60 protein-coding genes and 1 tRNA gene (2 of these 61 running past the window's edge) are annotated in these 54,391 nt (G+C 64.3%); 17 read left to right on the top strand and 44 right to left on the bottom strand.

All coding sequences use genetic code 11. The annotated features are described in order from the left end of the window. From Har1131_RS14135 to Har1131_RS14115, 5 genes are all read right to left on the bottom strand, one after another. A protein-coding gene (locus tag Har1131_RS14135) for a hypothetical protein (protein WP_151146928.1) crosses the window boundary here: on the bottom strand, positions 1–914 show its 5' portion. Its footprint begins 247 nt before the window's first position; 914 of the gene's 1,161 nt are visible here — the first part of the coding sequence; the start codon lies at positions 912–914; its stop codon lies beyond the left edge, outside the window. Between the two features lies 1 nt (position 915). Next, the gene (locus Har1131_RS14130; protein ID WP_008310578.1) at positions 916–1,149 is read right to left on the bottom strand and encodes a DUF2249 domain-containing protein; all 234 of its coding nucleotides are present in this window, start codon (positions 1,147–1,149) and stop codon (positions 916–918) included. Positions 1,150–1,275: 126 nt separating this feature from the next. After that, positions 1,276–1,572, bottom strand: coding sequence for a hypothetical protein (locus Har1131_RS14125; RefSeq protein ID WP_008310576.1), 297 nt, complete (start codon positions 1,570–1,572; stop codon positions 1,276–1,278). 28 nt (positions 1,573–1,600) lie between these two features. Then, positions 1,601–1,879, bottom strand: coding sequence for a winged helix-turn-helix domain-containing protein (locus Har1131_RS14120; RefSeq protein WP_004593670.1), 279 nt, complete (start codon positions 1,877–1,879; stop codon positions 1,601–1,603). Positions 1,880–2,082: 203 nt separating this feature from the next. Continuing rightward, positions 2,083–3,204: a pyridoxal phosphate-dependent aminotransferase gene (locus Har1131_RS14115; RefSeq protein ID WP_014039664.1), complete on the bottom strand. Its 1,122-nt coding sequence runs from the start codon at positions 3,202–3,204 to the stop codon at positions 2,083–2,085. Between the two features lie 467 nt (positions 3,205–3,671). Between Har1131_RS14115 and Har1131_RS14110 the strand changes: the two genes are divergently transcribed. Then, positions 3,672–5,288 (top strand): S8 family serine peptidase, encoded by a 1,617-nt coding sequence (locus tag Har1131_RS14110; protein WP_225308124.1) that lies wholly within the window; start codon positions 3,672–3,674, stop codon positions 5,286–5,288. Between the two features lie 218 nt (positions 5,289–5,506). On the opposite strand, the gene Har1131_RS14105 is transcribed toward Har1131_RS14110, so the two are convergent. The 3 genes from Har1131_RS14105 to Har1131_RS14100 all read right to left on the bottom strand — a co-directional run bounded on the left by Har1131_RS14105 (position 5,507) and on the right by Har1131_RS14100 (position 8,076). Next, positions 5,507–6,670: a thiolase family protein gene (locus tag Har1131_RS14105; RefSeq protein WP_050037621.1), complete on the bottom strand. Its 1,164-nt coding sequence runs from the start codon at positions 6,668–6,670 to the stop codon at positions 5,507–5,509. A gap of 436 nt (positions 6,671–7,106) precedes the next feature. Beyond that, on the bottom strand, positions 7,107–7,262 hold the full coding sequence (locus Har1131_RS21835) for a hypothetical protein (RefSeq protein WP_014039667.1): 156 nt from the start codon (positions 7,260–7,262) through the stop codon (positions 7,107–7,109). A gap of 46 nt (positions 7,263–7,308) precedes the next feature. Then, entirely contained in the window at positions 7,309–8,076 is a 768-nt protein-coding gene (locus Har1131_RS14100) for a MarR family transcriptional regulator (RefSeq protein ID WP_151146922.1), read from the bottom strand. Between the two features lie 81 nt (positions 8,077–8,157). Here Har1131_RS14100 and Har1131_RS14095 point away from each other — a divergent pair, with 81 nt between their 5' ends. Together Har1131_RS14095 and Har1131_RS21830 are read left to right on the top strand one after the other, a co-directional pair. Then, complete coding sequence (locus tag Har1131_RS14095; protein ID WP_007189005.1) at positions 8,158–8,895, top strand: metallophosphoesterase; 738 nt, start codon at positions 8,158–8,160, stop codon at positions 8,893–8,895. Positions 8,896–8,932: 37 nt separating this feature from the next. After that, on the top strand, positions 8,933–9,088 hold the full coding sequence (locus tag Har1131_RS21830) for a hypothetical protein (RefSeq protein WP_004593663.1): 156 nt from the start codon (positions 8,933–8,935) through the stop codon (positions 9,086–9,088). A 38-nt stretch (positions 9,089–9,126) separates the two neighbouring features. On the opposite strand, the gene Har1131_RS14090 is transcribed toward Har1131_RS21830, so the two are convergent. Continuing rightward, positions 9,127–10,380 (bottom strand): NAD(P)/FAD-dependent oxidoreductase, encoded by a 1,254-nt coding sequence (locus Har1131_RS14090; protein ID WP_191907482.1) that lies wholly within the window; start codon positions 10,378–10,380, stop codon positions 9,127–9,129. 83 nt (positions 10,381–10,463) lie between these two features. On the opposite strand from Har1131_RS14090, the gene Har1131_RS14085 reads away from it, so the two are divergent. Together Har1131_RS14085 and Har1131_RS14080 are read left to right on the top strand one after the other, a co-directional pair. After that, complete coding sequence (locus Har1131_RS14085) at positions 10,464–11,636, top strand: pyridoxal-phosphate dependent enzyme (protein WP_050037624.1); 1,173 nt, start codon at positions 10,464–10,466, stop codon at positions 11,634–11,636. An 88-nt stretch (positions 11,637–11,724) separates the two neighbouring features. Then, positions 11,725–12,738, top strand: coding sequence for an alcohol dehydrogenase catalytic domain-containing protein (locus tag Har1131_RS14080; protein WP_151146916.1), 1,014 nt, complete (start codon positions 11,725–11,727; stop codon positions 12,736–12,738). 95 nt (positions 12,739–12,833) lie between these two features. Here Har1131_RS14080 and Har1131_RS14075 read toward each other — a convergent pair whose 3' ends face one another. Then, the gene (locus tag Har1131_RS14075) at positions 12,834–13,253 is read right to left on the bottom strand and encodes a universal stress protein (RefSeq protein WP_014039673.1); all 420 of its coding nucleotides are present in this window, start codon (positions 13,251–13,253) and stop codon (positions 12,834–12,836) included. A gap of 321 nt (positions 13,254–13,574) precedes the next feature. Between Har1131_RS14075 and Har1131_RS14070 the strand changes: the two genes are divergently transcribed. Further along, the gene (locus Har1131_RS14070; RefSeq protein ID WP_014039674.1) at positions 13,575–14,465 is read left to right on the top strand and encodes a universal stress protein; all 891 of its coding nucleotides are present in this window, start codon (positions 13,575–13,577) and stop codon (positions 14,463–14,465) included. A gap of 18 nt (positions 14,466–14,483) precedes the next feature. Here Har1131_RS14070 and Har1131_RS14065 read toward each other — a convergent pair whose 3' ends face one another. From Har1131_RS14065 to Har1131_RS14035, 7 genes are all read right to left on the bottom strand, one after another. After that, the gene (locus Har1131_RS14065) at positions 14,484–15,107 is read right to left on the bottom strand and encodes a J domain-containing protein (RefSeq protein ID WP_014039675.1); all 624 of its coding nucleotides are present in this window, start codon (positions 15,105–15,107) and stop codon (positions 14,484–14,486) included. Between the two features lie 97 nt (positions 15,108–15,204). After that, positions 15,205–15,963 (bottom strand): proteasome assembly chaperone family protein, encoded by a 759-nt coding sequence (locus Har1131_RS14060; protein ID WP_014039676.1) that lies wholly within the window; start codon positions 15,961–15,963, stop codon positions 15,205–15,207. Positions 15,964–15,968: 5 nt separating this feature from the next. Continuing rightward, on the bottom strand, positions 15,969–16,151 hold the full coding sequence (locus Har1131_RS14055; RefSeq protein ID WP_151146913.1) for an RNA-protein complex protein Nop10: 183 nt from the start codon (positions 16,149–16,151) through the stop codon (positions 15,969–15,971). 30 nt (positions 16,152–16,181) lie between these two features. Then, positions 16,182–16,982 (bottom strand): translation initiation factor IF-2 subunit alpha, encoded by an 801-nt coding sequence (locus Har1131_RS14050; protein ID WP_014039678.1) that lies wholly within the window; start codon positions 16,980–16,982, stop codon positions 16,182–16,184. Position 16,983: 1 nt separating this feature from the next. Then, positions 16,984–17,157, bottom strand: coding sequence for a 30S ribosomal protein S27e (locus Har1131_RS14045; RefSeq protein WP_004518703.1), 174 nt, complete (start codon positions 17,155–17,157; stop codon positions 16,984–16,986). A gap of 2 nt (positions 17,158–17,159) precedes the next feature. Next, positions 17,160–17,438: a 50S ribosomal protein L44e gene (locus Har1131_RS14040; RefSeq protein ID WP_004593654.1), complete on the bottom strand. Its 279-nt coding sequence runs from the start codon at positions 17,436–17,438 to the stop codon at positions 17,160–17,162. A 139-nt stretch (positions 17,439–17,577) separates the two neighbouring features. Continuing rightward, on the bottom strand, positions 17,578–17,841 hold the full coding sequence (locus tag Har1131_RS14035) for a hypothetical protein (RefSeq protein WP_151146910.1): 264 nt from the start codon (positions 17,839–17,841) through the stop codon (positions 17,578–17,580). A gap of 186 nt (positions 17,842–18,027) precedes the next feature. Between Har1131_RS14035 and Har1131_RS14030 the strand changes: the two genes are divergently transcribed. Then, on the top strand, positions 18,028–18,300 hold the full coding sequence (locus Har1131_RS14030) for an HAH_0734 family protein (RefSeq protein WP_004593652.1): 273 nt from the start codon (positions 18,028–18,030) through the stop codon (positions 18,298–18,300). Between the two features lie 60 nt (positions 18,301–18,360). On the opposite strand, the gene Har1131_RS14025 is transcribed toward Har1131_RS14030, so the two are convergent. Further along, positions 18,361–20,679: a DUF2298 domain-containing protein gene (locus Har1131_RS14025; protein WP_151146907.1), complete on the bottom strand. Its 2,319-nt coding sequence runs from the start codon at positions 20,677–20,679 to the stop codon at positions 18,361–18,363. 117 nt (positions 20,680–20,796) lie between these two features. On the opposite strand from Har1131_RS14025, the gene Har1131_RS14020 reads away from it, so the two are divergent. The 3 genes from Har1131_RS14020 (at position 20,797) to Har1131_RS14010 (ending at position 22,195) form a co-directional block, all read left to right on the top strand. After that, positions 20,797–21,564 carry a glycosyltransferase gene (locus Har1131_RS14020; protein ID WP_014039681.1) on the top strand — a complete coding sequence of 256 codons (768 nt, stop codon included), beginning with the start codon at positions 20,797–20,799 and terminating at the stop codon, positions 21,562–21,564. Further along, entirely contained in the window at positions 21,564–22,046 is a 483-nt protein-coding gene (locus Har1131_RS14015; protein ID WP_151147300.1) for a GtrA family protein, read from the top strand. Before Har1131_RS14020 ends, Har1131_RS14015 begins: the two co-directional genes overlap by 1 nt. 74 nt (positions 22,047–22,120) lie before the next feature. After that, positions 22,121–22,195: transfer RNA gene (locus Har1131_RS14010), tRNA-Met, on the top strand. 150 nt (positions 22,196–22,345) lie between these two features. Here the strand turns inward: Har1131_RS14010 and Har1131_RS14005 are convergent. The 21 genes from Har1131_RS14005 to Har1131_RS13905 all read right to left on the bottom strand — a co-directional run bounded on the left by Har1131_RS14005 (position 22,346) and on the right by Har1131_RS13905 (position 42,355). After that, positions 22,346–22,750, bottom strand: a complete 405-nt coding sequence (locus Har1131_RS14005; protein WP_225308123.1) for a hypothetical protein — start codon at positions 22,748–22,750, stop codon at positions 22,346–22,348. A 153-nt stretch (positions 22,751–22,903) separates the two neighbouring features. Continuing rightward, positions 22,904–23,473, bottom strand: a complete 570-nt coding sequence (gene hpt / locus Har1131_RS14000; protein WP_004518711.1) for a hypoxanthine/guanine phosphoribosyltransferase — start codon at positions 23,471–23,473, stop codon at positions 22,904–22,906. Between the two features lie 44 nt (positions 23,474–23,517). Continuing rightward, complete coding sequence (locus Har1131_RS13995) at positions 23,518–25,413, bottom strand: hypothetical protein (protein WP_151146901.1); 1,896 nt, start codon at positions 25,411–25,413, stop codon at positions 23,518–23,520. Continuing rightward, positions 25,410–25,898 (bottom strand): hypothetical protein, encoded by a 489-nt coding sequence (locus tag Har1131_RS13990; protein ID WP_151146898.1) that lies wholly within the window; start codon positions 25,896–25,898, stop codon positions 25,410–25,412. The genes Har1131_RS13995 and Har1131_RS13990 overlap by 4 nt, the downstream gene beginning before the upstream one ends. 295 nt (positions 25,899–26,193) lie before the next feature. Continuing rightward, positions 26,194–26,676, bottom strand: a complete 483-nt coding sequence (locus Har1131_RS13985; RefSeq protein ID WP_151146895.1) for a type IV pilin — start codon at positions 26,674–26,676, stop codon at positions 26,194–26,196. Between the two features lie 262 nt (positions 26,677–26,938). Continuing rightward, on the bottom strand, positions 26,939–27,517 hold the full coding sequence (locus Har1131_RS13980) for a hypothetical protein (RefSeq protein WP_151146892.1): 579 nt from the start codon (positions 27,515–27,517) through the stop codon (positions 26,939–26,941). A gap of 113 nt (positions 27,518–27,630) precedes the next feature. Continuing rightward, complete coding sequence (locus Har1131_RS13975) at positions 27,631–28,095, bottom strand: type IV pilin (RefSeq protein ID WP_151146889.1); 465 nt, start codon at positions 28,093–28,095, stop codon at positions 27,631–27,633. A gap of 194 nt (positions 28,096–28,289) precedes the next feature. After that, positions 28,290–30,074 (bottom strand): Na(+)/H(+) antiporter subunit D, encoded by a 1,785-nt coding sequence (locus tag Har1131_RS13970; RefSeq protein WP_151102969.1) that lies wholly within the window; start codon positions 30,072–30,074, stop codon positions 28,290–28,292. Further along, on the bottom strand, positions 30,074–31,765 hold the full coding sequence (locus Har1131_RS13965; protein WP_151146886.1) for a proton-conducting transporter membrane subunit: 1,692 nt from the start codon (positions 31,763–31,765) through the stop codon (positions 30,074–30,076). The genes Har1131_RS13970 and Har1131_RS13965 overlap by 1 nt, the downstream gene beginning before the upstream one ends. Beyond that, a complete protein-coding gene (locus Har1131_RS13960; RefSeq protein ID WP_058990880.1) occupies positions 31,762–33,261 on the bottom strand; it encodes a monovalent cation/H+ antiporter subunit D family protein in 1,500 nt (499 codons plus the stop codon). Before Har1131_RS13960 ends, Har1131_RS13965 begins: the two co-directional genes overlap by 4 nt. Beyond that, positions 33,254–33,610 (bottom strand): cation:proton antiporter subunit C, encoded by a 357-nt coding sequence (locus Har1131_RS13955; RefSeq protein WP_014039689.1) that lies wholly within the window; start codon positions 33,608–33,610, stop codon positions 33,254–33,256. The genes Har1131_RS13960 and Har1131_RS13955 overlap by 8 nt, the downstream gene beginning before the upstream one ends. Further along, positions 33,610–34,083, bottom strand: coding sequence for a Na(+)/H(+) antiporter subunit B (locus tag Har1131_RS13950; RefSeq protein WP_008310507.1), 474 nt, complete (start codon positions 34,081–34,083; stop codon positions 33,610–33,612). The genes Har1131_RS13955 and Har1131_RS13950 overlap by 1 nt, the downstream gene beginning before the upstream one ends. Then, a complete protein-coding gene (locus Har1131_RS13945; RefSeq protein WP_014039691.1) occupies positions 34,080–34,625 on the bottom strand; it encodes a DUF4040 domain-containing protein in 546 nt (181 codons plus the stop codon). Before Har1131_RS13945 ends, Har1131_RS13950 begins: the two co-directional genes overlap by 4 nt. Continuing rightward, positions 34,622–34,942: a monovalent cation/H(+) antiporter subunit G gene (gene mnhG, locus Har1131_RS13940; protein ID WP_014039692.1), complete on the bottom strand. Its 321-nt coding sequence runs from the start codon at positions 34,940–34,942 to the stop codon at positions 34,622–34,624. The genes Har1131_RS13945 and mnhG overlap by 4 nt, the downstream gene beginning before the upstream one ends. Beyond that, positions 34,939–35,214, bottom strand: a complete 276-nt coding sequence (locus tag Har1131_RS13935) for a cation:proton antiporter (protein ID WP_005535719.1) — start codon at positions 35,212–35,214, stop codon at positions 34,939–34,941. The genes mnhG and Har1131_RS13935 overlap by 4 nt, the downstream gene beginning before the upstream one ends. Continuing rightward, positions 35,207–36,250, bottom strand: coding sequence for a monovalent cation/H+ antiporter subunit E (locus Har1131_RS13930; protein WP_044952163.1), 1,044 nt, complete (start codon positions 36,248–36,250; stop codon positions 35,207–35,209). Before Har1131_RS13930 ends, Har1131_RS13935 begins: the two co-directional genes overlap by 8 nt. Before the next feature lie 151 nt (positions 36,251–36,401). Beyond that, positions 36,402–37,568 (bottom strand): bifunctional phosphopantothenoylcysteine decarboxylase/phosphopantothenate--cysteine ligase CoaBC, encoded by a 1,167-nt coding sequence (gene coaBC / locus Har1131_RS13925; RefSeq protein WP_151146883.1) that lies wholly within the window; start codon positions 37,566–37,568, stop codon positions 36,402–36,404. A gap of 50 nt (positions 37,569–37,618) precedes the next feature. After that, a complete protein-coding gene (locus Har1131_RS13920; protein ID WP_151146879.1) occupies positions 37,619–39,184 on the bottom strand; it encodes a hypothetical protein in 1,566 nt (521 codons plus the stop codon). After that, positions 39,181–40,506 (bottom strand): DUF58 domain-containing protein, encoded by a 1,326-nt coding sequence (locus Har1131_RS13915; RefSeq protein ID WP_014039696.1) that lies wholly within the window; start codon positions 40,504–40,506, stop codon positions 39,181–39,183. Before Har1131_RS13915 ends, Har1131_RS13920 begins: the two co-directional genes overlap by 4 nt. Next, entirely contained in the window at positions 40,503–41,246 is a 744-nt protein-coding gene (locus Har1131_RS13910) for a hypothetical protein (protein WP_014039697.1), read from the bottom strand. Before Har1131_RS13910 ends, Har1131_RS13915 begins: the two co-directional genes overlap by 4 nt. Continuing rightward, positions 41,246–42,355, bottom strand: coding sequence for a DUF4129 domain-containing protein (locus tag Har1131_RS13905; RefSeq protein ID WP_151146876.1), 1,110 nt, complete (start codon positions 42,353–42,355; stop codon positions 41,246–41,248). Before Har1131_RS13905 ends, Har1131_RS13910 begins: the two co-directional genes overlap by 1 nt. A 101-nt stretch (positions 42,356–42,456) precedes the next feature. Between Har1131_RS13905 and Har1131_RS13900 the strand changes: the two genes are divergently transcribed. Further along, positions 42,457–43,521 carry a M48 family metalloprotease gene (locus Har1131_RS13900; protein ID WP_151146874.1) on the top strand — a complete coding sequence of 355 codons (1,065 nt, stop codon included), beginning with the start codon at positions 42,457–42,459 and terminating at the stop codon, positions 43,519–43,521. Here Har1131_RS13900 and Har1131_RS13895 read toward each other — a convergent pair. Then, positions 43,513–44,253, bottom strand: coding sequence for an NAD(P)/FAD-dependent oxidoreductase (locus Har1131_RS13895; RefSeq protein WP_129756089.1), 741 nt, complete (start codon positions 44,251–44,253; stop codon positions 43,513–43,515). The genes Har1131_RS13900 and Har1131_RS13895 overlap by 9 nt on opposite strands. Positions 44,254–44,408: 155 nt before the next feature. Between Har1131_RS13895 and Har1131_RS13890 the strand changes: the two genes are divergently transcribed. The 6 genes from Har1131_RS13890 (at position 44,409) to Har1131_RS13865 (ending at position 49,713) form a co-directional block, all read left to right on the top strand. After that, on the top strand, positions 44,409–45,623 hold the full coding sequence (locus Har1131_RS13890) for a proteasome-activating nucleotidase (protein ID WP_014039701.1): 1,215 nt from the start codon (positions 44,409–44,411) through the stop codon (positions 45,621–45,623). Between the two features lie 128 nt (positions 45,624–45,751). Next, a complete protein-coding gene (locus Har1131_RS13885) occupies positions 45,752–46,333 on the top strand; it encodes a DUF420 domain-containing protein (RefSeq protein WP_151102977.1) in 582 nt (193 codons plus the stop codon). 65 nt (positions 46,334–46,398) lie between these two features. Then, complete coding sequence (locus Har1131_RS13880) at positions 46,399–47,622, top strand: HD domain-containing protein (RefSeq protein ID WP_129756090.1); 1,224 nt, start codon at positions 46,399–46,401, stop codon at positions 47,620–47,622. A gap of 21 nt (positions 47,623–47,643) precedes the next feature. Continuing rightward, positions 47,644–48,669, top strand: a complete 1,026-nt coding sequence (locus Har1131_RS13875) for an amidohydrolase family protein (protein WP_129756091.1) — start codon at positions 47,644–47,646, stop codon at positions 48,667–48,669. A gap of 33 nt (positions 48,670–48,702) precedes the next feature. Beyond that, positions 48,703–49,161 carry an SHOCT domain-containing protein gene (locus Har1131_RS13870; protein WP_014039705.1) on the top strand — a complete coding sequence of 153 codons (459 nt, stop codon included), beginning with the start codon at positions 48,703–48,705 and terminating at the stop codon, positions 49,159–49,161. Positions 49,162–49,233: 72 nt separating this feature from the next. Then, on the top strand, positions 49,234–49,713 hold the full coding sequence (locus Har1131_RS13865) for a universal stress protein (RefSeq protein WP_050037648.1): 480 nt from the start codon (positions 49,234–49,236) through the stop codon (positions 49,711–49,713). A 20-nt stretch (positions 49,714–49,733) separates the two neighbouring features. On the opposite strand, the gene Har1131_RS13860 is transcribed toward Har1131_RS13865, so the two are convergent. The 4 genes from Har1131_RS13860 to Har1131_RS13845 form a co-directional block, all read right to left on the bottom strand. Continuing rightward, positions 49,734–50,681 carry a biotin--[acetyl-CoA-carboxylase] ligase gene (locus tag Har1131_RS13860; RefSeq protein WP_050037649.1) on the bottom strand — a complete coding sequence of 316 codons (948 nt, stop codon included), beginning with the start codon at positions 50,679–50,681 and terminating at the stop codon, positions 49,734–49,736. A 63-nt stretch (positions 50,682–50,744) separates the two neighbouring features. Then, positions 50,745–52,589, bottom strand: coding sequence for an acetyl-CoA carboxylase biotin carboxylase subunit (locus tag Har1131_RS13855; RefSeq protein WP_151102980.1), 1,845 nt, complete (start codon positions 52,587–52,589; stop codon positions 50,745–50,747). Positions 52,590–52,728: 139 nt separating this feature from the next. After that, on the bottom strand, positions 52,729–53,034 hold the full coding sequence (locus Har1131_RS13850; protein WP_050007831.1) for a hypothetical protein: 306 nt from the start codon (positions 53,032–53,034) through the stop codon (positions 52,729–52,731). A 2-nt stretch (positions 53,035–53,036) separates the two neighbouring features. Further along, positions 53,037–54,391 carry the 3' portion of an acyl-CoA carboxylase subunit beta gene (locus Har1131_RS13845; protein ID WP_014039710.1) on the bottom strand. 196 nt of this gene lie beyond the right edge of the window, so the window shows 1,355 of its 1,551 coding nt (coding positions 197–1,551); the start codon falls outside the window, past its right edge — the gene reads right to left on this strand; it ends in the stop codon at positions 53,037–53,039.

The raw sequence follows: 54,391 nt of genomic DNA, 5'->3' as shown, positions 1-54,391 counted from the left end.
AAGCCCGCCAGCATCGCCCGATAGTGTGCGCTGACCAGCGCCGGGCTCCGACCGGTTGCGGCGATAGTCAGTCCGAGTCCGATACCGACGACTCCGGCCACGACCGCCACCAGCACCACGTAGAACCCGACGCGACGGCGCTCCGACCGCAGGAAGAGCCCGATATACGACAGCGCAAAGCCCACGACTGCGATTGCTTCCATGATGCCACCGATGAGGAGGAGTCGACGGTCGAACAGTCCGAAGCCCAGCAGCGCGGGACCGACAGCGCCGGCAACGATGACAACCGTAACGACCGGTCGCGGCGCTTCAGCGACCAGAAACCGGGGAAACAGGCGGAAGCCGACACCGAAGACGAACAGCGCGGCCGTCCCCGCAGCGAGCAAGTGCGACAGTTGCTGGGGGAGCATCGACTCGAAGCCGGCAGTGGTAGCGAGCGCGCCACCGGCTGCGAGTGCGAGGTAGCCGAGCGCTATCGGGACCGCGACGTTGGCGGTTCGGTCGACCGGCTCCCGATGGGCGTTTGGACCGCCGGTCCCAGTCGCCGCGCCGGTGACGTTGCCGCGAATCGTCCACCCCACCGTCCCGAGAAACACCGCGACGCCGCCTGCCCAGAGCGTGGTTCCGACGGGCTGGAGCCACGGTGGACCGAACGGCGCGAGCGCTAGCCCTGCTGTACCGAGGACGGACAGCGGGAACTGCACGGCCGGCCCCCGATCCCACGCGAGGTCCCGGTTGAAGTACGACGGTACGAGCGCGTAGGCCTTTCCGAACAGGACGTGCAGGACGAACCCGTACAGGCCGAGCGTGACGACGACGCGGCGGGGCGCGGCGACCGCCATCGCGGCGTGGAAGCCGACGAAAAACAGCGCGCTGGCGGTGACGAACCACCGCGAGACGCGCTCGGGACGCATCTCACTCCGGCCGGATCGTGACGTGCCACTCCTCGTCGGCGACCTGTTCCGTGTCGTACTGGTATCCCTTTCTCGTGAGAACGTCGTACAGCGGCACCGGTTCGAAACTGTTCACCAGCCGGAGCGCCTCGCTCTCGCCGACGGAATCGAGGGCGTTCATGATCTGTTCGAACGGTTCTCCGTCGACGTCCCGAACGTCGAGTTCCTGTACCGACTCCTGGTGATCTGTGCTCATACGTTCGACGACGGTCCCTGCCAGTCAGGCGCTTGTCCCGAACGTGTTCGTCTTCGTGGCGGTACAGTACTCGTGGTCCGAGCCCGAACGAATCGCCAACACCACTGCGGGACTCCCGGTATCGCGCTACCGCAGCGTGGTGTAGCTCAGTCCAGCAATCGCGACGAACTGCAGCGAGCGCAGGACCAGCACGGCCTGCTGGACGTGTGGATCGCCGGCGTAGAAGCTCTGCATCGAGAAGAAGAAGTAGACCGCGATGGCGTTCTCGGCGAGCATCGCGACGGCGAAAGCGATGAGACCGGCGACGAGTCCCGTCCGGAACGTCGCGTAGTTGCGGACCCAGACGCCAAGCAGCGGGAGCAGCAATAGGACGTTGAGTCCCGCGAGCGCTGCCGCGGCAGTGATGAGCGGTCCCATCGCCATCAGCGACACCTCTCTATATCTGTCCCCGTCATTCGTCCATCTTCTCCACGATTTCCTCGAAGGTATCGCGGTAGTTGTCGAACCGGTCGGTCAGGAAGTAGAGTTTGGCGTACTCCTCGTCGCCGGACTCGACTACGTCGTGGTCCTCAAGCTGTTCCATGTGATGCCTGATCGTCTTGTAGCCCACGTCGAGTTCGTCGGCGAGTTCGTTGGCGTTCATCGGTCGGTCCGAGAGGGCGTCGATGATACGCGCCCGGTTGGCGCCGCCGCGCGTCGCCGTCAGCAGATACCAGAGCGCTTTCTCCATCCCACTGTCCTCCCGGGACCTGCGTCTGCCCGTCGTATAGTCCTGTCTCTCCCCGTCGAACAGCGCGCTGGACTCGGATGCATATGCCACGATGGGATACGAGAGCCAAGACAGGCGGCAAATAAAGCGTTTCTTCGCACTCTCTTCCGAGACTGTTCCAATTTCGGGGCGACTGTCCGCGTCGGCTGCTGACTGCTGGCCACTCAGCGAACCGCCGCCGTCGCGTCGGCCATGATGTCGATGGCCTCCTTCAGCGTCTCCATGTCCGTCGCGTAGGAGATTCGGGCGTAGCCCGCGCCGTGCTCGCCGAAGGCGTCGCCGGGAACGACTACGACGCCGCGGTCGATGACCTCGTCCACCCAGCCGTCGGGGACCTTCGGCATCGCGTAGAACGCGCCCTTGGGCGTCGGACAGTCGAGTCCCATCTCGTCGAGGCCGTCCAGCAGCACGTCCCGGCGCTCCTGGAAGGCGTCGCGCATCTCCGAAACCTGGTCTTGCGGCCCGCTCAGTGCTGCCTCGGCGGCGTACTGGGCCGGAGCCGACGCACAGGCCTGCGCGTACTGGTGGACGCGCAGCATCCGCTCGATGCGGTCGGTCGCGCCGGTGACCCAGCCGAGCCGCCAGCCCGTCATCGAGTAGGCCTTCGAGCAGGCGTTGACGACGACGACGTTGCCCGTGTCGCTGAACTCCGCCGGCGAGCGGTGCTCGCCCTCGAACACCTGGTGTTCGTACACTTCGTCGGAAATACACAGCACGTCGTGCTCGTCGGCAATGCGGGCGAACGCCCGCATGTCTTCGGGTGACTGCACCGCTCCAGTCGGGTTCGCCGGGGAATTGACGACGAACGCTGCCGTGTCGTCGGTGATGGCCTCCTCGACGGTTTCGGGGGCCATCGTGAGGTCCTCACGCAGCGGGACCGGTCGCGGCGTCCCCCCGGCCAGATGGGTCAGCGCGTCGTAGGAGACGAACCCCGGGTCCGGGAAGATGACCTCCTGCCCCTCGTCGACGTGGGCCTCCAGCGCAATGTGCAGCGCCTCGCTCCCGCCCGAGGTGGCGATGATGTCCCCGGGGTCGACGTCGAGGTCGTTGTCCCGCTTGTGCTTGGCGGCGATTGCTTCCCGGAGTTCCTCGGTTCCCTTGTTCGACGTGTAGGCGTCGACTTCCCCTGCCTGAATTGCCTCGACGGCCGCCTGTCGGGCGTGCTCCGGCGTCGGGAAGTCCGGCTGGCCGAGGCCGAGGTTGATGGCGTCCTCGCCCGCCGCCTCGAACACTTCGCGGATGCCAGAGATCGATACCTGCTCTACCCGCCGGGAGAATCCAGTCATATTCTGTTTGGGGGCGGCCGGCCCGATAATTCTTCCTTGTGCTGCGGTAGCATTAGCGGCGTCCGTCTGTTCTGTCGCTATTGCCGACCGGTATAAACTATTGCAACGTTCATAACTATACCTTTATATATAAGAAAACAAGATAAACGCGTATTTATAAAGTAGCATATATAATTTTGTTTATTAGACACCGGGCTGCATGAGGAATTATATATTAATTTTATAACCCACCCATATTTATTGGGAGTCGGATGTCCCGACATACCCTACCGAAACCGTCCAGAAGATCAGTTATCAAGGCACTCGGCTCCGCTGTAACCGTCGCAGCTTTTGGTGGAGAAGCCACCGCATCACAGGAATCTGATACAGAAGAGTATCTGATCGGTGTGACAAATGACAGGAACGCTTCAGATGTTCATAACAAAATAAAAGAACGGTCTGACCTCGAACAGCTCGATATTATCGACGTGAACGAGTCACTTTCGTATCTTCGCTCAGCAGTCCCGCAGAAATTCAAGAGCGAAATCCTTCCGACAGTCGAAGGAATTGACGGGGTCAAATATACGGAATTCAACCACGTTCGCGAGCCGATCGCCACGGTTCCGAACGATCCGAAGTTCGACAGCCAGTACGCGCCACAACTGGTCAATGCCCCGAAAGCATGGGACATTACGTTCGGAAGCGAAGACGTCACCATCGCCGTCATAGACACCGGTACAGATTACACCCATCCCGACCTCGACGGGCAGTTCGGGAGCCAGAAAGGACGGGACTTCGTCGACAACGACGACGATCCCGCCCCGCAATCCGCTCAGCACGGGACACACGTCTCCGGTATCGCTGCCGGCGAAACGAACGACGAAACCGGTATCGCAGGTGTCAGTAACTCCCGGCTTCTGAGTTGCCGTGCACTCGGCCCGAACGGGGGCCGAACCGCCGATATCGCTAACGCCGTCCAGTGGGCGACTGAGCAGGGGGCGGACATTATCAATATGTCTCTCGGTGGCGGCGGCTACAACCAGACAATGAAAAACGCGGTCTCAAACGCGTGGGATCAGGGTGTTCTCCTCATCTGTGCAGCCGGGAATCATAAGGACAGTGATCCACCAAGCCAGCAGGACGTGTCGTACCCAGCGGCTTACGAAGAATGCGTCGCCGTTGGTGCCGTCGATAGCAACAAGAGTCCGACCGAGTTCTCGAACTACGGCGCGAAGGTCGACATTGCGGCACCGGGCAATGACATACTCTCATCCGTTCCGGGGGGAGACTACGCTCAGTTCCCCGGGACGTCGATGGCGAGTCCTGCTGTCGCCGGCGTCGCTGCGCTCGGTCTCGACAAACATGATTGGTCCGTCAGCCAGACCCGACAGAACCTTCTCGACACCGCCCAGCCACTGGACGCAGACGGCCAGTTCGTCGGTTTCGGCCTCGCGGATGCATACAACTTCGTAACCGCCGGTGGCGGAACCGAAAACGAACCGCCGATCGTGACGCTCAACGACGATTCACGAACTGTCACTGTGAATAAAGAGATCATATTCGATGCCAGCGGCTCCCGTGATCCCGACGGCTCGATAACGAACTACCGCTGGGAGTTCGGCGACGGCTCTGAACCCATCGAGGGTACGGACGCGACGGAGGTCAGCCACACGTACACCAGTACCGGCGACTACACCGTCACCGTCACTGTGACTGACAACGACGGTGCCGAGGCGACCACGTCAGTCAGCGTCTCCGTCACCGATGAATCGAAGGACCGTCTCACCGAAGAGTTGTCCGGGTCACTCGATGGGATGCTCGATTATGACAAGCAGACGTACTCCCTCAAGACGGAGTCGCCCATGCAGCTGATCCTCAGCCTCGATGGCCCATCTGACGCCGACTTCGACCTCTATGTCTCCTTCGACGGTCGCACGCCCACTCCGAACGACTACGACCGCGCGTCCTATACGCAGGACAGTAGCGAACAGATAATCATCGACGACTTCTCACAGGTCAGCGAGATCGGCATACTCGTGTATGTCTACAGCGGAAGCGGAGACTACACACTCACACTGGAGGAAATCGGAAAAACGGGCTCGTAATCTAATTGCTGTTCTCTCGTTTCGACTGGTCCCGTACGTAGCGCTCCTCTCGCTCTTCCACTTTCAGTTCAGCGGGATTTCACGCTGGCTTTGACATCGCAATTGCGCCACCGCCACCGACGCTCACTCGCCTCGCCGCTGGCGGGGCCTACCGGACCACGGACATCGCAATTGCGCCCCCACCGCCGACGCTCACTCGCTTCGATGGCGGCGGTTCATTAGCGAACCACAGACATCGCAATTGCGCCACCGCCACCGACGCTCATCCCCACGATACCGCGGTGATGATCCGCTCGCTCCATCGCGTACAGCATCGTGGTCGTGAGGATACCGCCGCTGGCTCCGATAGGATGCCCGAGCGCCACCGCGCCGCCGAGGGGGTTGTGCTTCTCGGCGGGGATGTCGAGTTCGTCGGCGACGTACACCATCTGCGCGGCGAAGGCCTCGTTGAGTTCGAAGTGGTCCACGTCGGCGACGGAGAGGTCGTTGCGCTCAAGCAGTTTAGCGACGACGTCCCGAACCGCGATGGAGAACTCCGACGGGTCGCGGTAGGCGACGGCGTAGTCCTCGACGTGAGCCATCGGTCCCAGCCCCTCGCGCTCTACCGTCTCGGCGTCGGCCAGCACCACCGCTCCCGCCCCATCGGAGAGTTTCGAAGCGTTGCCGGCGGTGATCGTACCGCCGTCTGCAAACGCCGGTGGGAGCGCCGCCAGCTGGTCTACCGTCGTGTCCGGCCGCGGTCCCTCGTCCTCCGTCACGAGGCCGTCAGCCGTTTCCACCGGAACGAGTTCCTCGGTGAACTTCCCGGACTGGATGGCCTCGCCGGCCCGGTGGTTGCTCCGCCGAGCGTACTCGTCCTGGGCCTCGCGGCTGATGTCGTGCTCGGCGGCGAGTTCCTCTGTCAACGTGCCCATGTGGGCGTCGTAGTGCTTGTCCCACAGCGAGTCCCAGATCATCGCGTCGACAAGTTCGCTGTTCCCGTGTCGGCGGCCGCCGCGCATGTCCGGTACGAGATACGGCGCGTTCGACATCGACTCCATGCCGCCGGCGAGACACACCGATGCCCGACCGGCCTCGATGCGGTCGGCGGCGGTCATAATCGCCCGCAGTCCCGACCCCGAGGCCTCGTTCAGCGTCGTCGCGGCGACGCTGTCTGGAAGCGGTGACTCGACGACGACCTGTCGGGCCGGCACCTGGCCGACGCCCGCCTGTACCGCGTTTCCGAGGCCGACCCAGTCGACACTGTCTTCGTCGACGCCGGTTCGGTCGAGCAGTCCCTCGACGGCTGTAGTACCGAGCTCTATCGCGCTTCGCTCTGCGAGCCCTCCCAGCAGTTCACCGTGTGCGGTGCGTGCGCCGTCTACCAGAACCACATCCGTCATACGGCCTACATGAACCTGAGCCTACAATACTGTTCGCCCGACGATGGACGGCGTCTTACAGCGGGAGCAAGGCGAAAGCCCACCCCTTCAGGGGTGTGGATGAAGCCGACAACCCGGCAGCTTCGCCTGTAGCCTCACTCAGCCGGAGTTTTATAACCGGTGACACCGTATGCATGACCACACCGAGGCGGATCAGCCGCCCAGATAAACGGATAATATCGGGATTCGGGCCACGCTACGTCCAAAAGAATCCCTTTCGGGCCGCTGGCTGTGGATTCCGACACACGGTAACTCTGAATCCCCATACCGGGGATAGGAGTAACGGCGGCTTGGCCCCGCCAGGAGTCCGGTCATGCCGACCTGGCTACAAACCTGAAACTCCCAACCTAGCGGTGCGGTGCCGCGGGAATCCCGCGCCTTCAGGCGTGGGAGGAGGTCAATCCTCGGTTGCCGTCCGCAGTTCCTCGATAGCCGTCTCCAGTCGCCGGAGCGTCGCATCAGCGTCGGTGTAGCCTTGCTCGTACTCGCCGTAGGCGTCGTCGGCCTCGTTCAGGAACGCTTCGACGGCGTCGTGCATCTCGTGGTCGCTCATGGCTGTCCCGACGGTAGCCGACCGGAAAAGTCCCGCTACTTGCTGGTTACTGCGTCACATCGTAGTCGACGCTCGCGTCGCGGAGGGCGTCGGTCACACGACCGACGGTGTCTTGTGTCGCCACGACGACAGCGTCGAGTCCCCGTGATGCGGCAGCAGCGGCCACCTCGCCCGCCGCGAAGTGCGTCGTCGGTTCGATGTCGGCATCGCGGAGCGCGACGACGGACTCGACGCCTGCGGCGGTGACGATGGGGGCGTCCGCACAGGCCGCGGCGATGTCGTCGACGTTCTCGACCGGCCCCGACCGGACCGGCGGGACCTGTATCACGCTGACGTGGCCGGGGTTGAGGTCGATGACGCCCTCGAAGCCCGTGACGCCGACGACCTCGCCTTCCGCGGCGCTGGTCGTGGTCACGCCCGTCGCGTCGCCACCGCCGGGATGGGCGTGTAACAGGCCGTCCGACAGCGAGAGCGTCACCGTCTCGCCTTCCGCCAGGTCCGCCGTGGCGATGGCGGCGTCCTCCTGCACGCTACCGAGCACGTCGTCGGTGACGTGGTCGGCGAACCGGCGCACGTCGGTCGCGGACTGGAACACCCAGTCGACGCCCTCCTTCGTGACGCGGTAGCGCGACCGCCCTTCCTTCTCGACTAAGCCGTCGTCGACGAGTTCACGGATGTACTCGCTGACGGCCTGGCTCGTCACACCGACAGCGTCGGCGATTTCGCCCTGACTCACTGCGGGCTGGCGCTCGGCGATCTCCACGAGGACCCGAAACCGCGTCGCGGCCCGCTTGTTCTCCAGGACGTCGACCATACAGGAATCACGGGAGTCGCAGGTAAAAATACCACCGACACTGTCAGGCCGAGATATTCGGCTGCAGTCCGGCCACCTGCGATGTGTCTCGTCCCCATGCCCGACAATATAAGCCTCCCCGGTGCTGACTGGACGGCGATGACAGCCAGCTACGACGACCGGGCGCTCCTGCTTGGGGAGACGCTCGTCGTCGCGGATCTCCACGTCGGCCGGGGTACTGGCGGGAATCTCGAACTGCCGGTCGGGTCCGGTTCGGACATGGTCCAGCGGTTCCAGTCGCTCGTCGAGCGCCATGACCCAGCGGAGGTCGTTATCGCCGGCGACCTCCTCCACTCGTTCCGGACCGTCCCTCGGTCGGTCGAGAGCACCGTGGCAGGGCTCAAAAGCGCCTGTCAGGCGGCCGGGGCTCGCCTGCTTGTGACGCCGGGTAACCACGACACGATGCTCGACAGCGTGTGGGACGGCCCGACCGAAACGACGTATCGCGTCGGCGAAACCGTCGTCTGTCACGGCCACGAGGCACCCGACGTTGATGCCGACCGCTACGTCGTCGGGCACGACCATCCCACCATTTCCATCGAGGGTCAGCGCCAACCCTGCTATCTCGTCGGGAGCGGCCAGTACCGCGGCAGCGACGTGGTGATGCTCCCGTCGTTCAACAGGCTGAACGCCGGCGTGGAGGTCAACGAGATGCGGGCCAGCGACTTTCAGTCCCCGCTCGTTACTGATGCCGACCGATTAGAGCCGGTAGTCTGGGACGAGAGCGGGCGCGAGACGCTGTCGTTCCCGCCGCTGGGTGAGTTCCGGCGCATGCTATAACGGTAAGTATTTGACCCGCGACGGTGGACGCTGGAATATGGTTCAGACAGAAATCGCGCTGGGTCTCATCGCGATTACGCTGCTCTCGCTACTGCTGCTGTACTTCGCGACGATAAAGTACGTCTCTGAAGTCCTCGAAGGAGAGGGGCACGAACAAGAGGGAAACACGAATAGCGGCGGTCCGGCCGCATAGGCCGCCGGCCCTCTTTTGCAGTCGTATCGGCGTTTCTCTTATCGAAGCAGATCGGCGGCGACCTTGCCGCTTTCCAGCGCACCCTGTATCGCCGACCAGCGGGTGTAGTCGCCCGCCAGGACGGCGTTGCCCTCTGGCGCTGTCGGGTCCGGGAGCGCGTCCCGATACCCCGGCGGCTGAGCGAACTGTGAGAGCGGGACGCGGTCGGTCCGGAGCAGTTCCAGCGCCTCGAAGCTCGCGTTCGGATACCACGACTGCAGCGCCGCCCGGACTTCAGCGGCCAGTTCCGCATCGCTTTCCTCCGGCGTCCCGAGGAATGTGGCGCTGTACAACTCCATCCCAGCGGGCGCGTACTCGCTGGCGACGGCCGACAGCGGCGCGACGGTGTTCGGTCGGTCGTCCGCCGCGTTGAGGATGATGCGCTGTCCGGTCGTCGGCGCGCGGTTTGTCGGGAGCGCGAAGTACTGGGTGACACAGCCGACGGGCTCGGTCGGGATGGCGTCGATGTCCGTCAACTCCGCCGCGGTCTGCGGGTCCGTCGCGACGACGGCGCTCTCGGCTGACACCGTCTCGTTGCCCACTTCGGCAGTGACCTCGTCTTCGTGGGTTTCCAGGTCCGTCACGGCCGCGTCGGTTTCGATGGTCGCGCCCGCCGAGCGAGCGCGGTTGGCGAGCTGTCGCGGCATCGCCTGCATCCCGTCGGCGGGGACGAATATCTCGCCCTCGCTCAGCATCTTGTAGGTGTACTCGAAGATGCTGCTGTCGGTTCCGAGCGAGCGGTCGAGCGTGATGCCACCGTAGAACGGCGCGGCGAACCGCTCGACGAACCGCTGTGAGAAGCCGTAGTCGGCGAGGTACTCCCGGATGGTCCGCCCGTCACGGGAGAGCAGTTCGACGGGCTTGACGTTGGCCAGTTCGCGCTGCAGCCGGAACAGCCGGAGTTTGTCGGCCGTGCGAACGTCCGTGTTGAGTAGTGTCTGTGGTGCTGCCGAGGGATTGCGGAGCGGGTCCGACAGCACCGAACGGTGGTTCGGGCTGGCGATTGTCGCCCCCGGCGTGAACGTCCGCGGCGACAGCGCCTCGATGTCGAGTTCGCGCTTCGCCGCGGGGTAGGCGGTGAACATGACCTGAAACCCGCGGTCGAACGTGTAGCCGTCTTCGTGGGCCGTCCGGACGCGACCGCCCACGTCCGAGCGCTGCTCGAAGACTGTCACGTCTCGGCCCGACTCGGCCAGGTGCCGGGCGGCGACCAGTCCGGCGAGCCCGCCCCCAGCGACGACGACATCTGTCATACCTCCCAGTTCGGCCGCCCGGGACAAGAGCGTGCTGAAGCGGGACCGGACCACACTTGGTTGTCCCGTCCACAGAGAGAACCATGGAGACGACTGCGGCGTTTCGCGGCCTTATCTGCACGGCGTGTGGCGAGGAAACCGACAGCACGAGCGACCGCTGTCCCGACTGCGGCGGCGTTCTCGTCGGCGACTACGGCGTTCCGGACCTGACGCCTGCGGACCTGCCAGACACGACCGGACCCGGCCGCTACGAGCCGCTGCGGCCGTTCCCGCAAGACGCGACCGTGACGCTCGGCGAGGGGGCGACGCCGCTGGTCCCGGTTCCGGATCTGGCAGAGGAACTCGGCGTCGACTCGGTGTACGTCAAAGACGAGGGGCGCAATCCGACGGCCTCATTGGGCGACCGCAAGCTCTCGCTCTCGGTCACTGCCGCAGCGCAGCGCGGGGCCGAGCGCGTCACGACGCCATCGACCGGCAACGGCGCACAGGCCAACGCCGCCTACGCGGCCCGCGCGGGCATCGAATCGAAGGGGTTTGTCCCCTCGCGGTGTCCGTTCCTCAACAAGGCGATGGTGAACGTTCACGGCGGCGACATGCGCGTCGTCGAGGGCCGGTACGACGACGCCGTCTCGGCCTTCGAAGAGGAACGAGCCGAGGCGGCCGACGGCTTGATCCCGGTCGCGCCCGGCCATCCCTTTCGAATCGAGGGAGCCAAATCCGTCGCGTTCGAGACGGCCGACGACCTCGACTGGACGGTCCCCGATGCCGTGGTCCACCCCACCAGCCACGGCGAGACGCTCGTCGGCCTCGAACGCGGCTTCCGGGCAGCGGCCGACAGCGGGCTCACGGACTCAGTGCCACGAACCTACGCCGCACAGCCGGACTCGACGGCCGCCATCGCCGACGCCGCACGCGAGGGGGCGAGCGAACCGGCCACCATCGAGCACCCCGACACTATCGTCGGCCCGCTGGAGGTGCCCGACCCCGCCGCCGGCGCAGCGGCGCTGGACTCGCTCGACCGCTCGGGCGGCGACGGCGTTGCCGTCTCGGACAAGGATATCCTGGCCGGTGCCGTCGACGGCTGTGAGATGGGGCCGGAAACCGGCGCGACCGGGGGGACGGCAATCGCCGGCGCGAGAGCGCTGGCTGACGAGGGAGCTTTCGACGATGACGACGTCGTGGTCCTCGTGAACCCCGTCGCCGGAAGCAAGGAGGCGGACCTGCTGCGCAGTCACCTCATGAGCCAGGGTATCTGAGGGCACGGTCGGCCGGAACGTTGGCCGTCGTGGCACACCACTGCATACTTCGGTGTTGTTTAGCCCGTCGTGGCACTACCCAGACCCGATGCGCGTCGCAGCGTTCAGCGAACTCACTGGCCCGGACGGCGTCTCGATTGTGAACCAACCGACTCCCGAACCCGACCGTGGCGAGGCGGTGGTCTCCGTCGAAGCGTGTGCCATCAACCGCCACGACCTCTGGGTTCTGGAAGGGGATTCTGCGATGGTCGACACCGACGACTTGCCGTTCGTCAGCGGACTCGACGTTGCCGGAACCGTCGACGCCGTGGGCGAGGGCGTTACCGCTCTCGAACCCGGTGACCGAGTGGTACTCTGTCCGAACGAGACCTGCGGGACGTGTCGCTACTGCCGCGAGGGGCCGGAGAACCTCTGTGAGAACTTCTCGCTGTACCACGGTGGCCTCGCCGAGGCGGCCCGCGTCCAGGCCGACCGCCTCGTCAGGCTCCCCGACGGCGTGGGAACGGTCGACGCGGCCGCGCTTCCGACGGCCTATATGACTGCCTTCCACATGCTCCGCCGGGTTGACGCCGGACCGGGCGACCTGGTGTTCATCCCGGGCGTAACTGGCGGTGTCGGCGTCGCAGGCGTGCAACTCGCGTCCGTTCTCGGTGCTCACAGCGTCGGGACCTCGTCCTCACAGGCGAAACTGAACCGGGTCGAATCGCTCGGCCTGGACTACGCCATCGAGAGCACCGACCCGGACGAGATTCGAGCGGCGGTCACCGACATCGGAACCGTCAACGGCGTGCTCAATCACCTCGGTGGCGAGTACACGCAGCTCGGTCTTGACGTTCTCCAACGTGGCGGCAGCATGGCCGTGTGTGGACGGACGGCCGGTGGCACATCCGAGATCGATATTCCCGACCTGTTCCTCGGCCACAAACGTATCATCGGGAGTACGATGGGGACCCAGGGCGACCTGGAGCGACTCGTCGGCCTCGTCGCCGACGGCGACCTCACCCCGGAAATTGATGCAACGTACCCGCTCGAAGAGACCGGTACGGCGTTTGCGGCGATGCAGGACCGCGATGGCGTCGGGAAGCTCGTCGTGACGCCGTAGTCACCCCAGCGACCCGGGACGGTGTTTCTCCGGACCGATTCCGGTGGAAACGGGGCAAATGTGTGGCCGTCAGTTCATCTCTCAGTCTCCGCCGATCACCGAGCGACGATGACTGGAACGGGTGAGTTACGGAACACTTTCTGGGCGACGTTCCCGACGACCAGTCGATCGGCCAACGCGCCGCCGTGACTTCCGAGTACGACCGCATCGAAATCGTCGGCTCTATTCAGAATCGCCCGAGCCGGATGTCCCAGTTGTACCTCGGTGGTGATTTCGACATCGTACTCGGCAGCGATCTCCCGAGCGTCGTCGAATACCGCCTCCGAACGCTCCTCCGCGGCCGCTTCGATGTCGTCCGAAAGAGCCAGTGCCGTGGCCGCTCCCCCCAACGGTGACGGTCCGCCCACGACGTGTAAGACAGTAATCTCCGCCCCAGGGTGGTTCTCAAGGGCGTACTCGAGCGCCCGCTGGGCCATCTCCGAGTCGTCCATCGGAACGAGAATCTGTGAGATCATATCCCGACTACGATCAGGTGGCTGATAAAACGGTGGTGCGCTTGTCTCATACTGTTGGCTGTAACTATTTCAAGATATTCGCCACCCTGAGGTGGCGAAATTCTTCACAGATGTACAGCCGACAGTATCAGGATAAGCGACGTATTACTACTGTGGTGATCTTCTATCTCGCTACGGCTTTTGTCGGGTACTGTGTCGGTTGAACGAGGCGTGCGAGATGCAGCACGCGTACGCGGCATAAGATGATTCTCGAATGGACGACGCTACTTCGTGGTGAGAATCGAACGTAGTGTTAAATCAATAGCCTGTCAAACTGTGTCCATGAGCCGAACGATCGACTCGATTCTCGTGCCGACCGACGGCAGTGACGGCGCACGGATCGGTGCCCGGCGAGGTATCGATCTCGCTGCCACAATCGGTGCCGACCTCCACGTACTGTCAGCGGTTGACTCCCGTGACATCGAACCGGATCTGAATTCTGACGGGCAGACTGACCGGGAGCGTCTCCTCGAAGCGGAGGCAGAACGAGCGGTGGATTCCATCGCCAGACTCGCCCGGGCACATCTCTCTGGGCACATCACGACCGCTGTCGAGTCGGGCATCCCGTTTCAAGTGATCAACGACTACGTCGATACCCACGATATTGATCTCATCGTTATGGGGACACAGGGACGGACAGGGTTCGAACGGGTTGTCCTCGGGAGTGTCGCAGAAAAGACGCTCCGGACCGCAGATGTCCCGATTGTCACGGTAACGCCGGACGGGGACATCGTCGAAATCGGCGACCAGCGGTACGACAACGTTCTGCTCCCGACTGACGGCAGCGAGGGCGCAGAACTCGCGATCGAGTGGGGAATCACGCTAGCTGAGGTGTTTGACGCAACGATACACACGATGTATTCCGTCGATACGAGTCGCTTCGGCGGCGTTGAGGGGGCAGCCGAGATTCACGACGCGCTTGAGCAGACCGGCCAGGAGGCACTCGAGACGGTCCATGAGCGTGCCAGAGATGCAGGCGTCAGTGTCGCGGGTAATATCGCAAGCGGCCCGGCTGCACGCGCTATCCTCTCCTACAGCGAGGAACACGATATCGACCTCATCGCGATGGGAACACACGGTCGATCCGGCCTCACGCGATATCTGACCGGAAGCGTCACTGAGACGGTTGTCCGTAATGCGGCTGTACCGGTCTGTTGTGTCCCGATGCAGTGACAGGTGTTCAGTCTCTCCCTACGATGCGCGCTGTCTCGACGCACCAGACGCGTGCTGTTTTGCAGTGGTGTACGCTTCCCGGACACGCTTGAACTCGTCCTCGTTGCCACCGTGGTCCGGGTGGACCTCCTTGACGCGCTCGCGGTAGGCCGATTTCACGTCGTCCAGCGACGCGCTCTGGGTCAGGCCCAGTTCGCTGAACGCCTGCACTGTCGGGTGTGGTTCCTCCTCAGGGTCCGGACCGAGGTTGACTTCGGGCGTCTCGAAGGGCAGGCGCGCGCCGAGGTAGACGCCGGGCATCTCGTGTTCGACCAGTACGGGAACAGTCGGCGACCGTTCGATGCGGTAGTACGCCCGGGCGTCGAACGTGATCGCCACGTCCCGTTTCGGCAGGTAGAAGGCGACGTGTTGCCCCTCGACGAAGTGGTTCTCGGCGAACTGCTCGTCGATGGCGGTGAGGTACTCCCGCAGCTCCGCCCGGCGTCGCATCTCTCCGCCGTCGGTCGCCTGCCGGTTCGGCCGCTCGGCCGGAAACACGCGGTTGGCGAGGACGAACAGCCCGGCGACGACGAGGGTTCCGGCGACACCGAGGACGAGCCCGAGGAGCAGCCACTCCGGTAGGACGCCCGGTTCTGTCTGCACGCCCCTCCGTTAGGCTCCAGTGGTAAAGAAATTCCCGCTCTCCGGTAGCAACGACTCCGAGGTCACCAATACCGAGCCACGGGAACGGCAATCTGGCTCAGCCGATATACCTGAGGTCCTCGTCGGCGGGCGACGGGGAGTTCTGCTGTTCCATCTCCTGAATTTTCCGGACGACCTCCTCCATCTCGTCGGCGCGGTCCTCAAGCGAACTGTAGTCGACCTCGAACCCGATGACGTCCTGAAGGATTTCGAGGACGGCCTGCGCGCTCTTGGGATCGACCAGGTAGCCCGACGTTTCGCCCATGAGACAACTGGCCGGCACGTCGCGGCGCTTGCTCAGGCCCAGCAGCAGGCCGGAGACGCCGACGATACCGCCCGCTGGTTCGTCCTCGCGGAAGGCCACGCCAGCGTCCTCCAGCGTTTCCTTGAAGTCTTCGGTCGTCGTCGCGCCGAGTACGTCGTACTCCTCGATGAGTTCACCGGTCGGGACGCCGCCGAGGGCGAACACCCGCTGGACGCCGAACTCGTCGGCGATGTCGAGGAACGTGTCGGTCAGGCCGTAGTGGCCCTGGTTGTCCTGCGCCTGGTGGTCCCCGGAGAGCACGAGCAGGTCCTGGCCCTCCTCTGGCGTGACAGCGTGGAACTCGGCGCAGGCGAGTTGTGCCTGGCCGTCATCGATGCTGACCTGCGGTGGGAAATGCGTCGAGTAGACGCGGCGGACGAGCTCGCTTTCGAGCTCCTCCAGCAGGTGTTCTGCGGCGAGTTTGCCGACGTGGCCGACGCCGGGCAACCCCTCGACCAGTACCGGCTCGTCGAGGTCGGGGTCCGCTACGCGCTCGATGTCGAATTCGTCCATACGGCTTATTCGCGGCTGCGGCGCTTAAGAGAACGTCGATACTCGCCGTAGCTGTCTTCGGGCGAGAACGGCGCGGGTGCACTGTTGACCGCCTCGCCCCCGCAGTCCGGACAGGTGTCACCCAGCGTGTACACCGGCCGGTCGTGTTCGGATTCCCAGGCGGCACAGACGCGGATGTCCGATTTCATCGGTGGTGAATCACTGGAGCGACGATCGACTTACTCGTCGTCTTCGCTGCGCTCGCGGTGGAACTGCCCCGAACCACCGTGTTGCTCGACGACCTTCGCGGCGCGGTCCGCACTCTCTTCGAGCGCGTCCTCGGCGGTCTTGTAGTCGGGCGCTTGTACCTGAATGCGGTACTCGGGTGAGCCGACGTAGGTCACTTCGAGTTCGATCTCGTTGGGGACCTCACCGTTGCCCTCCGCAGCCTGGAGCGCTTCCTTGATGACGTCGACGCCGTCGCTTTCGGGACAGGACAGGTCGACGTAGCCGGTGACCTGCACGTACGGCACGGAGACGTTGTTCCGGGCCGTCTGGACGATAGCGTCGATCTCCTCCTCGGAGAGGTCGACGTCTTCGAGGGCGTCGTTGCCGTGGATCGCCGCCGACTCGAACCCGTCGTACATCGAGCCGAACTCCGCCAGCAGTTCGTTGGCGATGGCGGCGTAGGTCTCGTCGTCTAAGTCCTCGCCGAAGGCCAGTTCCATCCAGTTGTCGGCCTTCTGCTCGTTTTTCCACTCCTGAATCTTCTCTTTTCGCTGGTGGTCGTTGACGTCCTTGATCGAGAGGTCGATCTGCTGGGCGCTCTCGTCGACGTCAAGCACCTTGGCAACGACTGTCTGCCCTTCGTTGACGTGGTCGCGGACGTTCTTGATCCATCCGCTGGCGACCTCGGAGATGTGACAGAGGCCGCGCTTGCCCTCGTACTCGTCGAGGTCGACGAACACGCCGAAGTCCTCGATCTCGTCGATCTTGCCGACGACGAGTTCGCCCGGTTCGGGCCAGCCGCTGTATTTCATCCTATCGGGCCTCGACAACGGCGGTCACTTCGCCTTCGATGTCGGCCTTGCCGCCCGTCGGGCGGGCGATAGTGTGGCCACAGACGGCGCACGAAACTTCGCTCGCGGCCTTCTCGAAGAGGGTCTGTTCGTTCTCGCAGTCGGGGCATTCGACGGTGATGAAGCTTCCTGCCATCGTTACTCCTGGAACTCCAGTCGGCCGGCGCGCCATCCCTCGCGGAGGTGGGCCTTCCCACACTCGCCACAGCGGTACTTGAGGTCCGTCTTCTTGGTGGGCTTGTCGCCACCCGGGACCTTCGAGAACTTGCCGTCGTTCCCGATACCGGAGTTGCGTTCGCGCTGGCGGTCGATCCACTTCATGCCGGTCTGACGGCCGCTACGGACTTTCTCGACCTCGTGTTCCTGGTGCTCGTTACAGTGCGGACAGTACGTATTGAATCGTCGTGGCATCTGCATAGATATCGGCCTTACCGAGCGATTTGACGTGGCCGCTTAAAACCCGTTTGGTTCGCACCTGCTGTGTGCCCCACAGTACCGTCCCTGTCACACGACTAACCGCCATATTCAGCCCGTCCGCGTTCCGCCACTGCTCCGGCTACTGGAACCGGGCTGACGGTCCACTAGATTCGATTCGGACTGCCCCGAACACACCTGATTCCGAACCCGAGAGCAGTTCGAGATTCACCGCTTCGCCAGCAGAGAGCGACCGGAGCTTCGTCGCCAGTTCGTCGTCGATGTAGTCCACGACCTCGTAGACTTCGTCGGCTTCGACGTCCCGGAGTTCCATCCGTCCGTCATCGCCCATCGGGCTGACCACGACCGAGGCCCGCTCGCACGACCGCTGCTGTTGTTTCAACATACACGACTGTCGCTATTCCGGATATATAAATATCCGATATCAGGATGTTAACCATCTAAACACTATCGGCAAGAGTATAAGGTCATTCTAGTCACAGGTAGTTCACCTGTCGCCCGCTGTCGGCTAGTGCGCTGTGTCGCAATCGGCTTCGAAGTCACTAAGTACGCTGTTGGCAAAGGAACGGGCATGAAGAAGCTCATTATCCACGGCGACCCGGGGCTGCGAAAGGGCGGCCGCATCGAGTACGAGGACGAGGAGTACGAGGTGTTCTCAGTTTCGCGGCAGGGCGACTGGCATGGCCCGGACCGACCACAGCTCTGGTGTACCATCGGCTCGGAGGACGAGGAAGAGACGTTCAAACGCCAGGAGTACATCCCGATGCATCTGGATACGGACGACATTGAGGCCGAAGCCGTTACCGTCCTCCGCGAGCGCGCGCCGCCGAACGCCGAGTCCTGACCGGCCCGACACTGCGCGCTGAGTAACTGCCGTTCGCCCGCAGCAATCCGCTCTCCGTTTTCAGAAGTACTCCGGTCGCACCTGATAGATAGTGACGCCGTCGGCCTGTTTCGCCACGGTCACGCCCTGTAGCTGGTCGACAGTCACGTCGTCGTAGCGGGCCCGCTCTGCGGGGCCGACGTAGACGTAGCGCACGTCGTAGGCTTCGAGGAGGCGACGCTGCTCGGCCGGCTCGCCCGTGTAAATCGTCGCCACGTCGTCGACGCGGCGGTCATACACCGTGTCGTTGCGGTACTGGGCCTCGTGAGTCCAGCCGGCGACGGTCGGCAGGCCGGTCAGGCTCGACGGTGCGCTTGCGCCCTCACCGTCGTCAGCATCCCACTGGTAGCTCGCCGGTGCGGCCGTGACGATGGTTGGCCGGCCCTGAGTGTTGTCGTCAAGCCACCGAATCGCCTCGGCTTCCTCGGGATGGTCGTCGTCGAGATAGGCCAGCCCGTCCAGTGTCGGATCGCCCGCGGCCTCGACGTGGTTCGAGAGGGCGAACATGCCGTACAGCGACGCCGAACAGACCAGCAGGGCGACGAACGTACGGACGCCGATGCTGGTCCATGCTCGCGCGCGGTCGTCGGTCGGCCGCCAGCGGGTGAGCAGCCACGCTAGCACGGGGCCGGCGGCGACCCCCCAGAGCACCCACACCTGCATGTACGTCTTGAAGACGGTGTTCATCCGGCCGATGTTCTCCCTGACGAAGACGAACTCGACGAGGAGAACGAGGCCCGCACCGGCGAGAATCAGCACGGCTTCGAAGCCAACGGGCCGGTCGCCGCCGTCAGCGAGCGCCGGAACCGCGTCGACGGTACGGTCAAGTGTCGGCGAGCGCGCGAACAGCCACGCGCCGAGCAGTAGCGGGACGAGCAGCCCGACCGCTGCGATGTCAAGTGTGGCCGCAAGCGCCGCCGTTCCGACGGTGACGAGACCGACGATACGGGCCGTGCTCCGGCCAACGGCACGGCCGGTCTGGGCGTACAGGTACAGCCAGAACGGGGCGACGAACAGGCCGTGAACGGCCAGGAGCTCCAGCAGTGAGGTTCGGTCGGGCAGGACGGCAATCTCGCGTCCGCTCGCCGGGCCGAGCCAGAACGGGAGCGACCAGAGCAGTCCCAACGCGATCACGACAGCAGCGACGGCCAACCCCAGTCCGATTCGGACGCCTTCCTGGCTCGCTCCGTTCAGCCGGAGCCGCTGTCCGACGTGCTTCGGGAGGAGCGTCGTTGGGTCGGCCGGCGCGACGGTGACCGTCAGCAGGGCCAGCCCGCCCATCGACGGGAACGACCAGGTGTTCGTCACGGCCATGATGCCGGCGACGGCCGGGAGCGCGCCGAAAAGCAACGCGAGCCGGCGTCGGCGTTCCGCGGCCGGCGTCTGGTAGTAGCTGAAACAGAGCGCGGCGGCTAGCAACAGGAAGCCCGTGCTCATCATGTGGGCGTGCATGTCGCCGTTGAGCCAGGCGAACAGCGGGAACTCGTCGATGACCAGCGCAGCGCCGGGCTCGTACGTTCCGAAATCGGCCGCGCTGTCCTCGATGACGCGGCTCGCATCCCAGTAGCTGAACGAGTCCGGCCCCGCCGCGAGCCCCTCCAGTTCGTAGCCGGCCCGCTCGGCGACGGTCTGACTCAGCTCACCGGGCAGAAGCCAGATGACGAACTTGGCGGGTGTCGACAGATTGCTTGCGATGCCGACACAGAACGCTGTGAGGCCGGCGGCCAGTCGTCGCGGGAGGCCACGTTCGCTCGCGACAGCGCCAGCCAGTCCGTACGCTACCGTGACCAGCGTGGCGTAAAAGCCAGCCAGGGCGAGATTGTACGCGAACTGTCCCGCGGTTCCCGTTATTCTGGTGAGAATCGCCGCGACGAGGTGGCCGCCGTAGTAGTACGCGACCGGTTCGCCGGCGAACCACATGTCCTCTAGCGGGAGGCTGTCGGCCCGCACGAGCGACTGCAACAGTCCGAAATCGAGGAACTTCTCGCCGCCAATGGGGACGATCCCGGGGTCAAGCGCGCGGATGCCGACGACGAACAGAAACGCGACTGTGAACACGCCGGCCGTCTCGGCGTAGGTTCGGGCGTTCGGTCCGCCGTCAGTCCGCCAGACAGCCAGCGTACTCACGGCGAGAGCGACGACACCGAGCCAGACACCTAGCGTCAGCGAGAGGCGACCGACGAAATAGGTGACCAGCCACAGTATCGATACCGCGACCGGGACGCCGAATGCGAGTCCGCGGTCGGCGAAGCGAGGGAACAGCAGTCCAGCGACGGTCCCGCCAGCGTACAGTAACAGGAGGTAGAGGGCGAGCCAGGTGGCGAGGAGCCCGTATTCCATCAGTGAAGGGACCGGTTCGCTGGCCTATACGCTTTTTCGTTGCTCCCGGACTTATGACCTGATTAGGGACCGGTAGCTTCGAACTGTTTTTACTTCCGCCTGTCCGATTACTCGGCAATGTCGCCGACCGTTGGGGTTGTCCTCCCAGCCTACCGTCCCGACATGGACCAGCTCGGGACCTATATCGCCGCTATCGACGATGCCCTCAATCCGCGGACTATTGTCGTCGAACTCGATGCGCCACGAGACGGCGTCCCTGCACAGCTCCGGTCGCTCCCGGCAGCGGTCCACACTGTGCCCTACCGTCGCGGGAAGGGCGCAGCGATCACCGCCGGGTTCGAGCGACTGGAGACCGACGTGTTGGCCTTCGTCGACGCCGATGGGTCGACACCGGTCCGCTCGCTCGAACGGATACTGGACCCGGTCACCGACGGCCGAACGGACCTCGCTGTTGGCTCCCGCCGTCACCCAGACGCGACGGTCGCTACCCATCAAACGTTCGCCCGGCGGTTCCTCGGCGACGGCTTTGCGTGGCTCGCCGGCCGGTTGCTCGACGCGCGGCTGTACGACTATCAGTGCGGTGCGAAAGCCATCGACGCAGCCGCCTGGGAGCGCGTCCGTGACCATCTGTACGAGCCCGGCTTCGCGTGGGATGTCGAACTGATAGCTATCACCGCGGCGCTGGACCTGTCTATCGAAGAGGTCCCAATCGAGTGGGAGGACAAGCCAGGCTCGACGGTGTCGCCGATACGGACGTCGATAGACCTGCTCGAGGCACTGCTGACGGCCCGCCACCGGTCGAAGCAACTGCGCGATGATCGCTTCCACACGGCTCTGGCCGATCACCTCGACGAACCAACCGCCCTTGTCGAGAAAGACCGATGATGGACATCGAACAGCAGGTTCGCCGCGTCGTTCCCGACCGGTTCGAGTCACTCGTATCGGGCGTCCGGTTCGGCCAGTTCGTCTCCGTCGGTGTCGTCGGCGCGATCAGCGACAACACGGTCCTCGCCATACTCGGCCTGGCGTTCGGCGTCAGCGATATGTGGGCCAAAGCCGCCGGCGTCGAGACGGCGATCCTCGTGATGTTTCTGGTCAACGAACACTGGACGTTCGCCGGCCAGGGCGACACCGGCCGCCGTTCGTTCGCCAAACGGCTCGGGAAATCCCATCTGGTCCGGTCCGGCGGCGTCGCGGTACAGCTCGCCGTCTACTGGCTGCTTACGCAGTGGCTGACGGTTGAACTCGTTGTCGCCGGAACTGACCTGTGGTTCATCGCTGCGAGCCCGCTCGCGATTGGAGTCGCGATGCTGGTCAATTACGTCGCCGAGAGCATCTTCACCTGGCAGGTTCACGCGGACGAGTGAGAATAGCGCGTTACTAACTCACGGACGGCACTCGAATCACAACCCTTAATGAGGGGACCGGACTACGAGAAGGTAGCGGGATGGGATAGCCAGGAGATTCCGGCGGGCTCATAACCCGCAGATCGGTAGTTCAAATCTACCTCCCGCTATGTTCTGTCGCTCACAAATCCGTGAGCGACTGGAGTAGTCCAGTAGATTTGAAGTAGGTCACGAGCGACCAAAGGGAGCGACGTGAACGTGGTTCAAATCTACCTCCCGCAATGTTTTCGCGCTGCAGACTGCTTTCAGCCTGTTCACCGCTATTGCTCGCTGCTGTACCCTTCTCCGGCCGCTGTGAGTGTTCGGTACAGCGTGGCAACCAACGCCGCGACGAGCAGCACGCCAAGGACTTGTGCAGCCGTATTCTGCGTCTCGAATGCCCACGGGAGCGACAGCGCTAAAAACCCGATAGAGACGATAAGTCCGGCGAGTGTCGTGACGGTGACTAACAGATACCGGGCAGCACGCTGAAATGAACCGCCGCGGTCCAGCGTAGCGAGCCCGTGTCGCTGTACCATCGCCCCCTCCAGCGCCAGCCAGAGTGCCAGCAGTGCGGTCACGCTGAAGCCGATGGTTCCAAGCGGGTCCGGAACCGCGACTCCTATTATATCGGCGATGATTCTGCCTGCGAGGACGAGTAGCCCGAGCGTCAGTGGCCCAAGCAAGACAAGTGAACTAAACAGCGCGGCGAAATCCTTTGTGAGGGACCGAATGGAGGGGGACACAACAGCCAGTGTCGGCTCAGGTTTTTGTAAGCCTACTGGTGACTACTGGCGGCTCGCCCTCGCCTCGCTACAGGAACCGTATCAACAGCCGCTCTAATCGTCGCCGTGCTCGTCGACGATGGTGACCTCGCCGTCGATGACCTGAACGTTGATCAGCGTCTTGGCGTCGTACCCCGCCTCGTCGAGCTTGTTCGTTCCGTCGGCTTTCTTGATGACACAGACGATGTCGCGGATGTCCGCGCCGATGTCTTCGAGCGCGCCTGTGAGTCCGGCCAGCGTCCCACCGGTCGAGAGCACGTCGTCGAGGACGAGCACTTGGTCGCCCTCGTACACGTCGTTGACGTACATCTCGCTCTCGGAGTAGCCGGTCACCTGAGACAGCGATACCTCACCGTCGAGTCCGTACTGGCGCTTGCGGACGACGACGAGTGGGATGTCGGTCATCAGCGAGACGGCTGTGGAGATGTGGATACCCATCGCCGCCGGTGTGACGATCTTGTCGACGTCGTCGAGTTCTGCCTTCCGAATGATCTTGATGACGATTTCGCGCAGAAGTTCCGGTCGAAGCATCGGGACCCCGTCGCTGATGGGGTGGACGAAGTAGTGATAGCCTTCCTTCTCGATAATTGGCGCTTCGAGTAGGGACTTCTTGAGTCGGTCCATGCCGTCGGTACTACAAGCCCGTACTAAAATTCTCCGTCACCGACTCAGTAGAGTGCCAGCAACTCACCGAGCGCTCGCATCATCGGCAGGAGGTGCGAATCACCCAGTGCGTAGTACTCGACGGTGGTCAGGAGTAGAAACACCGTCGCAACGCCCGTTGCGGCACCGAGAAGCACTGCTCCGGTCTGCCCGGCTCGGTCTTCGGAGCGACCACACAGTGCCCAGATACCGAGTGGAATAGCGATTCCAAGCGCGAGCAGCGCGTGCAACTGGAACGCTTCGCCGATGCCGTTCACCGTCAGCGCGACGAACACTACGGTCACCTGCCCGCCGATCAACACTGTCCCCGCAACTGTCCAGAGGAACACGTCCCAGTGGTCCGCGAGGCTCCCGCGTACCGCTGGTAGCCGCACGAACAGATACACGCCGAGCGGATAGAGCGGGAACAGATACCGGGCAGTCACCTGCGCGTGCAGCGGCAAGCGGCTGTTGTACAGCAGGACGACGCCGACGAACGCCGTTATGGCGAACGCGTCCACGACACGGTCGGCGCTGAGCGTTCGGTCGGCCATCGACGAGGGCAAACGCAGCCGTCGGAGGACTGGAAGCGCGCCGAGCATAGCAACGAGTACCGGCGCAGATTCGAGCAGCGAGAGATTGACGGATTCCTCACCGGTGTTATCGAGCGCACCGTCCGCGCTTCCCGACCGCACGAACGCGTGGTACACGTCATCTGGTTGCTGCTGGAGCGTTTTGAGTCCCGAAACGAGTTCGCCGCCAAGCAGCAGCAGTGGCCGCACCCCGCTTTCCACAGTCCCGAGCAAGGGTGCCAGCGGCGTGAGCAATCCACCGGACCCGCCACTGCCGCCACCACCGCTCGTGCCGCCTGTTCCGTCTCCCCCGAGGGAGCCGCCACCGGAGATCAACCTCGGGGGTTTGATCGGCGACCCGGAGATGGCGATATTAGTGAGGATGAACGGCAGCAGGGAGAGGGCGAAGACGATGCCGATACGAGCAAGCGTTCGTGGACTGTTGTCCGGAGCTGTCGGGATGTCGACCAGCGCCAGCGCGACACAGAGCAGGAGCGCTTCCGGAGCGTGGACCCACGCGTACAGTCCCACAAGTGCGTAGGCCAGCCAACGGAACGTCTGTCGCTGCGTGATAACTGCCCCGTCTGCTGGCTTGCGGCTCCGATAGAGGCAGTACGCGATGCAGACGACCACCGTCCCGGTGACAGCGTGGCGCTTTGGCACCGTCGCCCAGAAGGCCAGCGGTGTCCCGGCTGTGAGCACCACGGCGCTCAGGAGCCCCAGCCGGCGTGTGTGCATCCGACTGAGAAGCCGATAGAAAACCACCGGCGTAAACGCCGCGATGAGGAGATGCGTCAGTTGCAGCGCGTACAGATGGGTTCGGCCGGCGTCGAGTGGCTGTGCCAGCGCGACGTTCAGTCCGAACAGTCCCAGCACGGCAACGGTACCGCTGTAGAGGACCCAGTCGCCGTCGGTGTAGTGACTGCACTGGACCACCAGTGCCAGCAGCGCGAGCGACCAGAGCGCGACCAGTGCAATCCGGAGTTCGACGACAGCGGTGAGCATGTCGAGCACGAACACGGCCGGCAACGAGAGCACGATGACACCGTAGTTGCGCGCGTACCACTGGCCGCCGTACCTGCTCGCCCCCGGCGTATCGAGTCCGGGGCCGTAGGCCGCCTCGGTCATCGCTAGCTGTCCGTTCGAGAGGCTGTACAACCCGTTAGCCAGCGTGTAGGAATCGTTTATCAGGAATGCCGTCCGCCACAGTAGCCCGAACAGCACGACCGTCGCGAGAAACACAGTCAGGCCGAGCCGGTCGCCGAACAGCACCGAGTATGCCGTCTCGCGGGTGTTCGACAGCGCGGGCGTCCGCTGTCGGAGACGCCCGACGAACTCCGTCGCCGTCATTCGACCACCGATATCGTGACGTTGCGCGTCGCCACTACGCCGTGGCCCGCCCCGTCGCGCTTGCTCACGGTCACTGTTCCGTTGTACTGTTCGCGCTCTATCTCCCCGTCGGTAAACGTGTCCGACGCCAGCGTCAGGTCGTAGGTATCACCGGTCGAGTCGTCCAGGAAGTGATTCGTCGTCCGCGTGTACCCCAGTTCCTCGATTGTGAGTTCGTAGACGAGTGTCGGCCGCCCGGTCCGATTCGCGAAGTGTACGCGGACCGGCGGCGCATCGAGGTAGTAGCTCGCCGCGCCGTAGGACCCCTTTTCAAGCGTTACTTTCTCCGGCATTTCAACTGTGGAAACCGTGACATTGCCAGATTCGAGTGCGACTGGTTCTGGTTCCGTTGCCAGTGTCACGCCGGGGACCAGCGGGCCGGAGAGCAGTGTGACGCCGAGTATAATGGCTATCACACTGGTAATAACAGCCCGCGTTCTTTCCATTGTTACCAGTCACTAGATATCTGGCAATAAAAGTATCGTGACGGATTCTCGGGTTTGATTCTAAGCCGGCGACTCTGACGCCAGAACCCCTCTCTGAGTTGGCTTCCCGACCTATTAGAAGGGCGTAAAAGGGGAGACCTATGTTTGAGATGATATAATCACTGCAACAAGGCGAGAGCGTAGCGAGTCGCAGTAGCCAGCGTCTCGTGGCCTTTCTGGTTGTATTGGTTTGCTGCTACCAGAAAACAACGGTGCTGCCGCTCAGTGGCTGAAAAACAAAGAAATGGTGGCCGGATTATGCGTCAGGACCGGTGTCTTGTGCGAGCGTAGCAGAGCTGTCGCCTTCTTGCGTCTCGTAGACGACTCGAACTTCGTAGTCACTCGGAACACCATCATCTGCATCGTCACCAAGACGGGCGGAACTTCCAGCGGTCACCTCAGAATCCGAATTCAGGCTTCCATCAACCGCTGTCGATGTCCACTGGCCGGTATTCCCGTCCCCACTGGTTTGATTGTCCATATTACTTCCGCGAACGTACAGTTCCTTTGGACTGATACTGTCGCCACCGTCGTGCGTAATCGTCAGTGCCCGCTCGGTACCCCCCTCATAATCGAAGGAGAAGCTAGCCTGCGGCGTGGCCTGCTGTGCCTGGTCACCGAGACCAAGCACAAAGGAGGCAATTACTGCGGCCAGAATGACCGTGATTGCGACCATCAGGATGACCCCGATGACCGGCGACACTGCGTCGTCGTCGTGGATGAGTTGTTTGATATCCATGGTTTATTCGACGCACACCGCGAGTGTGACCCGAGTAGGAACCCCCTATACATCGAAGGATTTCCTTACCGGCTCGCGGGGTGTGCTGACTCAACCACATGGGATGTGCCCACTTATACTCACAACACGTTTTAGCCGTTCAACGTTGCCTTGAAAGCCTTCAAGGCTGGCTGTACCGCCGAAATTCGATATGGCGGTGCGTGGATAGTTCACCGGTAGCCGAGACAAACGAAACAGTACAGGCCGTGAAATAAACAGGAGTTTAGTTGTCGGACTCGGCTTCCTGTGCCACATACTCGGTCAGTGTCATCTCACGACCGGCGTACGTGTGATAGCCCGCGGAGACGCTGAGTACAACCGCAATCAGTGTGGTCCAGACCAGCGGCGGAATTGCCGTGAACGGATAGACGCCGACCCAGAGGATCGTCACGACTGCCAGACTGACCGCGCCGAGCGAGAGGTAGTACTCGCGCCAGGGGAACTCGCTTCCCGGCACGATTTCGAGATAGACGGTGAGTTCCTCCGTGTGTGAAGTCTTGGAGATCGTCCCGTTTTCATCGTCGTAGTCGATGATACCCGTCTCATCCATCCGCGGAAGATGAGACTGCTGTAGCGTGGTGTAGACGCGCTTTCGTTGCGCGCTCGTGACTTCGGTGTTCGGGCAGTCGTACTCCTGTGCGGCGACGTGTGACGCGAGGTCACCGAGCTGTACTGGCCCGTCGTGTTCCCGTAGATACTGCAACGTGTAGCGACGCCGTTCGTTCTGCAGGACGTCGAATATCTCTCCTTTGGAAAGGTCATTATCTGTCGCAGACTCCGACCGTTCTACCTGCTTACTCATATCATATTCTCCAGTTCCCCACCACCCATCGCAGGGAATACAGCCAAACTCAGAGTGTGCATCAGTTATAAACTCACGGATTTCACTGCCGGAAAAAACGATATGTCGCGAGCTTATGCGTCAGGTCCGGATGCAGTGGCGAGCGTTGCGGAGTTGTCGCCGGTAGCCGACTCGTAGACGACGCTGAAGTCGTAGCTATCGTCAGATACCATGACAGCGACTCTGTCTCCTGCAACAACTTTGCTGTTACTGCTGGCGTTGGCACTCGGCCACTGCTCGTTATTGCTATCGATTTCATTAGTAGCAGCAGCGCCGGAGTTGAATCCACTTCCTCTGAAGTAGAGGTTGCTTGCCTTGATCGAATCACCACCGTCGTGGGTTACCGTAACTTCGCCCTTGTCTGAGTCGTAATCTGTACTAAAGCTAGCTTGCGGTGCCGTGTTGCTGACCTGATCGCCCAGACCGAGGACGAATGTTGCGATAACGGCCGCGAGGATGACCGTGATTGCGACCATCAAGATGACCCCGATGACCGGCGACACAGCATCGTCGTCGTTGAAGAATCGTTTGAGTTCCATGGTTATGTCCGCACGCATCAACAGGTTCCCCTGTTATGCCGTGCTTATCGAATCGTGGCTATGGAGATATATAAGTCTGCACCTGTATTATCAGAGACTGTAATCACTTCCTCTGCTAACAACTATTTTGGGGTGTTTGAACCCAGTTATTTCCGATTGAACCCGCAATTATCACAGAATATGTTTTTAGAACATCATGAAAGGGCCAGCAGTGCCACCGTAACGAAGACTGCGAGGATGAGGATGCTGAGTCCGATACCGGCCCGCATCGGATGTGCGAGGCTGTCGTCGTCACGAAGCCGTGCAACCACGTCGTTCGGGGAAGTCACTGTTCGCGTGATGATGCCCGTCGCACGGACCACTGCACGGTCGACGGCGGCGTACAGTTCGGTCACGCCGACGACGAGGCCGCGGGAGCCATAGAAGACGGCGGGGTTGTACAGCGAATCGACGTCCGGGACGCGGCCGAGCTTCGAGAGGGGCTTCTTTGTCACCGCGAAGCCGATCAGCCCGAGGACAGCGAGCGCGACTCCCTCAATGAGATGGGGAATGGTGTAGGTCTCGTAGACGTGGTCGACGACGGCCCCGCTCGTCACGTCGAACGGAAGGATAGTGAACAGGGCTGTGTCGTACACACCGTAGATGATACAGAGCGCGGCTACGGACACCATGGCGATGCTTTGGCCGCGGTTCGCGTCCGGCACGCTGTCGTCGTATTTGCCGTGGAAGAACGCGTAGTAGCCGAACTTGATGAACGACATGAACGTGCCGACGCCGCCCAGCAGTAGCATCCACTCGAGCGTATAGAACTCACCGAGTGGGAGCGGTCCCTTGCCGAAGGTGTAGTGGCTTCCAGAGATGATGATGCCCTTGCTGACGAACCCGTTGAAGCCGGGGAAGCCGGCGATAGACAGCGCAGCGACGGAGAACGCCCCAGCGGTGATAGGCATCTCTCGCCAGAGGCCGCCGAGTTTCTTCAGGCTCTCCGTACCGGTTCGGTAGATGACGACACCGGCGGTCATGAACAGCAGCCCCTTGTAGAGGATGTGGTTGAATACGTGCGCGAACGCGCCGGCCTGAGCGAGCGGCGAGCCGATACCGACGCCGGCGACCATGTACCCGACCTGGGACTGGATGTGATAGGAGAGGAGCCGCCGCATGTCGTTCTGGAACAGTGCGAACAGCGCGCCGAAGATAGCCATCCCGCCGCCCATGTACGCGATGGCTTCGTGGCCGTTGGGGAACGCGCGGTACATCCCGTAGACGCCGGTCTTTGTGGTGAACACGCAAAGGAACACGCTGGCGGCGATGTGCGGGCGCGGATAGGTGTCGGGTAGCCACGCATGCAGGCCGATGAAGCCGACGTTGACGCCGATACCGATCGCGGCCAGCGCGGCGGCCAGCCCGGACGTGATGCCGGCCGTCTCCGGGCCGCCCGGCACCGACGCGAACAGGAACGTCTCCACCTCGACGTAGTGCCGGAGGATGGCGGCCATCAACAGCGTGCCGCCCAGGCCGTGCAGCAGTGCGTACCGGAAGCCGGCCCGGACTGCCTTGCCGCCGTAGTGCCACACCAGCAGCGTACTGGTGACGGCCATCAGCTCCCAGAAGAAGATGAGTGTGAGCCAGTCGCCGGCGAACACGGCCCCGAAGCTCGTCGCAACATACGAAAGCGCGAACGCCGTCTGTGTGGTGTCGGCCTCACTGGCGTAGGAGTAGAGGACGGCGACGGCGGCGATGAGGCCGAAGATGATGCCCATCAGCCGGGAGAACGGGTCGACGTTCAGGAGGACGGCCTCAAAGCCAAGGAAGCTGTCTACATGGAGGTGTGCACCCTCAGGGACCACGACTGCCCATGGCACCGCCAGCGCCGGGACGAGCGCACCGACGGCGTGCCCGGCCCGCCGCGGGAGTCGGGACACGACGATTGCCAGCGCGAGCAGTATGACCACCGGCGGAACCGTCGTCAGCATCGACATTAGACGACCACCCCCGGGAGATTCTCGACGATAGTATCGACGATTTGCAGGAAGATCGCCGTGTGTGGCACCGTCCCCAGCAGGAGCGACAGCGTGGCTGCGGTGAGTATCGGCCCGAGCATAAACCACGTACTCTCGCCGCCGCGCCAGCCGCGGTCGTCCCAGCCGCCTGCGGGCGGGCCGCCGTGGTGTTCGTGTTCTTCGTGGTGCTTGCCGAGATGGTCGACGTGCTGTGGGTCCGGAACATCGCCCTCGTCGGAGTGACCGTCGGCAGCGCCCGATTCGTGGTCCTCACCGCCGTCGGCCCGAACCTCGTCTCGCCCGCCAAGTGGTCCCCCGATGAGCGGCTTCTCGTCGTGGCTCTCCGGCGACTCGAAGTACGCCTGGTAGACGATGGGCCAGAAGTACGCGATGTTGAGTACGCCCGAAACCAGCAAGGCTGCGGCGAAGATGAGCCCGCCATCGAGGCTCAACGCGCCGATGACGAGATACCACTTGCTGACGAAGCCAGCGACCAGCGGAATCCCGGCCATTCCGGCCGCAGCGACGGCGAAGGCGGCCATCGTCAGCGGCATCCGCTTCCCGATGCCGGCCATGTCGCTGATGTCGTCGGTGTGGGTCTCGACGTGGATCGCGCCGGCACAGAAGAACAGGGTGAGCTTCATGAACGCGTGGGCGGGGATGTGGAGCAGGCCGCCGGTCAGCGCCTGTCCGTGGAGTAGACCCAGTCCCAGTACGATATAGGAGAGCTGGCTTATCGTCGAGTACGCCAGCCGCCGCTTGAGGTTGTCCTGTCTGAGCGCGATGATACTCGCTGTCAGGAGGGTAAAGGCCGCAATCGCGGCGAGCGGGAGGCCGACGCCGAGTTGCTCCATCGTTCCGGTTCCGTACACGTCGAGGACGACCCTGGCGATACCGAACACGCCGCTTTTGACGACGGCGACGGCGTGCAACAGTCCGGACACCGGCGTCGGCGCGACCATCGCGTCCGGGAGCCAGGAGTGCATCGGCATCAGTGCGGCCTTGACGCCGAAACCGGCCGCAAGCAGGGCGAAGGCCGCCCGCGCTAACGTCGGGTCGGCCGTCGCGAGCGCTTCGATACCGCCGGGCGTGAATGCGGTCGTCCCGGCGAGGACGAACACGAGGACGGTCCCGCCTAGCACAGCGACGCCGCCGCCGAAGGTGTACGCGAGGTACTTCCGGCCGGCGGCGCGGGCCTCCTCCGTCTCGTCGTGGGTGACGAGCGGGTACGTCGACACCGTCAGCAGTTCGTAACAGACGAACAGCGTCAGCAGGTTCGACGCGAAGGCGACGCCGATAGCCGACGCGAGGCTGGCGGCGAAGGAGGCGAAGTATCGGGTCTGGGCGTGTTCGTTCAGCCCGCGCATGTAGCCGATGCTGTAGAAGCTCGTGACGATCCACAGCAGACTCGCGAGCAGGCCAAACAGCAACCCGAGCGGGTCGACGCTGAACGCCAGTTCGATTCCAGTGGCGAACTGTCCGATTGCGAACTCGTACTCTGTCCCGCTCAGGACGCCAGGGACCATGCTCGCAATGATCCCGAACTTCGCGAACGCGACGAATAGGGTCACCCCCTCCCGTACGTTTGGTCGGCCCTTGAGCGAGAGAATCGCGGGGATGGCCACCGCCGAGACGAGGATTGCCAGGATTGGGCGTAGCGAATCAGTCATTGGTTTAGAAGGGGTGGAAGTGTGTCCTCAAGCATTGCTTGTAACTCCGGTACGGCTGCGGTCAGCGCGACCGCGAGTGCGGCCGCGATGACGACGACGGCGATCATCCCGAACGAGACCGCCTGTCCGCTCCCGTCCGTCACGGGAGCCTCAGCAGGTGTCTCCTCCGAGTGGATGGTCGCCTCGGCGAAGTAGAGCCGCTCGACGAGGCGGGCGAAGTACGCGAGCGTCAGCAGGGTACTCGCGAGTAACACGGCCACGACGGGCCAGTTCTCGGCGTTGACCGCGCCGAGGACGATGTACCACTTGCCGACGAAACCGACCGCCGGCGGCACGCCGACCATCGCCAGCGAGAGCACGGCGAAGCAAAACGCCGAAATCGGGACGCGGCTCCCCATCCCGGCGTAGCCGTTCACCGTCGTCGCGCCCGTCTTACGCTCGATGACCCCCGTTGCCGCGAACAGCCCGCCTTTCATCACTGCGTGGCCGAGCAGGTGGACGGTCGCGCCGACGACGGCCAGCGGGGTCGCGATGGCGAATCCGGCGACGACGAGGCCGAACTGCGACACCGAAGAGTACGCGAGCATCCGCTGGACGCTGTCCTGTGAGACGGCGAGTGCGCTCCCCGCGATGATGCTCACGCAGGCCAGGCCGACCAGTGCCCAGCGAGCGACGGGCACGGCCGTCAGGAACTCAACGGTGAACACGGAAAACAGCAGGCGAGCGAGCGCGTACGCCGAAACCGTCGAGACGAGCGCCGAGATGAACGCGCTCACGGTGTCCGGCGCGTTCGCGTACGCGTCTGGCTGCCAGGTGTGCAGCGGGAACAGGGCGACTTTCACCGTCAGCCCGCCGATCATCAGCCCGAACGCGGTCAGGACGAGCGTCGAGTCGTAGGCCGCCATCTCCCCGAGTTTGCTCGCCAGATCGGCCATGTTGAGCGTCCCCGTCGCCGCGAGCAGGTAGCCAACGCCGAGCAGATACAGCGAGGCCCCGACGGTCCCGATGATGAGGTACTTCAGCGCCGCGACGGCGGCGCTCGCGTCCCGGCCACTGGCTACGAGGCCGTACGCTGCAAGCCCCGTGATTTCGAGGAACACGTAGAGATTGAACACGTCGCCGGTGACGGTCATCCCCGTCAGGCCGGCGACCAGCAGCAGGTACAGGCCGTAGAAGGCGTTCGAGTGCGGGCCGGCCTGTCGGGCGTACGCGAGCACGCCCAGTGACACGACGGCCACGAGCAGGGCGACGGCCCCCGAGAGCCCGTCGACGACGAGTTCGATGCCGTACGGGGCGGCGAAACCACCGACCGCGTAGGAAACGGTCCCGCTCGTACTGACGGTCCACGCCAGCAGGCCGGCCAGACCGGCCTGGCCGACGAGCGTCAGCGTCGCGACTGGCCACCCTGCCCGGTCGCTCACGAGGCTGGCGACCAGCGGCACCGCGCCGCCGATAATCGGCAGGACCACCAGTAACACAGGGAGTTGTTCAATCATAGTAGAGCTGTTTGAGTTTGTCTTCGTCCAGCGTCCCGTACTCGGTGTAGATGCGGATGATAAGCGCCAGCGCCACGGCGGTCAGGCTCACCCCGACGACGATAGCGGTCAGGATGAGGACGTGTGGCAGCGGGCTCACGTAGGGGCCGCCACCCTCCTTGATTATCGGCGGATCCCCGCCGGCCCGGAACGCGAGCGTGATGAAAAACAGGAAGATGCCCGTCTGGAAGATGTTCATCCCGATGACCTTCTTCACGAGGTTCTGGGACTCGATGAGCATGTAGAGGCCGATACCCAGCAGGAGCATCACCGCGAAGTAGTTGTAGTGTGAGTTCAGCAGTTCAAACATTAGCTCTCATCCTCCGGTGAGTCGACGGCGTGGCCGAACCCGGCCGCGAGCAGGAAAAAGAGGCCGATGGCAACGCTGGCGACGATACCACCGATGGCCAGTTCGACGAGCTCGATGGCGTAAGCGACCACATGCGAGATGAACTGTTCGTACAGGTGGTATTCGAGGAAGTTCCCGCCCAGGAGCATCGTTCCCAGACCGATTGCTGCGAACGTGAGCACGCCGCCGGACGCGAGCGCGGCGACGACGCGGACGTCGAGCCAGTCCCGGGCCGCATCGATGCCGTAGGCGAAGGCGAGCATCATCACGACCGACCCGGCGATGACCCCGCCCTGGAATCCCCCGCCGGGGGAGTTCGCGCCGTGGAACATCACGAACAGCGCGAAGGTGAGGACGAACGGCGACACCACGCGGACCGTCGTCATGATGATCGTGCTCTCGACGTAGAGCCCGGTTCGCTCGTCGCTACTCATGCGAACACCTCCTGTCTGAGGACGGTCAGTGCCGCCACGCCGGCGGAAAAGACTACGACCGCCTCACCAAGCGTGTCGAATCCACGGTAGGCCGCGAGCACGGCCGTTACCGCGTTGTGGACCTCCGTGTCCGCGTATGCGTTGTCGATGTAGTGCTGTGTTACCTCGCCGCTGACGACGGGGTTTGCCGCGCCCTCCGCCCCAACGGCAGGCAGCGACGGAACCGTCGCTATCATGACGACGACGAACGCGCCGACCAGGACGACGGTCGGGACGCTGATCGACTCGAACAGGCCGTTTTCCTGTGGCCGAACGGTGTTTGCCAGCGCCAGGATGAACAGGATCGTCATGATGCCGGCCCCGACAGCCGCTTCGGTCAGCCCCACGTCAGGGGCCTCAAGCATCACCCAGATAATGGAGATGCCGAGGCTGTAGGCGGCAAACGCCATCAGCGACGCCAGCACGTCACGGAGTACGGCCGCGCCGATAGCACAGCACAATACGAACACCAGCAACACTCCCTCGATGAGCGAGAGCGTCATGACTCGCCCTCCTCATCGCCGGCAGTCCACGGCTCGATACCCTGGTCCTGTGCCGCCCGTGCGACGGCGTGGGCGGCGGTGGGGTTCGTTAGAAACATAAACACCAGCAGGAAGACGGCTTTGATCGTCGCGAGGTCGGTCTGAATCGCGAGCGCGGCGGCCCCGATAGCGAGGACGGCACCCAGCGTATCGCTCTTCGAGGCCGCGTGCGTCCGAGTGTACACGTCCGGCAGTCTGACGATGCCGACCGAGGCGACACCAGCGAAGAACGCACCGACCAGTGCGAGTACGACGATCCCCCACTCCAGCGGCGTCATAGCACACCCCCGTGTTCGACGTTGAACTTCGAGAACGCTATCGAGAGCAGGAAGTTCAACAGGGCGTACACGAGCGCGATATCGAGGAACAGCGGCTTATCGAGCGCGCCGGAGACGAGTGCGATAGCGATGACGGTGTTCGTCCCCATCACGTTGACCGCGATGACTCTGTCGTGGTCCGTCGGCCCCGCGAACACGCGGTACAGCGACACGATAGCGAACAGGACGAACGCGCTGGCGATCGCCAGCAGCGCCGCCTCGAACTCAATCATCGTCGGCCACCTCCGGGTCGTCGATGTCGCTCTCGATTGTGCCGTCGCCGTCCCCCTGCCCCCGTTCGCGCGGCGAGGGAATCGCTGCGGCCTCCCGGCCGTAGAAGACGAACCGGACGGCCCGTTCGAGGCCGCCGTCGAACAGGTCCTCGCGCGCACTTCCGGTGAGCGAGTGGATATCGAACGCCTGTTCGGAGACGCTGACGGTGAGCGTCCCGGGCGTCAGCGTGATGCTGTTTGCCAGCGTCGTCACCGGCCCGTCTCCCCAGATGGCCGCCTCCAGTTCGACCATCTCGGGGTCGATTGGCAGCGACGGGTGCAAGACGACGTAGGCGATTTCGAGGTTCGCAATTGCGATCTCTTTGAGGAGGTACGGGATGTAGAGGGCCATCCGGGCGAACTGCCCCGGAACCCGTGTCAGCGACGGCTGGCGACTGAACGCGATCGGCGCAAGCAATGCAGTGACGATAGTCGCCGTTATCGCGCCAGTGAGGAAATCCAGCGGTTTGTACGAACTCAACAGCAGATAAAACAGGTACGACGCCCCGAAAATGGTGAGATACTTCGGGAGTGTCGCGGCGCGAGCGAGCGCGGTCGACCGTGCCGGCCGCTCGACGGGTGCGGTCTCGACGTCGATATCGCCCCGGACGAGTTCGACTTCGAGCGGCCGGAGCATCGGCGTCGTGCCGCCCGGGTTGAACTCCGGATCGAGGACGACCCGTTCGATGCTGTGTTCGTCGGCGTAGGCCAGTATGACGTCGGCGTAATCGCCGGGGCTGAACAGGTAGCGGTCGGCACCGATGACGCCCAGTTCCACGTCGAGGTTCGACGGTGGGTCAGCACCCAGATCCTCGTCGAGCCAGACCTCGATGCGGTCGAGCAGGTCTTTGGCCTGGCCGAGTTCCGTCTGCGCGTCGGGGTCGACGGCGCGCGTGCTTGCGACGGCGACGAGATGCAGGGATACCTGTTGCTGTCCCTCTCTGGCCGCCGATTCGGCCTGTTCAATGGCGTAGGCGACGGTGTTACGGACCGTCACCGAATCGGCTACTGGCACGAGCAGGCGACGGGGTGGTAGTACAGTCACAGTATCTGTTTAGAAACTCCGAATAGCGGTTCGTCGGGCAGTACTGTCGTTATCGGACCGGAGCAACGGAACACGCAAAACTATTTCGTAATCGGTTACGCGGTCAGCCACGACTGGACAGATGGTCACCGATTTCGTCGGCGACACGAGCGCCGAGTCCCTCCTTGTCCCCAACGTACTCCGTGGCCGTGTCCGCGTCGACGAGCAGGGCGCGCGTCTCGTCGGCCCCCATCACGCTCGCGTCGTTGGCGACCACGAAAGTCAGCCCGGCCCGCTCGCGTATCTCGCGGGCGCGCTCGATCAGCGTCTCGTCGTCACCCTCCGTTTCGACCTTGAACCCGACGATAGGGAGGTCGGGGTGGGCCGACCGAACGGTGTCGATGAGCTTCGGCGTCGGTTGCAGCGTCAGCGTCAGTTCCGCCTGCCCGCTCTTGATTTTCTCCGGTGCCTGCTCGACGGTGTAATCCGAGATGGCGGCCGCCGAGACCAGCGCGTCGGCCGAGTCGGCGACCCGACGAACGGCCTCGGTCATCTCCGCGGCTGATTCGACCTTCTCGACGGTGGCGTACGGCACGTCTGGCCCGTCGTGGACGAGCGTCACGTCGGCCCCGCGGGCGTAACAGGCCCGTGCGACTGCCCGGCCGGTCCGCCCCGATGAGCGGTTCGAGAGCGTCCGCACCGGGTCGACTGACTCCGTGGTCGCACCTGCGGTCACGACGACGTGTTCGTCCGCAAGCGGCCGGTCGTCCGCGGCCCGTGCAGTCGCCGTGACGATGGCCTCCTCCGTTGCAATCTTGGCTTTCCCTTCCTCGATCCGCGGGTCCACGAAGTCGACCCCCCAGGACTCGACGCGGTCGATGGCGTCCAGCACGCCGGGGTGGTCGTACATCGGTTCGTGCATCGCCGGCGCGACGACGACCGGCACGTCCGCGCCGAGAGCGGTCGTCGCACACGTCGTCACAGGTGTGTCGTCGATGGCTCCCGCAACCTTCCCGACGGTGTTTGCCGTCGCCGGTGCGAGCAAGAGCACATCCCCCCAGCCCGAGCGCCCGCAGAGGTCGACGTGCTCGACACTGCCCGTGATTTCGGAAACAACCTCGTTGTCCGTGGCGAACTCGAGTGCCCACGGGTGGACGATGCCCGTCGCGCTGTCGGTCATCACGGCCCGGACGGACGCCCCCTGTCGTCGGAGTTCGTGTGCGAGCTCCACCGTCTTGACGGCCGCGATAGACCCCGACACCCCCAGGACGACGTTGACTCCGGTCAGCATACCTGCCGGTTCGCGGTGCGGGGGTAAAAGCCCCTGTCTCTCCGGCGGGCCTAGTCGCCGTCAGTAGCGGGCTGCTCGTTTCGCGTACCACTCCTGTCGCTGCTGGTACGTGGTCCCCCGTCGTGGGCGTTCAGCGCGAGAGTGAAGGCGGCTATCGCAAGCAGGACCAGTCCGAGCGCGACCACCGAGCTGAGCGAGAGCCCGGCCGACGTGGTCGGAACCGCGACCGGGATGAGCACGTACCTGACGAGCATCACGAGCAGGATAGCCCCGGTGAGGACGGCCGCAGTGCCGGTGACGTGGACGAATTCGCTGTCCGTCGTTTCGGCGTCTCGGCCCAACTGGTGGCCGATACTGCTGGCGTGCGCGCCGGCGTCCCAGACCAGCAGCGCCGCCGCGCTCCCGACGAGAACGAGTATCGGTGCGAGTCCGCGCTCCGCTCCGAGCAGCGTCATGACGAACAGGAGTCCGCTCCCGGCCGCGAATCCCGCCACACGTCGGGACAGCAACTCCGCACCGACTAGTTCGGACAGCACCGTGACGAGTCCACGAAGGACGACGACCGAAACCAAGACGCCGAGAAGGACCACGGTCGCCGAGCCGTAGTGGCCGCCCCCAGTATAGGTCGGTGCTACCCGCCGGGTCACGCCAGCGGCCGTAAGGACCAGCGCGCCCAGCAGCAGCACCACTGGGAGCACGATACTGCCGGTCTGCCGCGCCAGCAACCGTCCGGGGTTGTCCCCCAGCCACTGTAGCAGCCACTGCCGGAGCCGTTCGACGACGAGGATACTCAGTAACGCCAGCAGTCCGGCTACAAGGGGGAGGTGGAGCGGACCACTGAGAACGACCCGCAGGGCCGAGCCGAGCACCGGGAGGCTATCGAGGAAGCGGTCGAACAGTCCCTGTGCTGTCGGGACAAACGCTACGAGCAACTGCAGGCCCACGGCGGCTTTGACGTAGCGGTCGACGTCCCACCAGCTCGTCCCCAGCAGGTCCAGTCGCCCGAGCGTCCGGTCGGTCGTCGCCGTGGGTGCCGGAATCCACGATTCGAGCGTCTCCGTGACCCGGTCCAGCAACAACAGGGTGAGGAGGACACCAGCCTGTAGCGTCACGAAGCCCACGAGCGGCTGGACCGAGAAGCCGGCAACGACACGGACGAGCACCCAGGGCAGCCTGACGGCAGCGGCGACGGCACAGACGATTGTGGCGCAGATACCGACCACCAGTACCACGAAACTCTCGTCGAGCATCGCCGTGAGTTCGTCCGTCGCGTCGGTCGGCGGCACCAGTCCGCTACTCGCGTCGATGACGACGAGTGTGGCGGCCAGCGGGAACCCGAGCGCCACGACGAGCGACCAGTAGTCAGTCGCCAACAGCGCGGTTCCACAGAACACGCCCGCGCCGATGACGACGGCAACGCTGCCGCCGGCGATGCGGTCGTGGGTATCGCTACGGAGCGCCCAGACCCCAGCTGCGATACAGAGCCCGCCGACGAAGCCGGTCAGGACTAGTATCGGGTCCACGACAGCGACGGCAAGGGCGAGCGAGACGAGCACCGCGACTGTTCCGGCCAGCGCCGCGCTCGATGCCGCCGGCCGACTGTCGAGTTCCGTCATGCCCACCGCTCCGTTGCGCGAATGAGGGCTTTGGCGAGCGGTTCCGCGGGCGTCCAGTCGACGACCCGAACCCTCCCTCGAAGGTCGTCGAGGCGGGCCGTTCGGTCGATTCGTTCGACGGTACTGCCCGGACTGTCCCCGGTCGTCATGTCCGGGCTGACGACCGTGACCGCGTGCCCGTACGCGGCGAGCCGTTTCGCCGCATCGGCCGCCCGGTCGTCGAGCAGGGGCGTACAGAACACGACCTGTGACTCGCTCGGTATCGAGCGGTCGAGCGTCGCCACCGCGTCGCCGCCGTCGGCGATGCCGTACCGGTCTGTCATCCCGGTCGGCGACTGCATCCGCCGGGTTCGGGTGCCGGTGTCGAGCAGCGATGAACCGCGGGCCCCCGACGACCCGGTGGCCGCCCCGTTCACAGTCCCCTCTAGAAACGCCTCCAATCGCTGTTCCTGTGCCCGATTGGCCGACGGCTGGAGCGTCTCACAACTGTCGTAGACGGCGGCACCCACCCGGTTGTCCATGTCCAGCAACGCCGAGCCGACCTGCTGGGCCGCGTAGGCACAGAACTGGACAGCCGTGGGCGTGCCCGTCTCGCCCGCAACGGGGTGTCGGGAATCCACGAGCGTGATGACGGTGGCCGCCCGCGTCTCCTTGAACTCGACTGTCGCCAGCTCGTTGGTCTTCGCGAGGCGGTTCCAGTCGACGCGGTTCATCGGGTCTGAGGACTGGTGCTCGCGGATGGCGTAGAAAGCGAGGCCGTTCCCGCCGGCGTCCGTCGGCACGCGCCCGGACTGGGAGAGTGTCTGTCCCGAAAGCGGGACGGTGTCCACGCTGGCACTGCACGAGAGTGTCGTCTCGACGGCGACCTGCTCGGCGAACTCGACGGTCCCGGTCAGGTTCCGGCAGACGACCGCTACGTCGGTGAACGCGTGGTCCCCGCGCCGGGCTTCGACGGTGTAGGTGACCGAACCCGACGCCCCGGCTTCGAGATGGGTACCAAAGCGCGGGGAGCCGTCCACGACTTCGAGCCGCTCGGGGACGCCGTCGAGGACGCGAACGTCGGGCAGGGTCGCGTCCCCGTCGTTCGTGAGCGTCAGCGTCACTGTCACCTCCGACCCGGGGACCGGGTCGGCCGGTTCGACGTGACGCTCGACCGTGAGCGTCGGTTCAGGGTCGCCGATGGCCGCCTGATAGGCCGCGTACACCAGCGCCACTGCCGCGACCATGAAAACCGCCGGGTTCCCGGTGACGATTCCGGCCCCGCCGGCCACCAGCGCGGCCGAGACGCCCACGTTTCGCTGTGTCGTCTCTCGGGTGCTCATGCACCCTCACCTCGCTGGAGCCGTCGTATCTCGGTCGCCGCCGCTTCGACTTTCCGGTCGAACCCCTCGCCGCTGGCCCAGTCACGTAGTTGCATCTCGATTGGCGGGTCGGGTGCGTCCGGGCCGCCGAGGAAGGCGGCCGCCCGGCGGTCGTCCGTCCACGAGCCAGTACGGACGTCCCGGGCCGCCGCCTCCGTCGACATGTCCGCCGTTTCGACCAGCACCTGTCTCGCGGCCTCGCGGAGCCTGTTCCTGACTTCGGACGCATAGCTCGCTTCGAGGCCGTTGTAGGGGTCGACACGTCCGTCGATCTTCGCGAGTAGCTCGTCGATATCATCGCCGACCATATCGCCGGATTTCGCCTGTGTCGCCTCGGGTTCCAGCAGTTCGTCGAGCAGTTCTGCCGGCTCGTCGTCTGTACCGTCGTCACGATACGGGTCACGCGGCTGGCTCCCTTTCACTGGCGGGAGGTCCGACTCCTGTGTCAACACGACAGTATACAGACCGAAGAGGCCGATTACGACGGCTCCGATACTTGCACCGAGCCGGAGCCGTCTAGCCGTCCCGCTGCCGACATCTGGGAGGACTGAGGGAAAAGTAACGACGAACACCGCTCCGGCAAGTGCGACGAGTCCCAACAGCGTGTGCCGGACGAACTTGCGCCCCGGCGTCGGGCGTTCGACGCTGACGTCGATGGTTGCGCTGGCGGTCTCACCTTGTCGTGACTCTGAATCGCTCATCAGTCGTCACCTCCGCCGAGGAGCTGTCTGAGGGCGTTCCGGGCCGATTCGGCTCGGGCACCAGTCGCCGACCGCCCGCCGTACTCGACCTCGCGGAAGAGGGTTGTTAGCCGGCGAACGGGCTCTGCCGGAAGTCCACTGTCGATAGCCCGGCGGGCGTACTCGCCGGGCGTCGCCGTCTCGGGGTCCGACACGGAGACGCGGTCGGCCAGTAGTGCCCATGCCTCTTGGATGGACAGGCTATCGATGTCCGGGCCGTCGTCCGCCTCTGCCGTCGATTCGGTGGCCGTCGACTGCCGCTGCTCCGAGTCCGACGAACCAAACAGCGACGGGCTATCGACGCCACTTCGGACTGAGGCGAGGAAGCCGCCGGTCCCACCGAAGCCCCTGAGGGCTCTGAACGGCGCGACCGAGAGCGACCCGAGCGTACTCGGCAGGCCGGCGACCCCTCGCAGTGACATCGTGCCGACCGACCCGATTCCCGTCGCCAATCCGGTCAGGACACCGCCGGAGACGGCGCTGATACCGGCCCCGACTCGTGAGAGCGCCGACGACCCCGAGAGCAGCGCGGCGGTCGTTACCTTCGGAATCCGGCCGATGGTCCGCCCAACCGCGCCGTTCGAAACCGCCGAGACGACTGTCCCGGCCAATCTGTCGAGGAGCGGGTGCAGGAGGAATCCGGCGTCTGTCGACCCGTCGCGTTCCGGGTCTGATGCCGCCCGGATGACACCGACCGCGACGGCGCCGAACCCGCCGATAAGCGCCAGCCCGATCAGTTTCACCAGAACTGGGGACCCGCTGTCTTCGCCTTCACCGGCTACCGGCGTCGCTGTCGCCGTCTCCGTCGGTGTTGGCGTCGCTGTCGCTGCCGGCTCGTCGCTCGTCCTCGGCGTCGTCTCTGCCCCATCGCTCGTCGCTACCGGCGTCGACCCACTGTCGACGTCGTCGGGTGCTGTTCCGTCGGGCGTGACCGGCTCGCTCGCTCGGCTGTCGAGGGGACCGCTCGACTCGAACTCGACGCCGAGCGCGCCGGGAAACAGCGCCGTGCCGAACAGGACAGCGACCGCACAGAGGAGGGCGAGGGCGGCACGAACCAGCTTTGTTGACACTGTAGCACCGTTTCCGGTGACAGGATAAATATTTTCCCTCACTGCTGGACTGTCCGAACAGAAAACCTTTCATCCGCTGTGGGTATAGCAGAACTACCTCTATGCGGACACTGACTCGCCGGATGCTGTGGACTCTCCTGCTCCTCCTCGCCGTCGACATCGCTGTGGTCGCGACCGCGGCGGTGCTCCTGACACCCTGGCTTGCGCCGGTGCGGGATGCTGTCGCGGCTCACCTCCCGTTCGGTGGGGCGTCGGCACGCATCGCCTGGTGGGTGGCTGTTCTCGCCCCTGCCCTCGTCGCGTTTGTCTGGGCACAGCTGCGATACACCAGAGCCCAGACAATGGCCGAGGTTGACGCTCGCATCGTCGGTCCCGAGGAGTACCCCGCCCTCCACGAACGGGTGCAGCGGCTCGCGCAACTGGCCGACCTCACGCCGCCACGGATTGCCGTCGCAGACGCCGACGTGCCAAACAGCTTCGCCATCGGGACGCTCGGCGGCGCGACGGTGGTCGTCAGCGAGGGACTGCTGGCGACGCTCGGAGGTGACGAACTCGACGCGGTGCTGGCCCACGAACTCATGCACGTCGCCAACCGCGACGCGACCGTCATGACGCTGGCCAGTTTCCTCCCGTCGCTGACAAACGGCGAGTACGACCCGCTTGATGACCTCCTCCCCGGCGGGAGCGGGAGTCGCTATGCGCTCGGGCTGGTCGCGCTCGGCTTCGCGTACGTGTGCAGCGCCCGGGTGCTCGCGGCCCCCGTCGGAAGCCTCTCGTTCACGCTTGGTTTCCTGTTCCTGTTCGCGGTGACAGTCCTGTTCGGCGGCGTCGCGCTGGGCGTGTTCACTGCCCCCGTCGTCGTCCTCGGCCGGTCGCTGTCACGCGCTCGGGAGTTCGCCGCCGACCGGAGCGCGGCCCAGTTGACCGGCGACCCCGCCGCGCTCGTCGAGGCGTTAGAGACACTCGAAGGAAATGACGAACGGCCGGGGACCGATAAGCGCACCGCGTACGCGGGCGTCCGCGGACTGTGCTTTCTCCCACACGGGTTCGACACGGCGGCGTCGAGCGATTCGCTGTCCATCGACACACGGTCACACCCGCCGACAGCCGAGCGAATCGAACGGCTGCAGTCAGTTGCACGCTCGCTCGAAACAGGGTCAGTCTGAGTCCTCGTCGACGCTCGGATGCATCGTCGGCTCGCCCGGCATCGGCTCCTCGAAGTACCGCCGCATGACCTCCAGTGACTCCTGTTCGCGTTCTTTGCGCTCTTCCTCGTCGATTTCCTCGCAGCCCGGCGGAACCGGGCGGTCGCGGCCGGTGAAATACCCCTCCGGCGCGGTCCAGTCGTGATAGAAGTCGATGTCTGAGTTCTCTATCAGTGTCAGCCCGACCTGTGCGCCGTGGCCCGCGGCGACGATGGTCTGGTGGTGCTGCTCGGCCAGCCGGCCGGCCGCGTACAGCCCCTCGATATCGGTCCGGCCCTGGTCGTCGGTCGAGATGAACTGCTTCGACCCGCGGTCGACGAGTGATAGCTCCAGCCCCTCTAGATACGACGGGTCCGACCAGGAGGCGGCGATGAGGTACGTCGCGTCGTAGGACTCACCGTCGGCACAGGTGACTTCGAAGCCCTCCTCGGTTTCCGCCACCTGCTCGGCTTCGCCGTCGATGAACCAGACGCCGGCGCGCCGCGCCTGTGCCCGCATGAGTTCGAGCAAGAGCCGTGGGTTGATTCCCGCCGGGAACCCCGGGTAGTTCTCCAGGTGAGCATTGCGGTTCAGTATCGACTCACCGGTCGAGATAATCCGAGTCGACAGGTCGGCGCGAGCGGTGTATATCGCCGCCGAAAGTCCGGCGACGCCCCCGCCCACGATGATGACTTCTTCGCGGTCGGTTGGCATAGACAGATGTTTTCGATGGGGGCCAAGAAACGTGCCGGTTTGAGACCTATAGACGGAGAGCGGTCAGTAACGGCCCCGTCAAGGCACACACCGGGCGATACAGTTTCTGAGACTACCCGAAGCCTCATAACGATACACCTACTAAAGGCGTCGTAATGACCGACACCGTCGACGAGGTCGATATGCCGTACGACGATGACGCGTCTCAGCAACAGAAGATCGAGGCGCTGCAGGAGCGGCTAGAGGTGCTCGAATCGCAGAATGAGGAGATGCGCGACAAGCTGCTGGACGCGAACGCGGAAAACAACAAGTACCAGCAGAAGCTCGAACGGCTCACGCACGAGAACAAGAAGCTCAAGCAGTCACCGCTGTTTGTCGCGACCGTTCAGGAACTCTCCAGTGACGGCGTGATTATCAAACAGCACGGCAACAACCAGGAGGCCCTGACAGAGGTCACTGACGAGATGCGCGAGGACCTCGAACCCGACGACCGCGTCGCCGTCAACAACTCGCTCTCTATCGTCAAACAGCTCGACGACGAGACCGACGTTCGCGCTCGCGTGATGCAGGTCGACCAGTCGCCGGATGTCACATTCGCCGACATCGGCGGTATCGAAGAGCAGATGGAGGAGGTCCGCGAGACCGTCGAGATGCCGCTGAAGAGCCCCGAGATGTTCGAAGACGTCGGCATCGACCCGCCGAGCGGCGTCCTGCTGCACGGTCCGCCCGGCACCGGCAAGACGATGCTGGCGAAGGCCGTCGCCAACGAGACCGACGCGACGTTCATCAAGATGGCCGGCTCCGAGCTGGTCCACAAGTTCATCGGCGAGGGCGCAAAGCTCGTCCGCGACCTGTTCGAACTGGCCCGTCAGGAGGAGCCCGCCGTCGTCTTCATCGACGAGATCGACGCCATCGCGGCCAAGCGGACGGAGTCGAAGACCTCCGGCGACGCCGAGGTCCAGCGGACGATGATGCAACTGCTCTCGGAGATGGACGGCTTCGACGACCGCGGCGACATCCGTATCATCGCCGCGACGAACCGCTTCGACATGCTCGACCGCGCCATCCTCCGCCCCGGCCGCTTCGACCGCCTCATCGAAGTGCCCAACCCCGATGTCGAGGGCCGCAAGCAGATCTTCCAGATCCACACCCGCAGCATGAACGTCTCCGACGACGTGGAGTTCGAGGCGCTGGCCGAGGAGATAACGGACGCCTCCGGTGCTGACGTGAAGGCCATCTGTACCGAGGCCGGGATGTTCGCCATCCGCGACGACCGCACCGAGGTCACGATGGCTGACTTCCACAACGCCTGGGAGAAGATCCAGCAGGAGGAGACCGACGACGAGGACGTCTCCCGGACCTTCGCCTGATTCGGCCACGCTTCTATCGGATTTCCCGCCGTTTTTCCGAGTCAGCAGCCACCGCTCCGGCTCGCAATCGCGCCGCTGTTCCCGCCCGTTTCAGAACACAGTTACCACTCCGGTCCTGAACTGTTGCTATGGCCGTCGCAGACACACTCCAGTCGCGTGCCCGCGCTCGTCCGCGGCTCGTCACCGCTGTCGTCTCGGTCGTTGGCTACGCGCTCGTGTTCGGCGCGTTCGGTGGCGTATTACCCCTCCCCGAGTTCTCGAACGACACCGTCATCCTGCTGGGTGACGCAATCGCCGTCGTCAACAGTATCGCGTTGCTCGCAATCATCGCCGGTGTCTACTTCATCAAGAACAATCAGGTACAGAAACACCGCGCAGCGATGCTGACCGCGTTCACGCTCATCATGGTGTTTCTGGCGCTGTATATTCTCAAAGTCGGCGGCGGCTTCGAGAAGGAGATCGTCGCCGAGGGGGTCGTCTGGACGGCGTACATCGTGATGCTCGCCATCCATATCCTGCTGTCCGCGGTGTCCGTGCCCGTCGTCGTTCACGCGGTCGTGCTCGGGCTGACGCACTCTCCCGCTGAACTCAGGGAGACGATTCACGCTCGCGTGGGCCGCATCGCCGTCTCGGCCTGGGGGCTGAGCCTCTTTCTCGGACTCGTGACCTACGTCATGCTGAACCACATCTACGGCTGGGTCCCCCGGTAGGCGACGACCCTCCCGGTGCGTGCGGTGGCGAACGATTTTGCCGGCCGCCGTCGTAGGCCCGGGCAATGACCACAATCAAGGACAGCGTCCACGACCACATCGAGATTCAGGGCGTCGCGGCGGCATTGCTCGATACACCGCCGGTCCAGCGGCTTCGGCACATCTCCCAGCTCGGCACGGTGACGCTAGTCTACCCTTCGGCGAACCACACTCGATTCGAGCACTCGCTGGGTGTTTATCACCTCGCGGACCGGGCACTATCTCACCTCGGCATTGAGGGCCAGCAGGCCGAACGGGTCCGCGCCGCGGCACTGCTCCACGACGTGGGACATTCGCCGTACAGCCACAACGTCGAGGCGCTCATCCACCGTCGGACAGGCAAGTACCACGACGACGTGGACGAACTGCTCGGTGACGGTCCTGTCGCGCGGGTGCTCACCGAACACGGCCTCAATCCGGACCGCGTGGCCGGCCTCGTTGCTGGCGAAGGCGAACTGGGCCAGCTCGTCTCCGGCGAACTGGACGTCGACCGGATGGACTATCTGGTCCGTGACGCCCACCACACGGGCGTGCCCTACGGGACCATCGACCACGAGCGGCTGGTCCGGGAGCTGTGTTTCGTCGACGGCGAACTCGTCCTGGACGAGGGGAACGTCCAGACGGCCGAGTCGCTCCTGCTCGCACGGGCGCTGATGAACCCCACCGTCTACCAGCACCACGTCGCCCGCATTGCCAAGTCGATGCTGCGCCGGGGGACTGAGGAACTGCTCGCCGCGACTGACACGACGGCCGAGGCGCTTCGCCGATGGGACGACAACGACCTGCTCGTGGCGCTCCGACAGTGTGACGCGACGGAAGCGTACGCCCGGCGGCTGAGTCAGCGGGACCTGTACAAGCGCGCCGTCTGGGCGGAGTGGGGGGCCGTGCCCGACGAGATTCTGGCGGCCGACCACGACGCGGTCGGCGCGATGGAGCGGGCTATCGCCGACGAAGCGAACGTCGACAGCGACGCTGTCGTGCTCGATATCCCGCCCGAACCGTCGATGACCGAGTCGAGCAGCCGTGTCCTCGTCAACGGCGACGTCCGCCGGCTCGGCGAGCAGTCGACCCTGGTCAACGCCATCCGCGCCGCCCAGCGCGACCAGTGGCGACTCGGCGTCTACGCGCCGGCGGACGAGAGCGAGCGGGTCGGTTCGGCGGCGATCCGCGAACTCGGACTCGATCTCGACGGGGCCAGAGTCCGGGACGTGCGGACGGGTATCCATGCCACCCTCGATGAGTTTAACTGAGAGAACGGGCGAACGGAGAGTATGATTCTCGAAGGGACGATTCTGACGGGACGGTCGTTCGAGGCTGTCGAGGGCCGCGTCGTGGTCGAAGACGGGGAGATAGCCGCCGTCGAGGAGACCGCGGTCGACAGCGACGACATCGTGGTCCCGGCGTTCGTCAACGCCCACACCCACATCGGCGATTCAATCGCCAAGGAGGCCGGAGAGGGGCTCTCGCTGGAAGAACTGGTCGCGCCGCCGGACGGCCTGAAACACCGATTACTCCGCGATGCGAGCCGGGACGAACTGGTGGCCGCGATGGCGCGGACGCTGTCGTTCATGGAGCAGTCCGGGACTGGCGCGTTCATCGAGTTCCGGGAGGGCGGCGTTGAGGGCGTCCGCGCGATACAGGACGCGCTGGCGGGTTCAGACCTCGACAGCGTCATTCTCGGACGCGAGACGACCGATGCAATGGAATTGGCCGACGGCTTTGGCGCGAGCGGGGCCAACGACAGCGAGTTCGGGGCGGAACGGCGCGCGACACGACAGGCCGGGAAGCTGTTCGGCATCCACGCGGGCGAGGTCGACAGCTCCGACATCAACCCCGCGCTCGACCTTGACCCCGACTTCCTCGTCCACATGGTTCACGCCGAGTCGCTGCATCTCGAACGGGTCGCCGACAGCGAAATCCCCGTCGTCGTCTGTCCCCGGTCGAACATCGTCACCGACGTGGGCCGTCCGCCGGTCGAGGAACTGGCCGACCGGACGACAGTCGCGCTCGGGACGGACAACGTCATGCTCAACAGCCCGTCGATGTTCCGCGAGATGGAGTTTACCGCGAAGCTGTACGACATTTCCGCCCGTGAGGTACTGCGGATGGCCACAGTCAACGGGGCTGAAATCGCTGGGCTTGGCGGCGGTCTGGTCAAGCCCGGGCAGCCGGCACGCCTGCTCGTTCTCGACGGGGATTCGGACAACCTCTCCGGGGCGCGAAACCCGGTTCGGGCTGTCGTTCGCCGGGCGGAGACGGCCGACGTTCGGCGGGTCGTCCACCCCGGGACGGAATAATTCTTATCACTGCGGGAATAGTATCCTTGGGCGATGCCCTCCACCACCGACCGCGCCCTGAGCACACCACTGAAGATACTCCTGTATGGCCTGCTCGGAGTCGTGTCGCTGATTGTCGTTCTTGCCGCTGTGAGACTCGTGTTCGGACTGTTCTGGGGCCTTGTCGGCCTCGCATTCGGTATCGTCTCCCTGGCGGCTACTATCGGGGTGCTGGCGGCTATCGGCTACGCCGTGTACTGGTTTGCGTCGAGACTCATCGGTCAGGACGAGGCGACGGCGTCGACCACTGACGTGTCACAGACGCAGGCCACGCACACAGCAGGTGCGCCCAGTGCCGACGAGACAGACCCTGTCGAACGGCTGTCCGAGCGTTACGCCAACGGGGAGATAACCGAAGCCGAACTGGAACGACGGCTCGAACAGGCCCTCGACGAACCGGCGCTGGATGGCTCCGGGGCAACAGAGTACGAACGGGACCGAGAGCTGAACTGAGCTCTATCCTGCTCGATTGTTGTATGTTGCCTGTTACCAAACTATATCCCTTCAGCCAGACAATAGTACAGCATGTACGACAGGATACTGGTGCCGACAGACGGCTCGCCGGGGTCAGAAGCGGTACTCACACACGCTGAAACACTTGCGACGACCCACGACAGCGAGATTCACGCGCTGTACGTCGTCGACACCGGCCGGTTCTCGACGCTCCCGCACGAACCGACGTGGGAGAGCGTCACCGATTCGCTCCACCGCGAGGGCGAGATGGCCCTGGACATGGTGGAGCGTCTCGTTGCCGACGATGTGACTGTCACGCGAGCCACGGCCGAGGGAAGCCCGAGCCGGGAAATCATCGACTACGCGAGCCAGCACGACTGTGACCTCATCGTGATGGGGACCCATGGACGCGGCGGCATCGACCGCCTGTTGCTGGGAAGCGTCGCCGAACGGGTCGTCCGGTCGGCCCACGTCCCGGTCGTCACTGTTCCGGTCGAGACGACGCCACAGGATATCTCGGAGGACGAACAGCCTACCGGCGTCCCACAGTGACGTGTCTCCTGTCGTCGCCCTCACTCCGTAACCGGACGGAGATGTTCGCAATCTCCCGCTGAAACGATTTTTGTCCCGGACTCTGTCTCGATGACGAGCGCGCCCGGGAACTGGATATCTACGGCTTCGCCCTCGATGGGGCCGCCCGGCGTCTCGACCCGGACCTGTTGTCCCAGCGTCGTCGCGTACTCCCGCCACGCCTCGACGACCTGCTCCGTGTCCTGGCGCAGCGAGTCGAACTCCTCCAGCAGTCGCTGGGTGAACAGCCGTCGGTCGACCGGCTCGTCGCGCTCGGCCGAGAGACTCGTCGGGTTCGCTTCGTCGGGCAAGTCCGCGGGGTCGACGTTCGCGTTGACGCCGATGCCCACGACGACCCACGAGACGCGGTCGGCCTCGCCTTCCATCTCGGTGAGGATGCCGACTAGCTTGCGTTCTTCCTCGCCGCGCCGGACGAGCACGTCGTTGGGCCACTTGATGCTGGCGTCGATGCCGGCCTCGCGGGCCGCCCGCGTCACCGCGACGGCCGCCGCGAGCGTGAACACCGGCGCGTGGGCCATCGGCACGTCGGGCCGGAACAGCACCGAGAGCCAGGCCCCGCCGCTCGGTGAGTGCCAATCGCGGTCGAGTCGCCCCCGGCCGCCGGTCTGTTCGTCGGCCAGCACTACGACGTCCGACGCCCCCTCCGCCGCGAGGTCGCGGGCACGAGCGTTCGTGCTGGGGATGCTGTCGTGGTACTCGACGGAGAACGGCGCGTCGAGGCCGTATTCGACCGCGCTCGCCCCGAACTCCGGTACCGAATCGAGGACGTAGCCCGCATCGTCGCTGCGGATCTCGAACCCCTCGTCACGCAGGGCTTCGACGTGCTTCCAGACCGCAGAGCGGGAGATGTCCAGTTCGTCGGCGAGGGTCGGCCCCGAGACAGGGCCGTCTGCCAGTGCATCGAGTACCCGGTGGCGTGTCTCGTTCATGGAGGGGGCTTCGACCGGCCGGAATAAAAGGCGTCTGCAGCGCGCGGCGGGCAGGCCGCTCGCTCACCCGATCACAAAGAGCAAGTCGCCCATGTCGACGGATTCGCCCTCGCTGACGGCTACGTCGTTGACAGTGCCGCCGCGTTCGGCGACAATGTCGTTTTCCATCTTCATCGCTTCCAGCACACAGAGGACGTCGCCGGCCTCGACCTCATCGCCTTCCTCGACGTTGACCTCCAGAATCGTCCCCTGCATCTCCGCGGCGACTTCCTGCCCTTCGGCGGCGGTGGCACTGCCGCCTCCGCTGTCTGAACTACTGCCGCCCCGTGGCCGCTGTGGCTGGCTCCCGCCGTCGGCGTCCACGTCGCCGACGTTGATCGGGGGTGCGCCGCGCTCTTCGAGGTCGACTTGGAACCGCTTGCCGTTGACTTCGACGGTGAACTCGCGTTCGACGACTTCCTCGTCCTCGTCTCCGTCGGATTCGGTGACTGTGCCCCATTTCTCCTGTGCATCCTCGACGCGCGTGCGGTCGAGGTGTTCGTCGAGGTACTTCGTGGTGTGTGTCCCGGTGACGAACTTCTCGTCGGTGAGCATCAGGCGGTGGAACGGAATGACAGTCGGGATGCCTTCGATGTCGAAGTCCTTGAGCGCCCGTTTCCCGCGCTCGATACACTCCTCACGGTCCCCGCCGTAGGTGATGAGCTTCGCGATCATCGAGTCATAGTCCGTGACGAGGTCGTCGCCCTGCCGGAGCGCGTCGTCGAGGCGGACGCCGATACCGCCCGGCGGGTCGTAGGTGTCGAGGCTGCCGCCGGTTGCGGGCGCGAAGTCGTCAGCGGCGTTCTCGGCGTTGATGCGGAACTCCATCGCGTGACCTTCGATCTCCACGTCGTCCTGCTCGAAGGTGATCTCCTTGTCCATCGCCACCCGAAGTTGCCACTTGACGATGTCGATGTCGGTGATCTCCTCGGTGACGCAGTGCTCGACCTGAATGCGGGTGTTAACCTCGAGGAAATAGAAGTTCGCCTCCTCGCCGAGCAGTTCCCCTTGCTCGCGGTCGGTGTCCTCTTCGACGAGGAACTCGACAGTCCCGGCGTTGTAGTAGTCCGATTCGCGGACGCCGCGGCGGGCAGCGTCGCCGATCTTCTCGCGGAGCGCATCGTTCAGGGCCGGCGATGGCCCCTCCTCAATGACCTTCTGGTGGCGGCGCTGGAGCGAGCAGTCACGCTCGCCCAGATGCCGGACGTTGCCGTGGTGGTCGGCGATGATCTGGACCTCGATGTGGCGGGGGTTCTCAAGATACCGTTCGAGATACACCGAATCGTTCGAGAAGTACGCCTCTCCTTCCCGCTTTGCGCTTTCGAGTTGTTCCTCGGCTTCCTCAGGGTCGTGGACGATTTTCATCCCGCGGCCGCCACCGCCACCCTCGGCCTTGATGGCCACCGGGAAGCCGTTTTCCTCGCCGAACTCGACGACTTCCTCGGGGTCATCGACCGGGTCGGTCGTCCCGGGGACGATGGGCACGTCGGCCGACTGCATGATCTTGCGGGCCTTTGTCTTCTCGCCCAGTGCCTCCATCGACTCGCTCTCGGGGCCGACCCAGGTGACGCCGTCCGTCTCCTGGACGCGCTCCGCGAAGTCGGCGTTCTCCGCGAGGAAGCCGTACCCAGGATGGATGGCGTCCGCGTCGGCCTGCTTGGCAGCGTCGATAATCGCTTCCTGGTCGAGATAGGAGTCTGCGGCACGGGCCGGACCGACGTTGTACGCCTCGTCCGCATACCGGACGTGACCGGCGTGCTTGTCGGCATCAGAGTAGACGGCCACTGTGCCGATGCCCAACTCCTCGCATGCGCGCATCACGCGCACCGCTATCTCCCCGCGATTAGCGACGAGCACCTTATCGAACATACGCCCTCATACTGAGAGTCGGCCCATAAAACTATGCGCAGATAGCGGCCAAACTTACATATATAATCATGTTAGTGTGGAACATGACCACAAACCGACTCAGGGCGTCGCCGAGCAACTGACAAAAAACTGTCCGCGATTAGAACCGTTCGGCGCGGCCGGCAGCGCTCCAGGGGTCGGTCGGAGCGTCCGAGCGGACCCGGACGGAGCGCTTTTGCGTGGCTTCGACGCGCCCGGAGAACGACCACTGCTTGCCGTCCCAGGAGTCCCCGTCGTCTGCCGCCGCAGCAGCCGCGGCCGCTGCCGCCGCGCGCTGTCGGTCGGTGAGGTGCGCGCCGACAGCGACGGCAATGGCGGCCGCCTCGTCCGTCGACGCGTCGTCGAGCTGTGCGGCGATCTCCGCGACCAGTTCGGCATCGACAGCCGAGTCAGTGTCTGCGGCCATCGTTACAGTGGGATGTTGCCGTGCTTGCGGTCGGGCTGGTCCTTGCGTTTCCCCCGGAGGAGGTCAAGGTCGTCGATGAGCCGCGGGCGGGTTTCCTGGGGTTCGATGACATCGTCGACGAAGCCGCGCTTGGCCGCCGTATAGGGGTTTGCGAAGGCGTCGCGGTACTCGTCGATGAGTTGTTGCCGGCGGGCCTCCACGTCGTCGGCGTCTTCCAGTTCGTCGTCGTAGAGGACGTTGACCGCGCCCTTCGGCCCCATCACGGCGATTTCGGCGGTTGGCCAGGCGTAGTTCATGTCTGCGCCGATGTGTTTCGACGCCATCACGTCGTAGGCCCCGCCGTAGGCCTTCCGCGTGATGACGGTCACCAGTGGGACGGTGGCCTCGGAGTAGGCGTACAGGAGCTTCGCGCCGTGGTTGATGATGGCGTTACGCTCCTGGTCCTTGCCGGGCATGAACCCGGGCACGTCGACGAACGTGAGAATCGGGATGTTGAACGCGTCACAGAACCGGACAAAGCGAGCGCCCTTCCGCGAGGCATTGATGTCGAGCGTGCCGGCGTTGACTCGTGGCTGATTGCCGACGACGCCGACGCTGTGGCCGTCCATGCGGGCGAACCCGATGACGATATTGCGCGCGAAGTCCTCGGCCACCTCGAAGAAGGAGTCTTCGTCGACGATGCGTCCAACGACATCCGTCATGTCGTAGGGTTTCTGTGGTGCGTCGGGAACAGCCGTCTTCAGTGCCTCGTCCCGCCGTTCAGGGTCGTCCCAGGGTTTGACCCGCGGCGGGTCCTCGACGTTGTTCTGGGGGAGATACGAGAGGAGGTACCGGATGTCGTCCATCGCCTCTTTCTCGTCGGCGGCCGTGAAGTGAGCCACCCCGGACTCGGAGGCGTGGGTCTTCGCGCCGCCGAGTTCGTCGAAGCCGACCTCCTCGCCGGTCACCGTCTCGATGACGTCGGGCCCGGTGATGAACATGTGGCTGGTCTCCTCGACCATGTAGACGAAGTCCGTAATGGACGGGGAGTACACTGCACCGCCGGCACACGGCCCCATGATGGCCGAAATCTGTGGCACGACACCGCTAGCTTGCTGATTGCGGTGGAAGATATCGGCGTAGCCCGCCAGCGAGTCGATCCCTTCCTGAATCCGCGCGCCGGCGGAGTCGTTCAGCCCGATAATGGGTGCGCCCGTTTCGATGGCCTTGTCCATCACCTTACAGACTTTCTGTGCGAACGCCTCGCCCAGCGACCCGCCGAAGACGGTGAAGTCGTGGGCGAAGACGTACACCCGGCGGCCGTCGACTTTGCCGTAGCCGACGACGACGCCGTCTCCCGGTACTTTCTTGTCGGCCA

The sequence above is a fragment of the Haloarcula sp. CBA1131 genome, assembly GCF_008728975.1.
Classification (GTDB): domain Archaea; phylum Halobacteriota; class Halobacteria; order Halobacteriales; family Haloarculaceae; genus Haloarcula; species Haloarcula hispanica.
Note: the sequence above shows the minus strand (reverse complement) of the source record. Positions and strands in the feature narration are given on the sequence as shown.

Excerpts from the sequence above, each read along its gene's own strand:
- Har1131_RS13990 (WP_151146898.1), bottom strand. The coding sequence starts at position 25,898 with ATGGAAAGAACGCGGGCTGTTATTACCAGTGTGATAGCCATTATACTC.
- Har1131_RS13980 (WP_151146892.1), bottom strand. The coding sequence starts at position 27,517 with ATGAGTAAGCAGGTAGAACGGTCGGAGTCTGCGACAGATAATGACCTT.
- Har1131_RS13875 (WP_129756091.1), top strand. The coding sequence starts at position 47,644 with ATGATTCTCGAAGGGACGATTCTGACGGGACGGTCGTTCGAGGCTGTC.
- Har1131_RS13850 (WP_050007831.1), bottom strand. The coding sequence starts at position 53,034 with ATGGCCGCAGACACTGACTCGGCTGTCGATGCCGAACTGGTCGCGGAG.
- Har1131_RS13995 (WP_151146901.1), bottom strand. The coding sequence starts at position 25,413 with ATGACGGCGACGGAGTTCGTCGGGCGTCTCCGACAGCGGACGCCCGCG.
- Har1131_RS13865 (WP_050037648.1), top strand. The coding sequence starts at position 49,234 with ATGTACGACAGGATACTGGTGCCGACAGACGGCTCGCCGGGGTCAGAA.
- Har1131_RS13975 (WP_151146889.1), bottom strand. The coding sequence starts at position 28,095 with ATGGAACTCAAACGATTCTTCAACGACGACGATGCTGTGTCGCCGGTC.
- Har1131_RS13965 (WP_151146886.1), bottom strand. The coding sequence starts at position 31,765 with ATGACTGATTCGCTACGCCCAATCCTGGCAATCCTCGTCTCGGCGGTG.
- hpt (WP_004518711.1), bottom strand. The coding sequence starts at position 23,473 with ATGGACCGACTCAAGAAGTCCCTACTCGAAGCGCCAATTATCGAGAAG.
- Har1131_RS14045 (WP_004518703.1), bottom strand. The coding sequence starts at position 17,157 with ATGGCAGGAAGCTTCATCACCGTCGAATGCCCCGACTGCGAGAACGAA.
- Har1131_RS13855 (WP_151102980.1), bottom strand. The coding sequence starts at position 52,589 with ATGTTCGATAAGGTGCTCGTCGCTAATCGCGGGGAGATAGCGGTGCGC.
- Har1131_RS13915 (WP_014039696.1), bottom strand. The coding sequence starts at position 40,506 with ATGAGCACCCGAGAGACGACACAGCGAAACGTGGGCGTCTCGGCCGCG.
- Har1131_RS13960 (WP_058990880.1), bottom strand. The coding sequence starts at position 33,261 with ATGATTGAACAACTCCCTGTGTTACTGGTGGTCCTGCCGATTATCGGC.
- Har1131_RS21830 (WP_004593663.1), top strand. The coding sequence starts at position 8,933 with ATGGTTCAGACAGAAATCGCGCTGGGTCTCATCGCGATTACGCTGCTC.
- Har1131_RS14080 (WP_151146916.1), top strand. The coding sequence starts at position 11,725 with ATGCGCGTCGCAGCGTTCAGCGAACTCACTGGCCCGGACGGCGTCTCG.
- Har1131_RS13970 (WP_151102969.1), bottom strand. The coding sequence starts at position 30,074 with ATGTCGATGCTGACGACGGTTCCGCCGGTGGTCATACTGCTCGCGCTG.
- Har1131_RS13860 (WP_050037649.1), bottom strand. The coding sequence starts at position 50,681 with ATGAACGAGACACGCCACCGGGTACTCGATGCACTGGCAGACGGCCCT.
- Har1131_RS14070 (WP_014039674.1), top strand. The coding sequence starts at position 13,575 with ATGAGCCGAACGATCGACTCGATTCTCGTGCCGACCGACGGCAGTGAC.
- Har1131_RS21835 (WP_014039667.1), bottom strand. The coding sequence starts at position 7,262 with ATGAGCGACCACGAGATGCACGACGCCGTCGAAGCGTTCCTGAACGAG.
- Har1131_RS13910 (WP_014039697.1), bottom strand. The coding sequence starts at position 41,246 with ATGAGCGATTCAGAGTCACGACAAGGTGAGACCGCCAGCGCAACCATC.
- Har1131_RS14040 (WP_004593654.1), bottom strand. The coding sequence starts at position 17,438 with ATGCAGATGCCACGACGATTCAATACGTACTGTCCGCACTGTAACGAG.
- Har1131_RS14030 (WP_004593652.1), top strand. The coding sequence starts at position 18,028 with ATGAAGAAGCTCATTATCCACGGCGACCCGGGGCTGCGAAAGGGCGGC.
- Har1131_RS14025 (WP_151146907.1), bottom strand. The coding sequence starts at position 20,679 with ATGGAATACGGGCTCCTCGCCACCTGGCTCGCCCTCTACCTCCTGTTA.
- Har1131_RS14085 (WP_050037624.1), top strand. The coding sequence starts at position 10,464 with ATGGAGACGACTGCGGCGTTTCGCGGCCTTATCTGCACGGCGTGTGGC.
- Har1131_RS13900 (WP_151146874.1), top strand. The coding sequence starts at position 42,457 with ATGCGGACACTGACTCGCCGGATGCTGTGGACTCTCCTGCTCCTCCTC.
- Har1131_RS14055 (WP_151146913.1), bottom strand. The coding sequence starts at position 16,151 with ATGAAATCGGACATCCGCGTCTGTGCCGCCTGGGAATCCGAACACGAC.
- Har1131_RS13895 (WP_129756089.1), bottom strand. The coding sequence starts at position 44,253 with ATGCCAACCGACCGCGAAGAAGTCATCATCGTGGGCGGGGGCGTCGCC.
- Har1131_RS13880 (WP_129756090.1), top strand. The coding sequence starts at position 46,399 with ATGACCACAATCAAGGACAGCGTCCACGACCACATCGAGATTCAGGGC.
- Har1131_RS14050 (WP_014039678.1), bottom strand. The coding sequence starts at position 16,982 with ATGAAATACAGCGGCTGGCCCGAACCGGGCGAACTCGTCGTCGGCAAG.
- Har1131_RS14020 (WP_014039681.1), top strand. The coding sequence starts at position 20,797 with ATGTCGCCGACCGTTGGGGTTGTCCTCCCAGCCTACCGTCCCGACATG.
- Har1131_RS13870 (WP_014039705.1), top strand. The coding sequence starts at position 48,703 with ATGCCCTCCACCACCGACCGCGCCCTGAGCACACCACTGAAGATACTC.
- coaBC (WP_151146883.1), bottom strand. The coding sequence starts at position 37,568 with ATGCTGACCGGAGTCAACGTCGTCCTGGGGGTGTCGGGGTCTATCGCG.
- Har1131_RS14015 (WP_151147300.1), top strand. The coding sequence starts at position 21,564 with ATGGACATCGAACAGCAGGTTCGCCGCGTCGTTCCCGACCGGTTCGAG.
- Har1131_RS13920 (WP_151146879.1), bottom strand. The coding sequence starts at position 39,184 with ATGACGGAACTCGACAGTCGGCCGGCGGCATCGAGCGCGGCGCTGGCC.
- Har1131_RS13955 (WP_014039689.1), bottom strand. The coding sequence starts at position 33,610 with ATGTTTGAACTGCTGAACTCACACTACAACTACTTCGCGGTGATGCTC.
- Har1131_RS14095 (WP_007189005.1), top strand. The coding sequence starts at position 8,158 with ATGTGTCTCGTCCCCATGCCCGACAATATAAGCCTCCCCGGTGCTGAC.
- Har1131_RS14130 (WP_008310578.1), bottom strand. The coding sequence starts at position 1,149 with ATGAGCACAGATCACCAGGAGTCGGTACAGGAACTCGACGTTCGGGAC.
- Har1131_RS14100 (WP_151146922.1), bottom strand. The coding sequence starts at position 8,076 with ATGGTCGACGTCCTGGAGAACAAGCGGGCCGCGACGCGGTTTCGGGTC.
- Har1131_RS13950 (WP_008310507.1), bottom strand. The coding sequence starts at position 34,083 with ATGAGTAGCGACGAGCGAACCGGGCTCTACGTCGAGAGCACGATCATC.
- Har1131_RS14115 (WP_014039664.1), bottom strand. The coding sequence starts at position 3,204 with ATGACTGGATTCTCCCGGCGGGTAGAGCAGGTATCGATCTCTGGCATC.
- Har1131_RS14125 (WP_008310576.1), bottom strand. The coding sequence starts at position 1,572 with ATGGCGATGGGACCGCTCATCACTGCCGCGGCAGCGCTCGCGGGACTC.
- Har1131_RS14105 (WP_050037621.1), bottom strand. The coding sequence starts at position 6,670 with ATGACGGATGTGGTTCTGGTAGACGGCGCACGCACCGCACACGGTGAA.
- Har1131_RS13890 (WP_014039701.1), top strand. The coding sequence starts at position 44,409 with ATGACCGACACCGTCGACGAGGTCGATATGCCGTACGACGATGACGCG.
- Har1131_RS14035 (WP_151146910.1), bottom strand. The coding sequence starts at position 17,841 with ATGTTGAAACAACAGCAGCGGTCGTGCGAGCGGGCCTCGGTCGTGGTC.
- Har1131_RS14090 (WP_191907482.1), bottom strand. The coding sequence starts at position 10,380 with ATGACAGATGTCGTCGTCGCTGGGGGCGGGCTCGCCGGACTGGTCGCC.
- mnhG (WP_014039692.1), bottom strand. The coding sequence starts at position 34,942 with ATGACGCCGCTGGAGTGGGGGATCGTCGTACTCGCACTGGTCGGTGCG.
- Har1131_RS13885 (WP_151102977.1), top strand. The coding sequence starts at position 45,752 with ATGGCCGTCGCAGACACACTCCAGTCGCGTGCCCGCGCTCGTCCGCGG.
- Har1131_RS13945 (WP_014039691.1), bottom strand. The coding sequence starts at position 34,625 with ATGACGCTCTCGCTCATCGAGGGAGTGTTGCTGGTGTTCGTATTGTGC.
- Har1131_RS14060 (WP_014039676.1), bottom strand. The coding sequence starts at position 15,963 with ATGGACGAATTCGACATCGAGCGCGTAGCGGACCCCGACCTCGACGAG.
- Har1131_RS14120 (WP_004593670.1), bottom strand. The coding sequence starts at position 1,879 with ATGGAGAAAGCGCTCTGGTATCTGCTGACGGCGACGCGCGGCGGCGCC.
- Har1131_RS13935 (WP_005535719.1), bottom strand. The coding sequence starts at position 35,214 with ATGATTGAGTTCGAGGCGGCGCTGCTGGCGATCGCCAGCGCGTTCGTC.
- Har1131_RS13985 (WP_151146895.1), bottom strand. The coding sequence starts at position 26,676 with ATGGATATCAAACAACTCATCCACGACGACGACGCAGTGTCGCCGGTC.
- Har1131_RS14075 (WP_014039673.1), bottom strand. The coding sequence starts at position 13,253 with ATGATCTCACAGATTCTCGTTCCGATGGACGACTCGGAGATGGCCCAG.